This is a genomic window from Clostridium thermopalmarium DSM 5974 (genome assembly GCF_002995795.1).
Lineage (GTDB): Bacteria > Bacillota > Clostridia > Clostridiales > Clostridiaceae > Clostridium_H > Clostridium_H thermopalmarium.
The window spans coordinates 1-43,139 of the sequence record NZ_PVXN01000059.1 but is presented as its reverse complement, the minus strand read 5'-3'; the positions used below and the strand labels follow the sequence as shown (position 1 = coordinate 43,139).

The following is a 43,139-nucleotide window of genomic DNA, read 5'->3' as shown; positions in this document are numbered from 1 at the left end:
TTATAATCAGTATCATGAACCATAGTGAAAATCTCCTGTATGTTTATACTCAACACCTATATCATACATGATTTTCACTATGGTTTTAATATTTTTTTATCTGTTGCATTTAATTTTACAATGAACCTCAGCATTTTTATTTTTAAATTCTTATATTTTATATTATAAAATTTTTAAACTACGTTCTTAACCTTCTTTTTCTAAATTACATTACTTAAAATATTCATTAAGTGGAAGCAACCTTTTCCCTTTATATGCAAACATATCTATTCTTTCAATATAAGTAAACGCATCTTTATCTAATCCATCAATGTTTTCTTTTAGATATTCTGCAATAACCTGCGCTGATAAATTTTGCTTACTTCCAGCAGTTACTAAAGCTTCTATATGAAGAATAGATTCTTTTATGCTAAATTTAATTTCTTTAATTAAAGGCTTTATATTTACTTCTTTTTCACCTTTTTTACTCTTTTTTACTATATTCCATTCTGATAACTTCATCAATTTATTTAATTCTTGTTCTACATTCTTCTCATCAGTACATCTTAAATCCAGAGTATATTTTGCTGCTTCCACTGCTGCCATAGCTTGAGGCTTCTTTTTCTTTCCATCTTTATCTTTAACTTTCACCACATCTAATGCTTTAATTCCTGCAGGTGCATTCTTATTAAATTCTTCTTTTATATAATCTTCATCCACTTCTTTGCTAAACTCTACATCCATATATTCTCCTTTAGAATACACACCTACAGAAAGAGGTTGAGCTATTGATAAGATTATATGTGGATTAAATCCTTTTGAATATGCTACAGGAAGATCAGCTCTTCTTAGAATTCTCTGAATAGTTCTCATCAGTTCTAAATGAGATACAAATTTTATATCACTACCTTTAGTATATTTAATTAAATATCGCATTTTTAAAACAAGCCCCCTCTTTAAAGCATTCTGATGTGTTTATACCGCAATTTGTACATCCAAGTCTGCAATCGCGAGTAACTTCTGCTTTCCTAGCACGTTCATTTTCTTTTATTAAAAACTCCTTTGTAACACCTATATCTATGAAATCCCATGGTAAAATTTCTTCATAATCCCTTTCACGATATGCATAGAAATCTCCATCTACACCGCATTCAGCCATAGCTTCTTTCCAAATTTCAAAGTTGAAGTACTCTCCCCAACCATCAAACTTAGCTCCTTTCTCGAAAGCTTTTACAAGAACATCACAAAGCTTTCTATCTCCTCTTGCAAACACAGCCTCTATATAGCTAACTGGAGACTCATGCCAATTATATACTATATGTCTGTTTTTTATCGACTCTCTTAAAAGCTTAATTTTTTCTTTAACTTGTTCCATAGTATCTTGCGGTGCCCATTGGAAAGGTGTAAAAGGCTTTGGTACAAATATAGAAGTGCTTAAAGTAACTCTAAGTCCTTTCTTCCTATCTCCCTTAGGAACCTTATAATACTCTTCTACAACCTTTTCTCCAAGGTCTGCTATGCCAAGTATATCCTCATTGGTTTCATATGGAAGCCCTATCATAAAGTAAAGCTTTATAGTAGACCAACCTGACTTAAAAGCACTGGATACAGACTCCATAAGATCCTTCTCTGTAACACCTTTGTTTATAATATCTCTCATTCTTTGACTTCCAGCTTCTGGTGCAAATGTAAGTCCTGTCTTTCTCACCTTTTGAATTTCATTTATTAAGTCTACTGAGAAAGAATCTATTCTTATAGACGGTAAAGATATCCCTACCTTTTTTTCTTTATACTTTTCTATTAAAGATCTTACAAGATTTTGAATATCTGAATAATCACAAATACTTAAGGATACAAGTGAAACTTCTTCATATCCTGTAGACTTTAATAATTTACCTACTTGTTCCATTATCTTATCTGTAGTCTTTTCTCTGACTGGTCTATATATCATCCCTGCTTGACAAAATCTACATCCTCTAGTACATCCTCTAAAAGTTTCAACAGTAACCCTATCATGTACTATTTCTCCATACGGAACTATTAATTTATCTGGAAAATCTACTTCATCTATATTTCGAATTACTGCCTTAGTAACCTTTTCAGGTACATCTTTATATTTAGGCTTAAATTCTTTTATAGTTCCATCTTCATGGTAACTTACTTCATAAAGGCTTGGAACATATATCCCCCTTATTTTTACTGCTTCTCTTAAAAATTCTTTTTTACTTAAGCCCTTCTTTTTACATTCTTGATACAGATCTAATACTTCATTTAATTGAGCTTCGCCTTCTCCTAAGGCAAACATATCAGCAATGTCATAAAGTGGTTCAGGATTATATGCGCATGGTCCTCCACATATAACTATTGGATCTTCTTCACTTCTTTTAGAAGCTCTTACAGGAATACCTGCCATATCAAGCATGTTTAGTATATTAGTATAACTCATTTCATACTGTAGTGTAAAACCAACGAAATCAAATTCCTTTAAAGAATCCTTAGTTTCTAAAGTATACATAGGAATGTTATTTTCTCTCATAAGCTTTTCCATATCTGGCCATGGTGCAAATGCTCTTTCGCAGAAAGTATCCTTTCTTTGATTTAGAACATAGTACAGGATTTTAGTTCCTAAGTGAGACATTCCAACTTCATATACATCTGGAAAACAAAAAGCAAATCTTATGTCTACTTCATCTTTATTCTTGTAGAAAGAATTTAATTCTCCACCTGTATATCTGATAGGTTTTTCAACCTTATATAATATATCATCTGATATTTTATTCATTAATCTTCCTCCTGTGTTAATTCTTCAATCATATCTTTGTATTGTACCATAATTTTAAAAATAAAATCAATTCCTTAAAGTTCTTTCTTATCTTCCTTCCACTTTTTCCATTCGTCAATACTCACTTTAGCAAGTTTATCTATCTTATCTATTTCATCTATATTCTTCAAATATTCTTCTATTGTTATATTTCCATATACCTTTAACGCCTCTACTAATTCTTCTTCGTATATTACATTTATTGCCTTCATATCACTATCTAATACTATAAAAATATTATATTTATTTTTATCTACTATACTCAAAGCATCTAACAAAGTCTTTTTGCAATATATGGATATACTTCTATTTCCCATATATCCTCTCTTTATAAATTTATATTTTTTTTTCACAATATCACTCATAATTAAATATACTATCCTTTCTTTCTCTTTATATGATGTAATTACTATTAAACCTCCTATAATACCAATACTAATATATCTATATCCAAATACCATGAGTATTAAAAAATAACCCGTTATGATTATTCCTATGCCAATACTAATATTAACTGTTATTTTGTTTGCTCTTTTATAAAATGTTCTAAATGAAATAATATCCCTAATTATTCTTCCCCCATCCAAAGGAAATGCTGGAATAAGATTAAAAATTCCTAAGGATAAATTGCTCATATATAATATATCCAGATAGTTACTTTGAAATTTAATATTTAATAAATAGAAAATCACAGCAAAAACTAAATTAAACAAAGGCCCACTTAAAGATATTATTAAATCTTCCTTTGGATCCGCTTCATCTAACTCCTTAAATTTAAGTACTGCTCCTATAGGCAAAATTTCTATACCAAATCCACCAAATCCTAATTTTTTAGCTGTTACATAATGTACAAGTTCATGAAGAAATACAAGCACAAAGGATACTAAAATCTTTCCTTTAAATCCTATGATTATGAGTACAATTATATAAGGAATAAAAAGCTTGCTGATTTTTATGATTAGCTCTTCTTTTTCTTTCATTCTTTATTTCTCTGCCCTAATCATCTTTTCTAAACCTTTGTTCTGTCCCATAAATAGAACTTCAAAATGGACATGCTTTTTTGTATCAATATTTTCTGCTATATTATCTCCTTTTTTTACTAGGTCATTTTTATTTACTAATACTTTATCTAAATTAGAGTATAAAGTTTCTATACCCTCTCCGTGATCTATTATTATATAGCTTCCAAGATCAGTATCTTTTCCACATTCCTTTACTTTTCCATCATAGCTTGCAAAAATCTCTCCTTTTTCTGAAGTTCCTATGTTTATACCTTCATCATCTTCTTTAATAATGCCTTCAGCAGGTAATGTGAATTTTTCTCTTATCTTTTCTTTTATAGTTTGTCCTCTTGTAAATTTTGTTTTTATCTTATCTATGATTTCTACTGTTTTATCTTGAATACTTTCATTTTCATCTAAGGCTTTTACTTTACTTACAATTTCTTTATAGTCCAAATTAGTGTTTACAACTTGTTTAGAATATTTATAAATCATTTGTGTTTGTGGAATTTGTATAACTTTACAAACAATAACCACTATGAACATGGCAAGTACTCCACATAAGTCTTGAATTATTTTTCTTATTACTGGGTTTCCCTTATAACTTTTTTCTGAATACCTTTCAAAATAATTTTTATTGTTACTCCTTTTATTTATAATAGATTTATAATAATTTTCATACTGAGAATTATAGTTTCCCATCTTTTATCCCCCCATCTACAAACTTACACTATAATATATATTTGCTTAGAACTATTTCTATTACAATGAATAAAAAAAAGGCACTTTTCACTCGAAATGCCTTTTTTATTGCTATTCTTTATTTAATGCTTCTAATAAAGCATTTAATTCAATTCCATGTATCATAGCTGCCTCTTCAAGAGTTTCACCTTGAGATGATGGACACCCTACGCATCCCATTCCAAAGTTCATTAAAATTTCTGCTTTTGACCTGTCTATTCTTATTACTTCTCCTATTGTCATATCTTTTGTAAATTTCATAATATAATTCTCCTTTTCTCTTAATACTATAGAATATTTTAAGATTGCAGAATTTATTAGATTTCAAAATCGTTTAAAATTTAATTTTATTCACAAATTTTTAAAACATATTCTATTATATATTTCCCAAACAAAATAAAAAATAAGCATTTTCTAAAAAAATACTTTAGAAAATGCTTATTTTTTATTATTTTACAATTTGAGTCATTCTTAAAGAATATTCTTCTTTTTGAGCAGTTTTTTTACTAATCTTACTTAAAATCCAATATGAAATTCCAAGAGCTACAATTCCTAACAAAAAACTTAAAATTTCAACATTTCCATATCCTAATGTAGCGAATACTTTCATGCCTACTCCTATTCCAATTGCTAGCATAATCAATGGGAAAACATATACCCACAACAGCATTTTATTAAAGGCATTCTGCTTCATTTCAACTTTTACCTTATCTCCTATCTTAGCTCCAAGTGTATTTTTTATTTCAGTTGTAACCCCTGCTGATGCACAAGCTAACTTACAGCTAGCACAGCTATCTCCACAGCCTCCTTGTCTTTTAAAGGAAACCACAGCGTATTCACCTTGAATAGAAGTTACATATCCTGTTTGTACCATTCTAATCAACTCCTACAAATGTTCTTAATCACTACGTTTTTTTTGTTATTATATCATATATCCATTAAAATTTCTAAGAGTTTAGTCACACTTTTTATTGAGGAATAAACATAGTTTGAGTAGTATATATCTTATCAGAAATTACAGATACATCTACGGATACTGCATATCCTGGTTCAGCTAATCCAACTAGAACAGGTATAATGGTTCTTTCATTACTTTGTATCATTCCCGAATAATAAGTATCTCCAGATTTATAATGACAAACTATCCTAACCTCAGCTCCTGCTGGACCTGTCACGGTTATATTTACAATTGAATTTTGTACAGGAAAAGTATTATCAACACTTGCTGTCACATTAGGAGAAGATTTTTTAACTTGAAGAGCAAATGCTGTTTGTTCTTCAAGACTAAGCACTACTCCGGCAGCTAATGAAAAAATAATTACTGTTACTATTATAATAAGTATCTTATTGTTTACTCTTATATATCTTCTCATTTATTGTCCTTCTTTCATTATCCTTATTATACTAAAAATATACACTATGGCAACACTAGACCAAATACTGTATAACAATATTATTATAATTTAGTTATTACAATATACTTAAAAATAATTATTGAATTTCTAATACTTTGTATCTTTTCATTAAAAAATCTTTATCAAAACTTCCACCTTGTCTCCATCCTACAAATATATCTATAGATGCACCCATGTATTTTTCTATATATTTTCTATTATACTCATAAGTATCTAAGTCATTAAATGCACTTTGATTATTACTAATATCCTCATCCTCATTTAAGAATCTCTGTTCCTTGTCCCCACTTAAATAAAAAAAGAAAGCCATAATCATGATTTATCGAATAAATCAATGTTTATGACTTCTTAAATACATACTTTTTAACACTTAATTCTTTTTCCTTGTTTTGGATTTTCTAACCCCATTCACTTCTATATTTTTTAAACTATTCCTTGTGCCATCATAGCCTCTGCAACCTTTATAAATCCAGCAATGTTTGCTCCTACTACAAGATTATCTTCATATCCATATTCTTTAGCAGCTTTAGATGAATTTTCATAAATATTCTTCATTATGCCTTTTAGCTTTGCATCTACTTCTTCAAAAGTCCATGAATATCTCATGCTGTTTTGAGACATTTCTAAAGCAGAAACAGCAACTCCACCAGCGTTAGCAGCTTTTGCAGGTGCAAAAAGAACTTTATTATTTATAAATACATCTATAGCTTCTAAAGTTGAAGGCATATTAGCACCTTCTCCAACAGCTATTACTCCATTTTTAACTAATGTCTTAGCATCTTCTTCATTTAATTCATTTTGAGTAGCGCAAGGAAGAGCTATATCACATGGTATATTCCATACACCTTTTCCTTCTGTGTATTTAGCTTCAGGACGATATTTAACATACTCTGTCAATCTCTTTCTTTCTACTTCCTTGATTCTCTTTAATAGAGCTAAATCAATTCCATTTTCATCATAGATATACCCATTAGAATCACTGCATGATACTACTTTTGCTCCTAATTGCTGTGCTTTTTCTATAGCATAGATGGCAACATTACCTGCTCCAGATACAACTACAGTTTTTCCTTCAAAGCTCATTCCTTTTGCTTTTAACATTTCATCAACAAAATAAACTAATCCATAACCAGTTGCTTCTGTTCTTGCAAGGCTTCCTCCAAAAGTTAATCCCTTTCCAGTTAAAACTCCCTCATAAGAATTTGTCATTCTCTTATATTGTCCATATAAATATCCGATTTCTCTTCCACCTACTCCAATATCACCAGCAGGTACATCTATATCTTTTCCTATGTACTTTGAAAGCTCTGTCATAAAACTTTGACAAAATCTCATGATTTCTCTATCAGATTTTCCTTTAGGATCAAAATCTGAACCACCTTTTCCTCCTCCTATTGGAAGACCAGTAAGAGAATTTTTAAAGATTTGCTCAAATCCTAAAAACTTAATTATGCTTAAATTTACACTTGGATGAAATCTAAGTCCTCCTTTATATGGTCCTATAGCACTATTAAATTGAACCCTAAATCCTCTATTAACTCTAACTTTTCCTTCATCATCTACCCATGGAACTCTAAACATTATTTGTCTTTCTGGTTCAACAATTCTATCCAAAATCCCTTCTTCAATATATTCAGGATGTTTTTCTAAAACTGGAACTAAAGACTTTAAAACCTCTTTTACTGCTTGATGAAATTCACTTTCATATGAATTTCTTTTTAACACACCTTCAAACACCTGTTCTACATACTGTTTTGCTTCCATAAAACAACCCCCTATTAATTTAAATTCCTTTGTTATTCAATATAATATCACAAATTTAATAAAATTAATATACGTTTTTTAAAATTTATATAAATTTTTGCAGCTTTTTTTAGCAATTTAATAACACATCAATATACATACTATATTTTCCAAAAGTAAATTTAATTTAGATATAAATCATAATAATTTGTTTAGTGTACACATTTTTGTACTTATTGTGCAATATTAACCTACAAATTGTTGCAAATAGTTTCAAAAAATTAAAATACACTGCTTAAAAATTGCAGTGTATTTTAATTTTTATTAATCACAAAGCTTATTTTAATTTTAAAATATCTTTAATTATTTCTCCAGCCATTATCATGCCTGCAACAGGTGGAACAAAAGATATACTTCCTGGTATTTGTCTCTTATGTGAACATTTTTTACTTCCTCCTGTGCATACACAGCCTTCCTTGCAAGTAATAACTTCTTCTAATTTAGGCTTAAGAGGTGTTTCTTCTGAATACACTACCTTAAGTTCCTTAACACTTCTTTTCCTAAGTTCGTATCTCATAACCTTTGCTAAAGGACAAATCTTGGTATTATAGATATCTGAAACTTTAAATGCTGTTGGATCCATCTTATTCCCAGTCCCCATACAACTTATTATATTTATATTTCTTTCTTTACACCAAACTATAGTAGAAATTTTAGATGATACAGTATCTATAGCATCTGCTACATAATCTACATCTTTTTTTATTATTTCATCTATGTTATCTTCTTTTATAAATGTTTCATAGACTTCTACATTGCACTTAGGATTTATACTTAGTATTCTATCTCTCATAACCTCTACTTTAGACTTGCTTATGGTATCAAATTTAGCATGTATCTGTCTATTCAAGTTAGTTAAACAAACAGTATCATCATCCACTATAACTAAATTCCCTACTCCTGCCCTTACTAAAGCCTCAGCAGTAAAACTTCCAACTCCACCTAATCCTAAAACTATTACTTTGCTGTTTTTTAATCTATCTAATCCATCCTTCCCAATTAATAATTCAGTTCTCGAAAATAAATGTTGTTTCATAAAGCCCTCCTATATCCTACTTTTCCTATAGGATATACTAAGCAATTATTATGTGAAAGTCAATATTTTTTTATAAACTTTACCTAAAATCCAAAGTTAATAAATAGCTCAATTACTTTCAAATAAAGAAAGTAATTGAGCTATTTATTAATACAATTATTCTCATCAACCATCTCTTCAATTTTTTTAGCAAATTCATTGCTTATTTTTTCTACTAACTGTACATCTTTAGATTCTGTATATATCTTGCATAAAGGCTCCTCTACATCTGGAATAACAAGTATCCAAGCATCTCCGTATTCAAATTTAATTCCTTCTATAATTTCTGTAACTTTATAATCCATTTTCTCCATTAAACTGCGCATTATTTTTCCTTTAATATTAGAAGGGCATCTGACCTTTTGCTCTTTCTTATGATAGGTAGAAAATCTAGATATAATTTGAAATAGAGACAAGCTATCATTTGCCATTAAGTTTAAGGTAAACATAAGTATTCCTACAGCATCCAAAGTAATCAAATATCCATTTATAATGTCCATTTTTGTCAAGCTTTTTTCATTTTTTATATACTCATCTAAAATGCTTTTTTGTGATGTCTTTGTTCTTATAAATTTAACTTTACACATAGAAGCAACTTTTTTTATTGCTTCAGATGAAGTTACTGGTACCACTAATGTATTAATTTTAGAGTATTTCAACATTATAAAATACCTTAATGCATCATATGAATCTTCTTTTATTATATTTCCTTTTTCATCTACAAAAGTTGCATATTCTCCTTCATCGGAAATATATACTCCTAAGTTAGCTTTGTTTTCTACAACTTTTTTGCTAAGTCCAACTAAATCCTTAACCTTTTCATATAATACAGCATTAACTTCAAGTTCAGAGAAAATCTCTTTTACTATATAACATATTAAAGAATTTCTAGTACTTATTACCACCTTATATTTCTTTATTTTAATTTTGGGTATATCTAATCTATTAATAATAGATCTGATATAATATTTTTCATTATTATCAAAATGAACTACACCTTTAAAGCAATCTGTCCTTACCCTTCTAAAGTCTTCTCTTATAAAGCTATTTTCAATTTTTCTTTCCATGGATTTATCTATATCTATACCATTCTCATTCATAAATAATATATTAACCTTTTGTGGATTATCTTTATCTACTATAACGTGAATAGCTCCACTAACTCTGAAAAACTTAACAGCATATCTTGTCATAGCCGTAGTTGTTTCTTCAAGATCATAAACTTCCATGCCCATAGATAATAGCCCTGTAGCAAGAGAATATTTAATCATCTGAGCCGCTCCGTTATCATTACAGCTTATAGCTACTCTACTTCCGTATTTTAGCAACGAACCATATGCAGAGCCTAACTTTGAGACAAATTCTGGAGTTATATCTATGTTTATACCTCCAGTTATCCCTTTCTTTCCGAAGAGGGTTCTTGAAAACTTTTCACCCCAGATAATATTGGATTTTACTATAGTATTTGATTCTATTAACTTGTTAGGCCATATTTTAACTCCTGGCTTCACTATAGAGTTTGTTTTAATTAATGTATCATCGCCTATTGCAGCACCTTCAAATACTGACGTTTTCGATTCTAACTGTACATTTTTACAAAGAACTGTTCCTCTTATCTCTGCATTGTCTCCTACATAACAATTGTCAAATAATATGCTTCTTTTTATAGTTGCTCCAGCTGATATAATGTTATTTCTACCAAGTACAGTATACGGTCCTATCTCAGCCCCTCCATATATTCTCGTATTATTTCCTATAAATACAGGAGGTATTATCTTTGTTTTTATATCTATTTCACAGTTTTTTCCTACCCATATTTTATTTTTATATTTTTCTAAATCAACTTTTAATTTAGCATTTCCTCTTAATATATCGAAATGACACTTAGTATATTCTTGAATAGTTCCAATATCGCACCAATACCCATCTGCAACATAAGTATATAAAGTTTCTCCATTATTAATTAGCATAGGGAATAAGTCCTCACTAAAGTCGAATTTTTTATTTTTCCCATAATAGGAAAAAATTCTTGGTTCTAATATATATATTCCTGTATTTACCTTATCACTAATAACTTCATTCCACCTTGGTTTTTCTAAAAATTCAGTAACTCTTCCTTCTTTATCAGTTAAGACCACTCCATATTCTAAAGGGACTTGTACTTCTTTTAGTACTAAAGTCCCTATAGCATTTTTGCTTTTATGATAATCAATAACTTTAGATAAGTTTATGTTTGTTAAAGAATCTCCACTTATAACAATAAAAGTATCATCTAAAAAATCTTCTGCATTCTTTACACTTCCCGCTGTCCCTAATGGAGTTTCTTCAATGAAATATTTTATTCTAACTCCAAACTTATTCCCATCTTCAAAATAATTGGTTACTTCATCTGCTAAGTATTGTAAGGTTATTCCTATATCCTCTATGCCATTTTTCTTTAATAACTCTATTATGTATTGCATAATAGGCTTATTCAATATTGGCATCATAGATTTAGGTGTATTACAAGTAAGCGGTCTCAGTCTACTTCCAAGTCCACCTGCCATAATAATTGCCTTCATGCACTTCACTCCTCTTACAATCCTTATCTCTATTCCTAACCTGCCCACTCAGTTCCTTTAGCTTCTTTTAATACCTGTTTATATACTTCGGTTGTAAGCTCAGCAATCTGCTTCCAAGAGTAGTTCTCCTTTACACTTTTTAATCCATTCTCTCTTAATTTATTTGCCAATTCAGTATTATTTAATACTTCTAGCAAACTGTCCTTTAAACTAGTAGTAGAGCCACTCATAAATTTCAACCCATTAATTCCGTGGCGTATTATTTCTGAAAATCCTCCTATATCAGAGGCAATTACAGGACATCCTGCTGCCATAGCTTCTAAAGCTACTATTCCAAAAGGTTCATATATAGAAGGAAAAACTGCTGCATCGGATATGCGATATAATTTACCCTTTTCTTCTTCACTTATATATCCTGTAAATATGACTTTTTCTTCAATTCCTTCATTTAATACTATATCTTTTAATTCTTCTGTCATACTTCCTGTTCCAGCTATTATAAATTTAATTTTAGCATTTTCTTTTAATATTTCAGGAATTGCATTTATAAGTATGTGTATTCCCTTTTCAAAAACATGTCTCCCTATATATAAAACAATCTTTTCATCATTTTTTGCATATTTTTTTCTAACATTGTATAAATCATTCTTTTCCTGAAAGTTTACAACCTTTACTCCATTAGGTATAATCCATATTTTTTCTCTTGGTGTAGAAAATATAGTTGCAATCTGCTCTTTCATATAATTGCTGCAAACAATTACCTTCCAAGCTTCATAGGTAAGATTCCATTCTGTAGAAGATATATATCTTTGCATATCTGTTTTAATTCCAGCATTTCTTCCATATTCGGTAGCATGAATAGTAGCTATAAGTGGTATATTATAAGCCCATTTTAGAGCCTTAGCAGCAAATGTAGAAAGCCAATCATGAGCATGTATTATATCCATTCTTCCTTGTAATTTTATTATCCTTATACTTTCTTCTATCATTGCAAAATTTAACTGCATTACCCACTTTATAAAATCTTGAGTTTGTATTTTATACGGCTCTACTCTATAAATAAAAACTCCATTATCATTTTCCTTTATAGGAGCTATCCCATCTTGACAGGTTACTACATGAACTTCATGCCCCATTTCACACAAACTATGAGATAAATGATAAACATGATTAGATAAGCCCCCAACATTTTTAGGTGGATATTCCCATGATAATATTAATATTCTCATTTATTTGCTACGCTCCTTTAATCTGTATACTAATCTTTGGATTAATTTACTTTACTTTTATTATAATGTATAAATATATATTTTCAACCATTTTATGTAAATAAACTTCAAAAGAAAAGACAGCTGCTTAGTTTAAGTGCTGTCTTTCCTTTGAGCATATTTTAAGTTATTTTTCCTTTTTAAGCATTTCACCTATAGCTGATATACTGCCAAGAGAAGATAAAGTTTCATTTGGAAGTATAAGTTTATTAGCAGGAGAATTTGCCATTTCTTTAAGTGCTTCTACCTGTTTTAAAGCTATTACAGTTTCATTGGTTCCTGATTCAATTATAGCTCTATTAACTATATTTATGGCCTCCGCTTGTGCCTTAGCCACAATCTCTATAGCTTTAGCTTTACCTTCAGCTTCAAGAAGCTGGGATTCACGAAGCCCCTCAGCACGTCTTATATTAGCTTCTTTTTCTGCTTCTGCCTGGAGTATTCTTGATTGCTTTTCTCCCTCTGCTCTTGCAATTTCACTTTGCTTTTGACCTTCAGCTTGTAATATTGCAGCTCTCTTATCTCTTTCAGCTTTCATTTGTTTTTCCATAGCCTGCTGAATTTCTGCTGGTGGTATTATATTCTTTATTTCTACAGAGAGAATTTTAATTCCATAGGCATCTGTAATTTCATCGATTATTTCTAAAAGTTTAGAGTTAATTCGATCTCTTCCCGATAAAACCTCATCTAAAGACATATCTCCTACTATATTCCTCATATTTGTAATAGTAGAGTAAACTATACCTGATTTATAATCTTCAATATTATAAACGGCATCCTTTGCATTTAAAACTTTATAAAATATAACATTATCTATAGAAATTTTAACATTGTCCTTAGTTATAACACTTTGAGGTTGTATATCTAAAATTTGCTGTTTAGTTGATATTTTTTTTCTTACGAACTCTACAAATGGGATTATAAAGTGCCATCCTGGCTCAAGAGTCCTGTGATATTGACCAAATCTCTCTACAATGTATACATATCCCGTGTTTACAATTTTAATGGACGACACTATTGAAATTAGAATTATAACTAAAATTATTATTCCTAAAATATTAAAAAACATTTTTTTGCCCCTTCCTTATTACAATTTTTTAATTAGCAATTTATTGCCTTCAATACCAATAATCTTAACCTTATCTCCTCTGTTTATTCTCTCCCCCTTATTTTTTACAGTCCAATATATTCCTTCAAACTTTATTGTAGTCTTATCTACTATATCTTTATCGCTTATAAATTCTCGCCCGATATATCTCTCTTCCATAGTGGGAGTTATGGGAACAGTTTTTTTTATGGTCTTTTTAACATATGGATAACCTATAGCCATTAAAGCTATACTTAATCCTGTAAAGCTAATAACTTGAGCTGAAAAAGAAAATCCTAAAATTGCAAGTATTAAGGATACAACTCCTCCAATTGTAAACCATATAAATAAGAAACTACTAGTTACTATATCTATCCCTAAAGTCACGCTAGCTATAATTATCCATAATATTATATATCCCCTTACAATTGATACCACCTTCTTTCATTAAATATTATAACACTACAAAGTTATTATACATTAAATTATACGCCATTTAACATAATTAGTAAAATTATTATATATCCTTTATATTCTATTCTATTTATTACTCAGTGTACTTTTATCTCAATTTTATATGCACTCTAGAAATAAATTATGCAAAAATTCATTTGAAAGTTTAGTCCCTTTGCTCAATCTAGGTAGATTGATAAGATATAACATGTTGACAGACAAGCATTTTAGGGGTTAAAGTTTAATAGTGAAAATATTATTAATACATATACATAAACAAAAAGATGGAGTGTGAATTTAATGAACTTTATTAGAGTAGCAGCGGCATGCCCTGTGGTTAATGTTGCAGATATAGAATTCAATGTTAAAAATATAAAAGAATGCATAAATGCAGCCTTAAAAGAGAATTCAAAATTAATAGTCTTGCCAGAGCTAGCTATAACTTCTTATACTTGTGGAGATTTATTTCTACAGCAGCACCTAATTCATGAAGCTATCAATGGAGTACAGGATATTCGTGACTTTTCTTTGGGTAAAGATATTTTAATAGCAGTTGGCGCTCCTTTACTTTATAGGAATCGCCTATATAATTGTGCTTATATTATATATAACGGAAAAATACTCGGAATTGTTCCTAAAAATTATATACCAAATTATTCAGAGTTTTATGAAAAGCGATGGTTTACCGAAGGTTATGATATAATTAATCACTATGTAGATCTTTCTTTTCAAAAACATATACCTTTTGGAATAAACCTAATATTTTCAAGTGAAGTTTTTAAATTTGGATTTGAAATTTGTGAAGATTTATGGACTGTAATACCACCTAGTTCATATCTTGCTCTTCTTGGTGCCAATATAATAGGAAATCTTTCTGCATCCAATGAACTTGTGTCAAAATCTAGTTATAGAAAATCTATGATATCTTCACAAAGTGCTAGATGTATTTCTTCTTATGTTTATTCTTCTTCAGGAGTATTTGAATCTACAACAGATTTAGTTTTTAGTGGACATTTAATTATAGAAGAAAATGGGAATTTGTTAAAAGAAAATCATAGATTTCAGAGAGAAAATGAAATTATTACCTCAATTATTGATGTAGATAAATTAATTAATGAAAGAATTCGAAACTTAAGCTTTAGAGATAGCACTAGACTTTGTCCTTTTGAACCATTCGAAATCAACTTCGAGTTTGAAAACACTAAACCTCACAATTTTGATAGATTTATAGATAAACATCCTTTCGTACCTTCTGATGAACATGAAAGAGAAGAACGCTCAGAGGAAATACTTAATATACAGTCTGCTGGACTTGCAAAGCGCTTAAATCATACTGGAATTGATAAAGTTGTCATTGGAATTTCTGGTGGATTAGATTCTACTTTAGCATTGCTCGTATCAGTTAGAACTTTGGATATGCTAAAGCTTCCTAGAAAAAATATTATAACTATAACAATGCCTGGTTTTGGAACTACAGATAGAACTTATAATAATGCAGTTCTCTTATGCAGGGAACTTGGTACTGATTTTAGAGAGATAAATATAGTAGATGCCTGTCTTCAACATTTTAAGGATATCGAACATGCGGCAGAAATTCATGATGTTACCTATGAAAATGTGCAAGCAAGAGAAAGAACTCAAATTCTTATGGACGTAGCCAATAAAGAAGGTGCTCTTTTAGTTGGAACCGGCGACCTTTCTGAGCTGGCTTTAGGATGGGCTACATACAACGGAGATCATATGTCTATGTATTCTGTAAACTGCTCTATCCCTAAAACCCTTGTTAGATATTTGGTTGAATATTCAGCGAATCACAATTTTTCTTCTACAATCTCAAAAACTTTAAAAGATATATTAGATACACCAGTAAGCCCTGAACTTCTTCCAAAAAATAGCAACGGGGAGATATCTCAAAAAACTGAAGATATTGTAGGACCTTATGAATTGCATGACTTTTTTCTATACTACTTTATAAGACATAACGCCACTCCTGAGAAAATTCTTTTCCTTGCAAAAGAAGCTTTTAAAGAAGATTATGATGATGCTACTATTGAAAAGTGGTTTGATAAATTTATAAGAAGATTTTTCACTCAGCAATTTAAACGTTCTGCTATACCTGATGGTCCTAAGGTTGGAACCATAAGCCTCTCTCCAAGAGGAGATTTACGAATGCCATCAGATGCCAGCTACAAACTATGGATTAATAATTAGCAACCAAGCTACTGAGATTTAAGTTTCAATTCAATAACAAATAAGATTTTATTTAATTTAAATATATAATTGCTAATCACTTGTCTAGAATATTAAGAATAAGTGATTAGCATTTTTTATTACCATCATATAGCTCTATTTAACCTTTATTTACTTATATATATCCACTATGAGTCCACTTATTTCATCAATAGTACTTGCTATACTTAAGTTTTCTTTTTCATCACTTAATAACATTTGTGTAAGTTCTTCTAACTTACTATCTATTATTTCAACTGTTATAAAATATTGAGTTTGCCAAAAGCTTATATCTTGTTTAACTCTATACATATAATCTAAAACTGACTCTAAATATTCCTTTATGATTTTTTTATAAGCTACCACATCAGCATAACATTTTGTAATAACTAATCTATTCCCCTTCTTTTTTATATCTTCTAGCATTTGCTTTAATTGCTGTTCTGATTTTTTTTGTTGTGCAAAGCTAAAACTTTGTGAAAAACTTTTTTTACTCGATACAACATTTCTTTTGGAATTTATTTGAGTTCTTCCATTTATTCTTGATATCTCCACATCATCACCTCTACCTTATACTATATTTAATCTCATTTTTATAAATATTATAGCATATGTAAGAATTGGTATAATACTTATTTTTATATTTACTTACCCTCGTTTTTTACAACTATTTTCATTTAAGGGATAATACTCATATACCTTCAATATTATCACAGACATAATGAACCTTCCATACTCCTTTTAAAGTATGTTTTTTTAAAATCTATTATATAATATTATGAGGTGATTTTAATGTATCATAGTTTAAAAATTGAAGATATACTAAAAATCTTTAATTCTGACCCTTCTAAAGGTCTCTCATCACAAGAAGTAGAAAAGAGAAAAATAAAATATGGATTAAATAAGTTAGCAACTCAAAATCGCGATACTCTCATTACTCTTATTTGGTCCCAAATTAACGATATTCTAATCTATATTCTTATTGGAGCTGCAATAATATCTTTTTTAGTAGGAGAAACTAGCGATGCTATTATAATCGGTATAATTATAATTTTAAATTCAATAGTTGGAGTTACTCAAGAATATAAAGCAGAAAAATCCTTAGAAACCTTACAAAATCTGTCTACTCCCAAAGCTATTGTAAAGAGAAATGCCCAACTAATAGAAATTCCTTCTGAAGAAATAGTACCTGGAGATATTATAATCATAGACGCCGGAAGATATATTCCTTGCGATTTACGCCTCATTGAAACAGTTAATTTAAAGATTGAAGAATCTGCCCTTACAGGCGAATCCATACCAGTAGATAAAGATGCTAACTTAATACTTGAAGATGGTAAAACCACATTAGGTGATCAAAAAAACATGGCTTTTATGTCTACCCTAGCCACCCATGGAAGGGGTATTGGGGTTGCTGTAAGCACAGGAATGAATACTGAAATAGGAAAAATAGCTTCTCTTCTTAAAGAAAATAAAAAAGAACTTACTCCTCTTCAAAAAAAACTTGAAAAATTGGGTAAAACATTAGGTATAGCTGCTATATCCATATGTGCTTTGATGTTTTTAATAGGTTTCATTCAAGGAAGAGACCTATTTGAGTTATTCTTAACTTCTATAAGTTTAGCTGTTGCCGCTATTCCAGAAGGGCTTCCTGCCATTGTAACTATAGTATTAGCCTTAAGTGTTCAGAGAATGATAAAGGAAAACGCTATAATAAGAAAGCTTCCTGCTGTAGAAACTCTAGGCTCTGTAAATATCATATGTTCTGATAAAACAGGAACTCTAACACAAAATAAGATGACTGTAACAAAGTTTTATGCAGACAACATTTTTGATGATATAAAGAAATTAGACATTAATAATAAGATTCACAAACTACTTATAGAAAACTTAGTTTTATGTAATGATGCCACATCTTCTAAAGAAAGCTCAACCGGTGACCCCACAGAAATAGCCCTTTTGGATGTAGCTGCTTCCTATAATATTTTTAAAGATGAACTTCAGAAAGAACATGAAAGAGTCAATGAAATTCCATTTGATTCTGATAGGAAGCTTATGACTACAGTAAACAAATATAAAGACAATTTTTATGTAATGACTAAAGGTGCTGTAGATAACCTTTTAAAAATATGTACCAAAGTATTTATAGGCGGAATTGAAGTACCTTTGACAGATAATATAAAAGATTCTATTTTAAAAGCTACCTCAGCTATGTCCAGTGAAGCTCTCAGAGTTTTAGGTGCTGCTTATAAAATTATAAATGATATTAATAATACGGAAATAAACTCTTTAGAAAGAGATTTAGTGTTTATAGGTTTAGTAGGCATGATTGACCCTCCTAGGCTGGAAGTAAAAAATTCCATATCCTTATGCAAAAAGGCTGGAATATCTACAGTTATGATAACCGGTGACCATAAGGATACCGCCTTTGCCGTTGCTAAATCCTTAAATATAGCTGAAAATCCCCTAGAAGTTATATCTGGTTTAGACTTAGATAAACTATCCCAGGAAGAATTAAATGAAAAGATAATGAATTTAAAAGTATTTGCTAGAGTATCACCAGAACATAAGGTCAAAATAGTAAAAGCTTTTAAATCTAAAGGAAATATAGTATCCATGACTGGTGATGGTATAAATGATGCACCTTCTCTAAAAATTGCAGATATAGGTGTATCCATGGGAATTACAGGAACGGATGTTGCTAAAGAAGCCTCGGACATGATATTAACTGATGATAATTTCTCTACTATAGTTTCAGCTATTGAGGAAGGAAGAAATATATACAATAATATAAAAAAATCTATTTTATTTCTAATATCTTGTAACATCGGAGAAATAATGTCTATTTTCTTTTCCATACTTTTAGGATGGGCATCTCCTTTGAGATCCATACACATATTATGGGTTAACCTTATAACAGACTCCTTCCCTGCTCTAGCTTTAGGTGTAGACCCTAAAGATGATGGTGTAATGAAAGAAAAGCCAAGAAACTCTAATGAAACTATTTTTACAGGCGCCATAGGAAATATTCTCTTTAGCGGATCTATTATATGCATTTTAACTTTAATCGCTTTTCAGATAGGACTTCATAGATATCCTGGTTCTGTAATACATGCACAAACTATGGCTTTTATCACAATGAGTATTTCAGAGCTAATTCATTCTTTAAATATGAGAAATGAAAAAAAGTCTATATTTAAAATTGGATTTTTTACAAATAGATTTTTAATTTTTTCAATTGTATTAGGTATAATTCTGCAAATTATAATACTATATGTTCCTTACTTAAGCAGCATATTCAGTGTATATCCTCTTAACAGTGGAGATTGGAAATGGATCGCCCTATTAAGCTTAATGCCACTTTTTATTAGTGAAATACTGAAAATTTTAAAGAGCAAAATATAAGAATAAGACGCTCTCATTTAATAAATGTGGATAAACTTTTTTTAATATTGAACTGGAATATGAGATTTGCATTATAAAAAGCGTTAAACTAGCATTAAAAGCTCTTTATTTCTGAGTTTAAATCGCCATAAGAACCTTCTATTGTCTGAACAGCAGCGAGTTTAGAAGGCTTAGTGGTTTTAAACTCAAGAAATATTAGGGCTTCTTTGCGTAGTGAAACTTTCCTAAATGCAAATCCCATATGGAAAGTTCAATACTAAAGATTGTCGCGATTTAGTCCTATTACTCCCATTTCATATTTTCTGTAAGTATTTTTACAAACTTAGTGAAGTATTCTTCTTCCAATTCTCCAAATCTTGAAAACTCCTCACTATCTATATCCAAGACCCCATATACTATATCATTTTTTATTATTGGAATCACTATTTCTGAATTTGAAGCAGCATCGCAAGCGATATGACCTTCAAATTCATGAACATTATCCACTCTCTGGAGTTTTCTTTCTGCCACCGCAGTACCACACACTCCTTTTCCGATCTTTATTCTATTACAAGCAGGTTTTCCTTGAAAAGGACCTAGAACCAACTCTCCATCTTTCATTAAATAGAAACCAGCCCAATTTATATTATCTGTCATAAGATTTATAATAGATGTTGCATTAGATAGATTTGCTATTAAATCATCTTCCCCTGAAATTTGTCCTTTAAGCATTAAAAGCATAGTTTCATAATTGTCTTTTCTGTTCATTGATTTTCCCCCTTGTTTCATATATTTTTTCGAGATTTCTATATAATGATCTGAATTTTGTTTTATATGATTTATTTCATCTTCTGTAAGTTCCCTTATAACTTTAGCTGGGGAGCCCATGCAAAGCACTCCTGAAGGTATCTTTTTGCCTCCCGTTATTAAGCTGCCTGCCCCTACTATGGTATAATCCCCCACTTCAGCTCCATCTAAAATAGTACTTTGCATACCTATTAAAGCATGATTTCCTATTTTACATCCATGTATTACTGAATTGTGTCCTATATTTGAGTATTCTCCTATGTATACTGGATGATCTTTATCCACATGAATAGTGCAATTATCTTGAATATTAACCCCTTTTTTTACAATTATCTTATTGACATCAGCTCTTAAAACTGCTCCAAACCAAATATTTGAATCCTCTTCTAATACAACTTCTCCAATAAGATCTGCGCTTTCAGCTACAAATGCGTCACTGCTTATTTTAGGTTTTTTATCTTCATATCTGTATATCATACGCATCTTCCTCCACACATAAGTTTCTCAATTACATATTATATCCCAGAAAAAACAATAATTAAATGAAAACATTTCATATAATGAATTAAAAATAATTTTAATTATTAAAGAATAGCTATCATCAATGCTTTCTTTAACATTAGTAAAATTATTACAATTTTTCTCCTTGAAGAATAATATTATTTACTATATAATACTACATGTAGTATCTGAAGTTAATTCAATTACTACATATAGTACCAATAATTAGGAGGGTTTATATGAATTCCATATCTAATATATTTAAACGATACTTTACCACGGAACTCGAAAAAGATAACTCCAAAACTGTTTATGATTTATTTACTTGGAAAAAGGTTGATGTTATTTTAAAAGACCATAAAACTGGCAAAATTATTATAAACATGAAAAATCTAGAGTTCCCAAAACATTATTCTCAAAATGCCTGTGATATAATAGCTTCAAAATATTTCAGAAGAGCTGGAGTTCCTAATGAACTAGGATATGAAAACAGTATGAAAATGGTAGCTCATAGACTTGTAAGTTTTTGGATGGAAGCTTTAAAAGATGAAGGAATGATTAAAACAGAGGAAGAAAGCAGAATATTTTATGATGAGATGGTCTATGGATTATTAAATCAAATGTACGCTCCAAACTCTCCTCAATGGTTTAATACTGGACTTGCTTTAGCTTATGGCATAAAGGGTAATAAACAAGGTAATTTCTATTTTAATGAAAAAGAAAACAAAGTTGTGGAATGTACAGATGCCTACAGCAGGACTCAAGCTTCTGCTTGTTTCATAATCTCTATAGAAGATAAACTTTTGGGTCCTCATTCTATATCAGAGCAATATATAACAGAAACAAGGTTGTTTAAAGGCGGCTCTGGAACAGGAACAAATTTTTCTCCTATAAGAGCTAAGGGAGAGCCTTTATCTGGAGGAGGATATTCTTCTGGCCTTATGAGCTTTTTAAAAGGTTTTGATAGAAATGCAGGTGCTATAAAATCTGGTGGGACTACAAGACGTGCTGCTAAAATGCTTTGTCTTGATATAGATCATCCTGAAATTATGGATTTCATAACTTGGAAAGCAAAAGAGGAAGATAAGGTTAAAGCCCTTGGAAAATTTGGTTATGATACAAGCTTTGAAGGTGAAGCTTATGAAACCGTATCTGGCCAAAATGGAAATAATTCTGTCAGATTATCAGATGACTTTATGAAAAAAGTGGATAACCTTGAAGCTGACCCCAACGCTACTATAGAACTTAAAGGTAGAGTGAGCAACATAGTTAATAAAAATATAAAAGTATCTGAATTATGGAATGCTTTTACCGAATCTGCCTGGAAATGTGCAGATCCATCTCCTCAATTTGATGATACCTTTAATGCTTGGCATACATGTCCATGTGGTGAAGATGGAAAATTTAACGCTCCATATAATAGAATAAACTCTACAAATCCTTGTGGAGAATATGCTTTCTTAGATGATACTTCCTGCAACTTAGCTTCAATAAATATATATAGGTTTTATGATACAACCTCAAAGGAATTTGATTTAAAAGGGTATGTACATATGGTTGGTTTAATTCAGCTTGCTCTAGAAGCTTCTATTCACTGGGGTCAATTTCCAACAGAAGATATAGCAAGAAAGACTTATTTATTTAGAACCACTGGACTTGGAATCGCTAATATATCTTCACTTTTAATGGCTTGTGGATACCCATATGACTCTGAAGAAGCTAGAAATTTAACAGCTGCACTTATAGGAATATTAACTGGACATTCTTATTATATATCATCTCTAATGGCAAAAGAAGTTGGAACCTTCTTTAAATACGATATAAATAAGGATTATATGCTAAAGGTTATAAGAAATCATAGCAGAGTAGCTGGAGCCCTTGATGATTCTTATGAAAACTTAAATTATACTCCAGTAAAAGTTAATCATGACATACTAAATGAATTAAAACTTAAAAACTTAAGTAAAACTTTAAAAGATGCTTGGAAAAATGCTTTGGAATATGGTGAAAAGTACGGTTATAGAAACGCTCAAGTTTCCGTTATAGCTCCAACAGGTACTATATCCTTAGCTATGGACTGCGGTGCTACTTCTATAGAACCATTTTTCAGCCACGTTGTATATAAAAAGCTGTCTGGCGGCGGATTTATGACTATTGTAAATCCAGTACTTGAAGTATCTCTTAAAAATCTAGGATATTCTGATAAAGAGATAAAAGACATAGTAGATTATATAATGAGAACAGAAGTTGTAGACGAGAACGGATTTCAATATGAAAAAATAATAGACGGAAAAATTGAAGGTGCTCCACACCTAAAAGAAGAACACTTACCTATCTTCGATACAGCTAATAAATGCGGCAGTGGAAAAAGGTATATCTCTCCAATGGGACATGTTAAGATGGTTGCAGCCATAACTCCTCTTATTTCCGGTGCTGTATCAAAAACTGTAAATCTTCCAAAAACAGCTACTATTCAAGATTTTAAGGATGTAATCTTATCTTCTTGGAAGCTTGGAGTTAAAGGTATAACCCTTTATAGAGATGGCTCAAAGGCAAGTCAACCTCTTAACACTAGTCTATCTGAAAATGGAAATAAAAAACTCGAAGACTTAACTTATAATGAGCTATTACAAAAGGTTAAAGAACTTCAAACTAAACATCACTATTCAAGAAGAGATAAATTAACAGGTATAAGGTACGGTACTACTCACCCTGCTCAAATTGATGATGTTAAAATTTATACAACTGTTAATAGAAATTCTGAAGGAGAAATTTCCGAAATCTATATAACTACAGATAGAGAAGGAACTATAATCACCGGACTTTTAAATTCTCTTTCTAAATCTATATCTGTTATGCTTCAATATCATGTACCACCTCAAGACATTTCTAGAATGTTAAGAGGACAAAAATATGAACCATACGGTTTTGTTAAGAAACATCCTTATATTAAATATGTAACTTCTATATCAGATTTAATAAGTAAAATTATAGATATAGAATTAGGTGACTTTTCAAGATGCCAAATTAAAGATGAGAACTATTTGTCAAATATGTTTACTATAAATTCTGAAACAACATTTGGATTTTCTAAAGATGTTGCTGCATCAAGTGAAAAAAAAGTAGAAGGAGAACGTCTTTATGATAGCACCTGCCCTGTCTGCTCAAGCACAAGGATGGTAAGAAATGGAACCTGTAAGGTTTGCCTAGATTGTGGATCTACTACTGGATGTAGCTAAAATAGCAACTAGCTAGTATATTTTAGATGTAATTAAGTTTAAAATTTGAGCAAAAAGGCTGCACGATCTTGCAGTCTTTTTTATAGATTTAATTAATCATCATTTCTAATATAAATTTTTTAATTCTATCAAGTCATTTGCATATATAATATCAGATTAAGAAATTTCAAATCTCGTGTCCTATACCATGCCATATGAACGTTATAGTCTTAGTTAAATTACGGGATATTTTACATACAATACACAGAATGTTCTTAATAAAATAAAATATTAGTATAGACCTTTAACTATAAAATCTTAAGCATAAGGAGATAATATAATGTTAAATCAACTTTTTATAGCTGTTCCTGAAAATAATGCTACTTTAACTGATAGACTTCCTGACATTTACTTGACAATTCTTAGTAATAAATATATTGATAGCTTAGTTGATATAAAAATGTATGTAGACAATAAAAAAGTTCATCATAAAGTCCATAAAAATAAAATTATATATGTTCCTAAAAAAAAACTTAAATCAGGAAAACATGATATTAAAGTCTTTATTAAAGACTTCAGAAGGCAGATACAAGAAATTCAATGGTCATTTACTATAACCACTAGTTCTTCTAAGTCGGATAAATATAATTTTTATTACGGAATTCCTCATGCTCACACTTCCTTCTCTACCGGAAAAGGTACTCCATTAGAAGCATTCAAATACGCTTATAAAAAATCTCTAGACTTTTTAATAATCACAGATCACTCAGGGTTTCTTAGTAAAAAAGTCAAATATAATTCTAATGAAATCTCTAGATGGAATGCTGTAAAAATCAGTTCTTTATATTTTGCAAATATAAACAAAAAATTTTTACCACTATATGGATTCGAGGTTTCTTCTAGAGGTCTAGGTGATTTTAATATTTTAAATACAATAAATCTATACAAGAACAAAATAAAGAACTTTAAAGATTTTAAGGCTTGGCTTCAAAAGGAGAAAAATCCTATAGTTTGTATTAACCATCCACATAAATACATTGAATCTCTTCAATATGACGATGTTTTAGATAAGTATATAAACTTTATAGAAGTTGGAAATGGCTCTCCACCTTTTAAATATTTAAGTGGAGAAAAATACTACTATAAACTCTTAGATAAAGGATGGCATTTAGGAGCTATAAACGGACAAGATAATCATAAGGAAAATTGGGGAGATACAGATAATCTAACTGTAGTTATATGTAAACTCTTAAGATATGATGAATTCTTTGAAGCTTTGAAGTCTCGTAGAACCTATTCTACAGAAAGCCGCTCCTTAAAGCTTGTTTTTAAAGCAAATGGAAAATGGATGGGAAGTATAATTGAAAACAATTCTAATAAAATGAACTTAGAGATTATAGCTGAAGATAAAAAAGTTCCTATAAATAAGATACAAATTATATCCAATGGCGGAATTGTGGTAAAGAAAAAAAGCGCTCATAAAAAAAATAAGATAAAATGGAATCTATCGTTACCTTTTAAAAAAGGTGCTTGGTATGTAGTAAAGGTAATTCATGTGGACGGAAAAGTTGGAATATCATCTCCAATATTTACTTAAGCTTTGATGCTAGACACTTAACTTTATCGGTTAATCTTAAGTGTCTGGCATCCTATACAAATTCCATATCAGATGTTCAATATAAAAAACTGCACATTTTTCTCATAATACTAAATTAGCTCCATTTTTCTATTTTTAAAATAAACTATTCTTAAATTACACGCTTCTGCCATTTCCTTGGCTACATTAAAATGGATTCCTATGGTTTCAGCAGAATGAGCATCAGAGCCTATGGTTAAAAACTCGCCACCTAACTCTTTAAATCTTTTATATATCTTAAGAAGATTATAAACAGATTTTTTGTTCCCCATCCTCCTAGTATTTAGTTCCATAACAATTCCTTTATTTATCGCAGCTTTCAACACATTATCTATAAGCTCTTTATAATCATCATAATATATTTCCGTATCTTCATATTTAGCATATCTACAAATATAATCTATATGCCCTAAGCTATCTATAAAATGATGTTCATTTATGCAACTAACCATTTCAAAAAAATACTCTTCATAAAGCTCTCTTTTGCTCTTGTTTTTGTACAGTTCATCAGCTTCGTATAAGTCCGTATCATACATTTCATGTAGAGATCCTAAAACATAATCAAAAGGATATTTCCTAATTAAATTTTTATATTCATGTGAAAATTTATTATTCATTCCAATTTCAATTCCTAAAAGCACATTATCTGCTCTATAAGAAGAATAAAATTTAAAATAATCCTCACAATTAAATCTAAACATACTGCTATCTCTATAATTTAAATCCATATGTTCTGTAATTATAGCTCCTAGATCTTCTTGTTTTATCTTTCGGAGTACTTCTTCTATCTTCATTTTTGAGTCTGTAGAAAAGTTCGTGTGAATATGAGTATCAAACATAATTCCCTCCTAAAAAACAGCAAAACTTAAAGTTTTGCTGTTTTTTAACATTATTTTTTCTTTTTCTTACCCATTTTAATAACTTCCATATTATTTTTATTAATTCTGTTTGGCTTAGGTTTAGCTTTTATTATAGTGTTATTCTTATTGCCTCGATTAGATGCCTGTCTATTAGATAATCCTGCTAAATCCATAAACCATAAAAATAATATCAAAAATACTCCACTTTGTATATACATAAGCCAAGGTCTTGCTTGCATTTGCTTAACCCATATAATATTAGGAAGAAGAAATACTATTGCTGCAAGTATAAGCACTACCCACTTATTAACTTTAATATTTTCTAAAACATAAATCTTTAATAGGTTGTATAATGACAAAATAACAATTATCATTACAAGCATTTGTATAAATGCCTTAAAAAAAGCCATTACCCTCATTCCTTTCCTCTAAATGTTTATTATATTATTATACATTTATATATACACATTTATCAAGATTAATTATAGCTTCAATAATACAAGAAAAAATAACTTTTATATCAAGTGTCATTCTGAAATAAATTTAATATTTTTACTTTATAACTCTTTTATTATTAAAATAGATTTATTTTGATAGTCTATTAAAAACTTTGATATAATGTTAATAAATATTATATTGTTTTGAGGTGATTTCTGTGGATTTAAAAATAAATGGTCTTGATGATTTAGATATTCAAATATTAGAAATATTAATAAAAGATTCTAGAACTCCTTACTTGGAAATAGCAAGAAAATGTCATGTTAGCGGTGGTACAATTCACGTAAGAATGAAGAAAATGGAAGATATGGGCATAATTAAAGGCACTAAACTGATTTTAGATAATACTAAACTTGGTTATGATGTATGCTGCTTTATCGGTATATATTTAGATAAAGCTTCTTCTTTTTCTCGTGTATTGTCAGAGTTAAATAAAATTAAAGAAGTTGTAGAACTACACTATACTACTGGAGAATATTCAATATTTACAAAAGTAATATGTAAAAGTATAGCAGATCTTCAGAATTTGCTTATGAATAAAATTCAAGTTATTCCAGAAATTCAAAGAACAGATACTTTTATATCTCTTTCGCAGCCTATTGATAGAAATATACAATTATAATTTATTTTAAAATATTACATAACTTAAAAAGCTGCCTTGCCTTAGATAAGGTGCAACTTTTTACTTTTTCATATTTTCGCTAGTATTTTTATTTTTTTACTAATATTTTTTTTAAAATTGTAAATAATAATGCTGTAGAAATTATTATTTAAAGGAGATGTAGCTTTTATGAGAACATTAGATACGCTTGCACTTATACTAGTGGTTATAGGCGCTATAAATTGGGGATTAATTGGCTTTTTTAGATTTGATTTAGTTGCCGCTCTATTTGGAGATATGTCAGCCTTTAGTAGAGTTGTATATGCCTTAGTAGGCTTAGCTGGATTATATGCTATTTCTTTCTTTGGAAGAGATAGAGAAACTCATGAAGTTAAATAATAAAAAATATGGTATTTAAAAAAAGCTTCAAAATTTTTAAAATTTGAAGCTTTTTTTTATTGACTTTATAACTTTATTATATTAAACTTTAATAAAACAAACTTTTTAGTAAATAAAGTAAAAAATCATTGATCAGGAATAGTAGCTAATGATCTTAGTTTCAGAGAGTTGAGGATGGTGGGATCTCAATACGTTAGACTTTAGTGAATGGACCTGTTAGATGTAAACCGAAATCTATTTTTGGAGAGTAGTCTTTACCGTGTTTCGCACGTTATAGCGATAGGATATGTTAGTATCTGAAATGAGATATGTTTAAGTATATAGATATTTAAATTTGTATCTATACCTTAAGCATAATATAGGTGGCAACGCGAATGACACTTCGCCCTATTATTTAGGGTGAAGTTTTTTTTATTATAAAAATAATTAAGGGGGGTGAGTTAATATGGCATGAACTAAAGATATATCACATTGGTATAGGTTACTTTATAATTTGAAAAAAATTTATTTAAGAAAGGATGATATTATTATGAAATCAAATTTTAAAAAAAATATTATTAACTCACTCTTGCTTGCTATAGGATTTATTTTGCATCAAGTTGCTCCACCTATATTCTTCGGAATGAAGCCAGACTTGTCTTTAACCATGGTTTTTATAATTATAATTTTAAACGAAGACTATAAAACTACATTAATAGTAGGTATAATTGCTGGAATTCTATCTGCTCTTACTACAACTTTCCCAGGTGGACAGCCAGCCAATGTTATAGATAAAATCATTACCTCAAATGTAATTTATTTATTATTATTGCCTTTTAGAAATAAATTAAATAATCAAATTAAAATTATAATCTTTACTGCTATAGGAACTGTATTAAGCGGAACTGTATTTTTAACTGCTGCTTCTATACTAGTTGGATTACCTCAATCCTTTACAGCAATGTTTATAGCTGTAGTCCTTCCAGCAGCCCTAGTAAACACAGTAACTGCCATAATACTATTTAATGCTATCCAGATATCTTTAAAACATGCAAAAGTTACACTATAAGAAGATTACGGTGCAATTTTCTTATAGATAACATCATGCATGAGATTTGCATTTAGGAAAGATTCTAATGCTTGTTCAACGCTTTCTACAATGCAAATCCTATGCGTGATGTTTAAATATCTCAACAATTCTCGTAAAAAGTTATGAATGTTTTGCAGCAAGCAAAACTACAATTTAGAATCATAGGTTTCATTACGGCCATTGTAGCTTGCTAGCAATGTTACAAATGTTTTACAGAACAAAATATTTCTGTTATCTCATAAAAAAAGAACTTAAGATTTTTGTCTTAAGTTCTTTTATAGCATTAAGCTCTTTGCTTTGATACAGTTTCCTGAAGCATTTCTTCTGTTTCTACAGGCTTACCTACAAACCTAACTAGTAATGCAATTAAAATTATATCTATTGGCAGAACCAAAGCTATTGGTGCTCCAAACCCTACAGGAATATATCCAGCAAATATAACCACAGCTGCAACTACAATTGCATAATAAAGCTGAGTATTTACGTGATCTATATGATCTGATGCTGCTCCCATGGAAGATAAAATAGTTGTATCTGAAATTGGTGAACAGTGATCTCCAAATATAGCTCCTGTAAGTACTGAACTTACTGCAGTAACCATATATGCATGATCTGGATTTATACTAAATGCAAGAGGTATTGTAAGTGGCATTAATATACCCATTGTTCCATAAGATGTACCCGTTGCAAAAGATATTATTGAAGCAAGTATAAATATAACTGACGGTAATACAAAAGCTGGTATACTATCTGACAGCATAGCTACCAAGAAGTGAGACGTTCCTAACTCCTTAATTACTGAGCTTAATGACCAAGCTAGAAGTAGTATTACTCCTGTTATAATAAGTGATTTCATTCCATTTATCCAAGTTTCTATGGCTTCTCCTAGTGTAAATATTTTTTGGATAACTCCCATGATTATAGCTACTATACTTGCAAGCAATGCTGCTTGAAATAAAACTACACTAGCATCTGACGCTCCAAAAGTTTCTTGGATTGCTCTAAATGAAACTGGGCTATCTAGCAAAAGTGCTATTAGTTCTTTATCATCTCCAGCTATTATAGCATTATATCCATTATAATAGAATCCAGCAAAGGCTCCTACTATTAGTACCAATATTGGAACTACAGCATTTCTAACCCTTAAAACTATTCCATCTTTTGGTTCAATATCAGTAGTTTCTGAGGAAACCATAGGCTTTGCAGTATCACTTAATAATTTTCCTGTAATTCTTGCACGTCTTTCTGCTTTAAGCATCGGTCCAAATTCTCTTAAGAATATTGCTGTAAATGCTATAAACACTAAAATTAATATATTATAAAATCTATATGGAATGCTTTCTAAGAATATACTATAAGCGTTAACCTGCTGTCCTATCGAATCATATCCATCTTTAATCAAACTAAGCTCATAACCTACCCACGTTGATATTACGGCTATACCGGCTATAGGAGCTGCTGTAGCGTCAATTATAAAAGATAGCTTTTCTCTTGATATTTTCATTCTGTCTGAAACTGGTCTCATTATAGGTCCAACTATAAGAGAGTTAGCGTAATCATCAAAGAAAACAAGAATTCCAAGCAACCATGTGATAATCTGAGTACTTACTGGTGTTTTTGCTTTTTTAGATAAAGCCTCAGCAACTGCCTTTGCTCCTCCCATTTTTGTAATTAAAGCTATAAGTCCTCCGATGGTCATACATTGAAGTATAATACCTGCATTCCATGGGTCTGCAAGAGAACCTAAAATTTGAGATATAATATTTAGAAAGCCATGAAATAAAGCATTAAATATATTACCTTCATTTAACTCTAATAAAAATGTTCCTGAAAATACACCAATAAATAGCGATATAACAACATTTTTAGTTACAAATGCTAAAATTATAGCAATTAGCGGTGGCAGCAATGTCCAAATTCCGAACTTAGCCGCATTTGCCTTTGCTACTTCTAAATCAACTCCTAGTGCAGTAGTAGCAAATACACAAAGCATAAGCATAAAGGTGATCATAAAAACTCTTCTTTTTCTCATCTTTTTCCCCCTAAATAAAATTTTACTGCACATATATCGAAAATTTTGTGAGAAGCCATTTTTGTAGAAATTAAAAAGCCTTGAGAGTTCACTCAAGGCTTATTAAACACTACATATAAATATAATATATAAACAAAATATAGTACCTAATAAGTTGAATGATAGCTCTCCACAAATTGCTTTGTGACAGTCTTACATATATTCTATGCAAAACCAGCTATATAGCCTTAAAGCATCAGCTATATGCTTCGGCGATATTTCCTTTCTTGATGCCTCATCGTGCTTTCCTCAACATCAGTACTCTTAAATACCGCACCTCTATCACTAAACTTCGATATACGCTTTTATTTTATTATAAATTAAAACTTTCTTATAGTCAAATATTTTTATTAATTATTTATATATTTTTTTATTCCCCTTGTCAAAGTTTTATTGTAATCTATAAAATCATATATATCTTCATCAAATAATTTACTAAACTTCTTTAATGTTTCTACATCTAATTCTTCTATAGCAACGTTATTTTCTTCGCAATATAAAACTATAGAACCTATTACTCCATGAGCATCTCTAAAGGACATTCCTTTATTCACAAGATAATCCGCAGCTTCTGTAGCATTAAGAAATCCTTCTTTTACAGCTCTATACATATTATTCTCTTTAACTTTAATTCCAGACAGCATTCCATTCATAACTTTCAAACATTTCATAACTGTATCTGAAGCATCGAAAAAACCTTCTTTATCTTCTTGCATATCCTTATTATAAGCTAACGGAATTCCTTTCATAGTTGTTAAAATCCCCATCAAATCTCCATATACTCTTCCAGTTTTTCCTCTTATAAGTTCTGCTGCATCAGGATTTTTCTTTTGAGGCATAATACTGCTGCCAGTTGAAAATTCATCGCTTATTTCTATAAAATCAAACTCTTTACTGCACCATAATATGATTTCTTCACTTAACCTGCTTAAATGCATCATAATTATAGAAAAAGCACTCATAAGGTCTATCAAATAGTCTCTATCACTGACACCATCCATAAAATTATCAACTGGTTTTTTAAACCCTAATTCTTTTGACGTAAAATCTCTGTCTATATCATAAGTAGTTCCTGCTAAAGCTCCACATCCAAGAGGACTTTCATCCATTATTTCAATATCGCTTAATAATCTTTTTTTATCCCTATTAAACATATTATAGTACGCCATCATGTGATATTTGAATGTTACCACCTGAGCCCTTTGAAGATGAGTATAACCAGGCATTATTACATTATTTTTTTCTCCTACATCTTTAATTGTATTCATCAATTCTTCTAGTTCTTTTAAAACTTCAAAAGCTCTAGCTTTAGCATACATTCTCATATCTACTGCAACTTGATCATTTCTGCTTCTTCCTGTATGAAGCTTTTTCCCAACTTCACCTATTCTTTTTATAAGGTTGATTTCTACAAAACTATGGATATCCTCATAATTTCCTTCAATAAACAATTCACCTTTTTCTATATCCTGCAATATAGAGTTCAATCCATCTATTATTAATTTCTCTTCCTCTTCTTTTAAAATACCGCACTTTGAGAGCATCTTAACATGAGCAATACTTCCATTAATGTCCTCTTTATATAATCTTTTATCAAAATTTAAGGAACTATTAAAGTCTTCCATAAGCTTATTTTCGCTTTCTTTAAATCTTCCACCCCAAAGCTTCATTTAAAAAATCACTCCGTTCTTCTATAAGTTGCAAAGTTTAGTTAGCCAAAATCTATTCTTTAGCCATTAGTGGCTAATTATTACGTTTTTCTTCTTATTTATTCTTATTTAGCATTGCGTTGATTTTATAAGGAAGACCGAATAAATTAATAAATCCTTCTGCATCTTTATGGTCATATAGTTCACTTGCCCCAAAGGAAGATATAGTTTCTTCATATAAAGCATAAGGTGATTCCATTCCTGCTATCATAATATTTCCTTTATACAATTTTAGTTTTACGGTTCCAGTTACCTTTTCTTGAGTTTTATCTAAAAAAGCATCTAATCCTTCTCTCAAAGTAGAAAACCATAATCCATTGTAAACTAGTTCACCGTATTTTTGAGATACAATCTCTTTAAAGTGGAAAGTTTCTTTTTCTATAGTTAAATATTCTAATTCTTTATGGGCAGCATATAGTATTGTTCCACCTGGTGTTTCATAAACTCCTCTTGACTTCATTCCAACCAATCTATTTTCTAGTAAGTCTACAACTCCAATTCCATTTTCTCCGCCTAATTTATTTAATTTATTCATCATATCTATTGGATTTAATTCTTCTCCATCAATCTTCTTAGGTATTCCACTTTCAAAATATATTTCTACATAAGTAGGCTCATCTTTAGCCTTCTCAGGTGGCACTGTCATAAGATACATTTGGGATTTATGTTCATTTTTTAAATTCTCAAGATCTCCACCTTCATGACTAGTATGCCATATGTTTCTATCCCTTGAATATATTTTTTCTTTAGTTACTGGAACATCAATTCCATTTGCATTAGCATAGTCTATAGCATCTTCTCTTGATTTTATGTCCCAAATTCTCCAAGGAGCAATTATCTTTATAGTAGGATCGATAGATGCTATTCCAACTTCAAATCTTACTTGATCATTTCCTTTTCCTGTGCATCCATGACATATATATTTTGCTCCTTCTGCATGAGCTATCTCTACTAACTTTTTAGCAATTAAAGGTCTTGCAAAGGATGTTCCTAAAAGATATTTGCCTTCATATATTGCATTTGCTTTAACTCCCTTAAAAAGATAATCTGTTATAAATTCTTCTGTTGCATCCTCTATATATATTTTAGAAGCTCCTGATTTAATTGCTTTTTTCTTAATTTCTTCAAAATCCTCATCTTGACCTACATTGACACAGCATGCTATAACATCTAAATCATAATTATTTTTTAACCAGTGAGCTATAATAGAAGTATCTAAACCTCCTGAATATGCTAAAACAACCTTATCTTTCATATATAATACTCCCTTTCATTTATTAAATTTGTAAACTTATAATCTTTTAAATTCAATTTAAGCTATAATACCATATCTAAAAATTGTTTGGTTCTTTCTTCCTTTGGATTTGAAAATATCTCCTCTGGAGGACCTTCCTCTATAAATTTTCCTCCATCCATGAAGATCACTCTATCTGCTACTTCCTTTGCAAATCCCATCTCGTGAGTCACAACTATCATAGTCATTCCATCTCTTGCAAGTTCCTTCATAACATTCAAAACTTCTCCTACAAGCTCCGGATCCAATGCTGATGTAGGTTCATCAAATAACATTATATTAGGTTCCATAGCTAAGGCTCTTGCAATAGCTACCCTTTGTTTTTGTCCTCCTGATAACTTGGAAGGATAATAATCTTTTTTATCAGCTAATCCTACCTTTTCCAATAGTTCATGAGCCTTTTTCAAAATAACATCCTTATTTACCTTTTTAACTGTAATTGGAGCTTCAATTATATTTTCCTCAACAGTCATGTGAGGAAATAAATTAAAGTTCTGAAATACCATGCCCATTTTTTCAATTTTTAATCTGGTATCTTTTTTATTATGAACATTTAAAGGCTCTCCCTCTATGATAATCTCTCCAGAATCAGGTATCTCCAAAGCATTTAAACATCTTAAAAATGTACTTTTACCAGATCCTGATGGACCTATAATTACAACAACCTCTCCTTTTTCTACCGTCATATTCAAATTTTCAAATACTTTTAAACTTCCAAAGCTTTTAGTTAGATTTTTGGCTTCAATCATATTCACTAATAAACACCTCTTTTAATATACAGACAACTTCTTTTCAGTTACTGAAAATACGGTTGTAAAAACTGTTGTCATAAGTAAATAAAGGCATCCAGCTATAAAAAAAGCTTCTACCGGCCTTGCTGTAGCTGAAATTTGAAGCTGAGCATTTCTCATAAGTTCTTCCATTGCAATGCTAGATACTAAAGAAGTATCTTTTAGCATAGTAATAAATTCATTTCCTAAAGACGGAATAATCACTCTAAAGGTCTGTGGCAATATTACTCTTCTCAATGTTTGAAAACTAGTAAATCCTAAAGCTTTGCAGGCTTCAAATTGCCCCTTATCTATGGAAAGTATACCTCCTCTTATTATCTCAGCCATATAAGCTCCTGAGTTTAAACTTAATCCTAATATAGCAGCCTGCATAGAAGTCAGCTCCACCCCCATAAAAGGCAAAGCATAATAAAAGAAAAATAATTGTAAAAGCATTGGTGTTCCCCTGAAAAGCCAAGTATAAAAAGATGAAACAATAACTATTCCTTTATTTTTAGATAATTTTAAGGTAGCAATAATTACACCAATAATACTTCCCAATACAACTGATATAACTGTGAGTTCTACAGTCACAATACATCCCCTAAGAAGTATAGGAAACATATTTTTTAAGATTTCTATATCCATTTCGTCCTCCATTCTTCATGATTTTAATAATAAAGACTGGAACTTATTTTTACTTTTTATATGCATCATACCCAAACCATTTAATAGAAAGCTTTGATAAAATACCATCTTTTTCTAATTCGTCTACTATCTTTTGAATTTCATCTTTTAATTCTTTATCTCCCTTTCTATATCCAATACCCATTGGCTCTTCGCTTACCATTTCATTTAACACCTCAAATTCACCTGGTTTTTTAGAAATATAATAACCTCCAACTTGAGCATCCATAATAACAGCATCTATTCTTCCTATTGTAAGCTCACTAAATGCCTGAGTAATTTTTTCATATTTTTTCAGTTCCTTTATATCTTTTAAATTATCCTCAGCAGATTTTTGTCCAGTTGAACCTAATTGACATCCAACTATTTTTCCCTTTAAATCTGCAAGAGTTTTTATGGAGTTATTTCCACTTTTAATTGCTATTACTTGTCCTCCCATTAGATATGGCTTAGAAAAATCTATAGACTTTTTTCTCTCCTCTGTAATGTTTAATCCAGCTATTATTGCATCAAATTTTTTAGATTGGAGAGCTAATAATATACCATTCCATTCTGTTGGCATAAATTCAACTTTTACTCCTAATTTTTTACCAATTTCATTAGCAAAATCAATATCAAATCCCACCAAATTATTTTTCTCATCTCTAAATTCCATTGGTGGATAGCCATCATCTAACCCAATAACTAATTTGCCTGCTTTTTTAACATCTTCTAAAGAAGTATCTGTTTTACCTTCTGAAGCAACTGATGAACTATTATTTGCTCCTACACTTGTTTTTGTACTTTTTCCACATCCAACAAATACTGAAAGTCCCATAGTTATAGTTAGTAAAATTGCCCCTATCTTTTTCATATTATACGCCCCTTCCCGTATTTAACCAATTTTATGATTACATGGCAGTGCAAAATCATATATCCATTTTTATAATTATAATTATACATTTGTAGTTATAAATATGCAATAGTTTTTTGTATATTTATAATATATTTTTGTATTGTTATTCATAAATTCAACATTTCTAACGTACATTTATAAAAAAATATCAATAACATAAAATAGTATTAATATTTTTCCGAGTATAGTTATGCATATAAATATACAAAAAAGATGCACATTTAAAATGCACATCTTCCTTACATATTTAATATACTTATAATTTTTTTATTATTTCCCCCGTAAATTCCGTAGTTTTAGCATTACCTCCTAAATCAAAAGTAAGAATTTTGCCTTCTTCTAATACTTTCGATAGAGCTTTATCTATTCTCTCAGCTGCCTCAAATTCCCCTAAATGTTTAAGCATCATAACTCCAGTTAAGATAGCAGCTGTAGGATTAGCTATATTTTGTCCAGCTATATCTGGTGCTGAACCGTGTACGGCTTCAAAGACAGCCATATCATCTCCTATATTTGCTCCTGGCACTACTCCTAAGCCTCCAACTAGTCCTGCAGCCATATCTGAAAGTATATCTCCATATAAATTTGGCATTACAAGTACATCGTACTTTTCTGGACTTTGAACCAATCTCATGCTCATAGCATCTACAATCATATCAGAGAATTCAATATCCTTATTTGATTCTGCAACTTCCCTAGCACACTTTAGAAATAGACCATCTGATAACTTCATTATATTCGCCTTATGCACTGCCGTAACTTTTTTTCTTCCCTGCTTTTTAGCAAGATCAAAAGCAAACTCAACTATCCTATCACTAGCCTTTTTAGTTATTATCTTTATACTCTCTGCTGCTGAGTCCCCTACATTATGTTCAATTCCAGCATATAGATCCTCTGTATTTTCCCTAACTATTATAAGATCTACATCATCATACCTAGAAGGAATACCTTTATAAGTTTTTACAGGTCTTACATTAGCATAAAGATTTAGTGCTTGACGTAACCCTACATTTACACTTCTAAATCCTTTTCCTACTGGCGTTGTAACTGGCCCTTTAATAGCAATTTTATTTCTTTTTATACTATCTATCACATGATCTGGAAGAGGAGTTCCATACTCTTCAATAACCCCTTCTCCTGCATCTACTATTTCCCAATTAATTTTAACTCCAGCTGCATTTATAACATCCCTAGCAGCTTTCATCACCTCTGGACCTATACCATCCCCTGGAATTAATGTTATGTTATAACTCACTGTTTCTCCCCCTTTTTTAATAAGGAGTAGAACTTTAAATTACTTAACTTAAAATCCTACTCTCTAATATATAACTTTTAACCTGAAAATTATTTTTTCTTACTTGATACTATTTATGAGTCCACCCTTTAATATCATTTTCTTTTGTCTCTCTGAAAGTTGAAGGCTCATAACATATTCTTCATTTTTAGTTTTATTCTTTACTATAATTTCTCCTTCTTCAACACCATTTATAGCATTAATTATTAATAGTTCGTCAAATTCATCAATTTTATCATAGTCATTCGTATTTTTAAATACTAAAGGCATTATTCCATTATTTATAAGATTAGCCATGTGTATCCTTGCAAATGATTTTGCTAGTACAGCCTTAATTCCAAGGTAAAGAGGAACTAATGCTGCATGTTCCCTGCTGGAACCTTGACCATAATTTAATCCTCCGATTATAAATCCTCCATTATTTTCTTTAGCTCTCTTTGGAAATTCTGGATTACAAGGTGCAAGACAGTAATCTGATAAATAAGGTATATTAGATCTAAAAGGTAAAAGTTTTGCATTAGATGGCATTATATGATCCGTAGTTATATTATCTCCTACTTTTATAAGCGCTTTTCCTTCTACTGTATCTTTTAATTCTTCTCCCATTGGGAAAGGCTTAATATTAGGTCCTCTTACGACTTCAACTTCTTCTCCATTTTCTGCTGGTTTCACTATCATATTATCATTAATTAAGAATTCTTTTGGCATTTCTATATGTGGAGCCTCTCCAAATTCTCTAGGATCTGAAATATATCCATTTAAGGCAGATACAGCTGCAATTTCAGGGCTTACAAGATACACTCCAGCAGATTTTGTTCCACATCTTCCTTCAAAGTTTCTATTTATAGTTCTTAATGATACTGCATTATTTGCAGGTGCTTGTCCCATTCCTATGCATGGTCCGCATCCTGACTCTATTATTCTAGCCCCAGCCGATATCATTTTTGCAAGTGCTCCATTTTCAGCTAGCATATTCAATACCTGCTTTGATCCAGGCCCTATAACTAAAGATACATCCTCATGAATAGTTTTTCCTTCCAAAATTTTTGCAACTTTCATCATATCTACATAAGAAGAATTTGTGCAGCTTCCTATAGTAACTTGATTAACTTTAATTCCTTTTAATTCTGATACCTTTACTACATTATCTGGACTATGAGGACAAGCAACCATTGGTTCTAATTCACTTAAATCTATTTTTATAATTTCATCATAATTTGCATCCTCATCAGCTTTAATTTCCACAAAATCTTCTTCTCTATGCTGAGCTTTTAAGAATTCTAAAGTAACTTCATCACTTGGGAATATAGAAGTAGTCGCTCCTAATTCTGCCCCCATATTGGTTATTGTTGCCCTCTCAGGAACAGAAAGAGTTTTTACCCCTTCTCCTCCATATTCAAAAACCTTGTCAACTCCGCCCTTTACAGTAAGTCTTCTTAAAAGTTCTAATATTATATCCTTCGCAGATACCCAGGGACTCAATTTTCCACTAAGTTCTACTTTTACAACTTTTGGAGTCTTTATGTAATACTCTCCTCCACCCATAGCTACTGCAACATCAAGTCCTCCTGCTCCAATTCCAAGCATACCTATTCCTCCTGCTGTTGGAGTATGGCTGTCAGAACCTACAAGTGTTTGTCCTGGAATTCCAAATCTCTCTAAATGAACTTGATGGCATATGCCATTACCAGGCTTTGAAAAATAAATTCCATGTTTTTTAGCTACAGTTTGTATATATCTATGATCATCAGCGTTTTCAGGACCGGTTTGCAGCATATTGTGATCTATATACGCTACAGACCTCTTTGTTTTAACCTTATCTACTCCAAGCGCTTCAAATTGCAAATAAGCCATTGTACCTGTAGAATCTTGTGTTAAGGTTTGATCTATTCTAATACCTATTTCATTTCCAACCTTCATTTCCCCAGTTACTAGATGATCTCTTAAAATTTTTTCTACAATATTATAACCCATATTTGCCAGCCCCTTTTTCATAAAATATTTATATATGAATTTATAGTACAACAAATGTCATATTTGTGCATAATTATATCATATATTCGGGTCATTATCAAAATTTTTTGCAACTTTTATACACATTTCATTCATTTTTTCAAAATAAATTGAAAAACTTATTAAAGGTTTTTAACTATTTCCATCTTAACTATTTCTGATAACTTTTTTTGTTCTTCTGAAGTAAGCTTATCCAAATATAGTGGTTTTCCAACTGTTAATTTAATTTCACCTTTTCTAAGCCACCCATTGTGTTCTTCAAAAATCTTATAGCTTCCATCTATAGTAATTGGTACTATAGGAACTTTAGCCTTTATAGCCATCTTTAAACTTCCTTTTTTAAACTCTCCTATATTATGACTTTTGCTTCTCGTTCCTTCAGGAAAAATAACCATAGAATAGCCACTTCTTAAATTCTCTGCTCCTTGGTTTATAGCTTTTAAAGCTTCTCTAGGGTTTTCCCTGTCCATAAATACACATCTTATATTTTTCATCCATCTTGAAATAAACGGTACCTTCGCCATTTCCTTCTTAGCAATAAAACCCATAGGCTTATCTATTGAAGCTAAAATCGCTAATATATCAAAGTTGCCTTGATGATTTGATACAAAGCAACATGCTTCCTCTGGTACATTTTCGAGTCCTTTTACTTCTATTTTAACCCCAGCTTTTTTTAATACCTTGTTTGCCCAATAAAAAACAGTATCATGCAAAAACTTTTCTGCTTCTTCTTCCTTTCCTCTCTTCTTTAAATTTTTATATTTTCGATCTAAAGTTAATGTACTTATTAAGTTAAATATGACATAAGCATATATCCATATAGATTTCATGTTATTCCTTCCCTTCATGGATTTTTTGAACTTCTTTTATTATATCTTCATAACATACTTAATTCAATAAATAGTTTACATTACTATAGCTATACAGGTTTATTTTTACACAAAATTGGCATCATTATATAATATACACATTATTTTAATATCTAATATTATTACTTTTTAATATGGTATTTATAATCTTTATTACTATAAGAGGTGAGCAAATGAAAATCAATAAAAAATTTGTAAAACTCATTATAATACTTTTATCAATAAGCCTTATATTTCTTATATACACTATATATAATTATTCTATAAAAACATCCTTAACACTACCATCAAAAGATAAGCTTTTAGTTCACTATATAGATGTAGATCAAGGTGACTCTATTTTAGTTCAATTTAATAATAAAAATCTCTTAATTGATGCCGGTCCTAACAACAAAAAAACCTTCTCATACCTAAAACGACATAAAATAAAAAAACTTGATTATGTAATTATTACTCATCCTCATGACGATCATATAGGTGGTATGAGTCATATTATAAATCATTTTAATATAAACAAATTTTATTCTCCTAATATTACAGCTAATACAGATAGCTTTAAAAATATGCTTTTAAGTTTAAATAAAAGAGGACTTAAAGTAACATCTATTTCATCTGAAATAAGATTAGACTTAAAAGAAAAAGTATGTTGCTTTATAATTCCATCTTATAGTAATCATGATAACTTAAATAATTACTCCCTCATAATAAAAATTACTTATAATAATACCAGCTTTTTATTTTCTGGAGATGCAGAATCTTTAAGAGAGGAAGAGTTAATTAATAAGGGTTATAATCTAAGTGCTGATGTACTAAAAGTAGGACATCATGGTAGCAAATCTTCTACTTCACAAAAATATTTGGATGAAGTTAATCCTAAAATAGCCGTTATCAGTTGTGGTAAGGGAAATGATTACGGGCACCCTCATAAAGAAACTTTGCTTAAATTAAAAGAAAAAGGTATAATTACCTTTAGAACTGATATAGATAAAACAATAGTCTTGGAAAGTGATGGAAATAAAATAGTAAAAAGGAAGTGATATTGATGAATCCAATAGCATTTTATGTATTTGGTATTCCCATTCGTTGGTATGGAATTTTAATAAGTATAGGAATTATGATAGCATACTTTCTCGGTTCTAAGCAAAGTAAAATTTATCATTTAGATTTCGATGAAGTAACTGATATTTTTATAGTTGCTCTTCCTGTTTCTATACTGTGTGCAAGGTTATACTATGTAATATTTGAGTGGTCCTACTATAGTGCAAATCCTTCTGAAATATTAAACATTCGAGGAGGCGGTCTCGCAATACACGGCGGTATTCTTGGAGCTGTAATAAGCAGTTATATTATGTGTAGAGTAAAAAAGGTTGACTTTTTAAGTTTACTAGACACAATTGCTCCTTCCTTTATACTAGCTCAAGCTATTGGCCGTTGGGGAAATTTTTTTAATCAAGAAGCTCATGGTGGCATGGTTTCTAAAGAATTTATATCTCATTTTCCAGATTTTATACAAAAAGGAATGTTTATAGACGGTGCTTATTATCACCCAACTTTTTTATATGAATCTATGTGGAATTTAATTGTATTTGCAATACTCATGATTTTAAGCAGAAAAAATTTAGAAAAGGGTTCTATATTCTATTTATATATAATGTTATATTCCGTTGGAAGATTTTTTATAGAAGGCTTAAGAACCGATAGCCTAATGCTTGGTTCTTTAAGAATGGCCCAGGTGATAAGTATAATATTTATATTGCTTGGATTTACTCTACTTATAATGTCAAATAAAAAAAAATCTCATATTAATTAAATAAGTAGTAGGATTGGTTCCTACTACTATTTTTATATCAGATATTTTTATATCAGAAATAAAATTTTTATTATTTTTTCAAAAAATAAAAAATGGCTCCGCGAAGAGGACTCGAACCTCCAACCTATCGGTTAACAGCCGAGTGCTCCACCATTGAGCTATCGCGGAACGTTCTTTTGAAAGAAATTATTCTTTCAAAATTGCACAGTGCATTATTTGATCAAGTCCTCGATCTATTAGTATCAGTCAGCTTAATGCATTACTGCACTTACACCTCTGACCTATCAACCTGGTAGTCTTCCAGGGATCTTACTAGTTAAA

At 30.3% G+C, this 43,139-nt stretch carries 36 protein-coding genes, 1 tRNA gene, 1 rRNA gene, 1 pseudogene, 1 riboswitch and 1 other annotated feature; of the genes and pseudogenes, 9 read left to right on the top strand and 30 right to left on the bottom strand.

The window, feature by feature from the left end; genetic code table 11:
• Positions 1 to 210: 210 nt before the first annotated feature.
• The 14 genes from CPAL_RS11990 to CPAL_RS11925 all read right to left on the bottom strand — a co-directional run bounded on the left by CPAL_RS11990 (position 211) and on the right by CPAL_RS11925 (position 14,138).
• The gene (locus CPAL_RS11990) at positions 211 to 915 is read right to left on the bottom strand and encodes a TIGR03936 family radical SAM-associated protein (RefSeq protein WP_061858633.1); all 705 of its coding nucleotides are present in this window, start codon (positions 913 to 915) and stop codon (positions 211 to 213) included.
• Complete coding sequence (locus CPAL_RS11985; protein ID WP_061858632.1) at positions 899 to 2,761, bottom strand: TIGR03960 family B12-binding radical SAM protein; 1,863 nt, start codon at positions 2,759 to 2,761, stop codon at positions 899 to 901. The genes CPAL_RS11990 and CPAL_RS11985 overlap by 17 nt, the downstream gene beginning before the upstream one ends.
• A 74-nt stretch (positions 2,762 to 2,835) precedes the next feature.
• A complete protein-coding gene (locus CPAL_RS11980) occupies positions 2,836 to 3,780 on the bottom strand; it encodes a M50 family metallopeptidase (RefSeq protein ID WP_082787883.1) in 945 nt (314 codons plus the stop codon).
• Between the two features lie 3 nt (positions 3,781 to 3,783).
• Positions 3,784 to 4,503, bottom strand: coding sequence for a M23 family metallopeptidase (locus tag CPAL_RS11975; protein ID WP_061858631.1), 720 nt, complete (start codon positions 4,501 to 4,503; stop codon positions 3,784 to 3,786).
• A gap of 111 nt (positions 4,504 to 4,614) precedes the next feature.
• A complete protein-coding gene (locus tag CPAL_RS11970; protein WP_061858630.1) occupies positions 4,615 to 4,803 on the bottom strand; it encodes a DUF1858 domain-containing protein in 189 nt (62 codons plus the stop codon).
• A 187-nt stretch (positions 4,804 to 4,990) separates the two neighbouring features.
• On the bottom strand, positions 4,991 to 5,416 hold the full coding sequence (locus tag CPAL_RS11965) for a SoxR reducing system RseC family protein (protein ID WP_061858629.1): 426 nt from the start codon (positions 5,414 to 5,416) through the stop codon (positions 4,991 to 4,993).
• Between the two features lie 94 nt (positions 5,417 to 5,510).
• Positions 5,511 to 5,915, bottom strand: a complete 405-nt coding sequence (locus CPAL_RS11960; RefSeq protein ID WP_061858628.1) for a hypothetical protein — start codon at positions 5,913 to 5,915, stop codon at positions 5,511 to 5,513.
• A 118-nt stretch (positions 5,916 to 6,033) separates the two neighbouring features.
• Positions 6,034 to 6,267, bottom strand: coding sequence for a hypothetical protein (locus tag CPAL_RS11955; RefSeq protein WP_116485979.1), 234 nt, complete (start codon positions 6,265 to 6,267; stop codon positions 6,034 to 6,036).
• Positions 6,268 to 6,380: 113 nt separating this feature from the next.
• Entirely contained in the window at positions 6,381 to 7,721 is a 1,341-nt protein-coding gene (gdhA, locus tag CPAL_RS11950; protein ID WP_061858626.1) for an NADP-specific glutamate dehydrogenase, read from the bottom strand.
• 316 nt (positions 7,722 to 8,037) lie between these two features.
• Positions 8,038 to 8,796: a tRNA threonylcarbamoyladenosine dehydratase gene (locus CPAL_RS11945; protein WP_061858625.1), complete on the bottom strand. Its 759-nt coding sequence runs from the start codon at positions 8,794 to 8,796 to the stop codon at positions 8,038 to 8,040.
• Positions 8,797 to 8,936: 140 nt separating this feature from the next.
• The gene (locus tag CPAL_RS11940) at positions 8,937 to 11,396 is read right to left on the bottom strand and encodes a sugar phosphate nucleotidyltransferase (protein WP_061858624.1); all 2,460 of its coding nucleotides are present in this window, start codon (positions 11,394 to 11,396) and stop codon (positions 8,937 to 8,939) included.
• A gap of 35 nt (positions 11,397 to 11,431) precedes the next feature.
• Positions 11,432 to 12,625, bottom strand: coding sequence for a glycosyltransferase family 4 protein (locus CPAL_RS11935; RefSeq protein ID WP_061858623.1), 1,194 nt, complete (start codon positions 12,623 to 12,625; stop codon positions 11,432 to 11,434).
• Between the two features lie 166 nt (positions 12,626 to 12,791).
• Entirely contained in the window at positions 12,792 to 13,733 is a 942-nt protein-coding gene (locus tag CPAL_RS11930) for an SPFH domain-containing protein (RefSeq protein ID WP_061858622.1), read from the bottom strand.
• A gap of 18 nt (positions 13,734 to 13,751) precedes the next feature.
• Complete coding sequence (locus tag CPAL_RS11925; protein ID WP_242862637.1) at positions 13,752 to 14,138, bottom strand: NfeD family protein; 387 nt, start codon at positions 14,136 to 14,138, stop codon at positions 13,752 to 13,754.
• A gap of 366 nt (positions 14,139 to 14,504) precedes the next feature.
• On the opposite strand from CPAL_RS11925, the gene CPAL_RS11920 reads away from it, so the two are divergent.
• Complete coding sequence (locus tag CPAL_RS11920; protein WP_207654938.1) at positions 14,505 to 16,415, top strand: NAD(+) synthase; 1,911 nt, start codon at positions 14,505 to 14,507, stop codon at positions 16,413 to 16,415.
• A gap of 150 nt (positions 16,416 to 16,565) precedes the next feature.
• On the opposite strand, the gene CPAL_RS11915 is transcribed toward CPAL_RS11920, so the two are convergent.
• Positions 16,566 to 16,982, bottom strand: a complete 417-nt coding sequence (locus tag CPAL_RS11915) for a YaaR family protein (protein ID WP_420535938.1) — start codon at positions 16,980 to 16,982, stop codon at positions 16,566 to 16,568.
• Positions 16,983 to 17,225: 243 nt separating this feature from the next.
• On the opposite strand from CPAL_RS11915, the gene CPAL_RS11910 reads away from it, so the two are divergent.
• On the top strand, positions 17,226 to 19,838 hold the full coding sequence (locus CPAL_RS11910) for a calcium-translocating P-type ATPase, PMCA-type (RefSeq protein ID WP_106024700.1): 2,613 nt from the start codon (positions 17,226 to 17,228) through the stop codon (positions 19,836 to 19,838).
• Between the two features lie 282 nt (positions 19,839 to 20,120).
• On the opposite strand, the gene CPAL_RS14145 is transcribed toward CPAL_RS11910, so the two are convergent.
• Both CPAL_RS14145 and CPAL_RS14140 read right to left on the bottom strand, forming a co-directional pair.
• Entirely contained in the window at positions 20,121 to 20,606 is a 486-nt protein-coding gene (locus CPAL_RS14145) for a GAF domain-containing protein (protein ID WP_061858702.1), read from the bottom strand.
• Positions 20,598 to 21,101, bottom strand: a pseudogene (locus tag CPAL_RS14140) (gamma carbonic anhydrase family protein); the annotation flags it as partial. The gene CPAL_RS14145 and the pseudogene CPAL_RS14140, both read right to left, overlap by 9 nt.
• A gap of 263 nt (positions 21,102 to 21,364) precedes the next feature.
• Here CPAL_RS14140 and CPAL_RS11900 point away from each other — a divergent pair.
• Positions 21,365 to 24,364 (top strand): vitamin B12-dependent ribonucleotide reductase, encoded by a 3,000-nt coding sequence (locus tag CPAL_RS11900; RefSeq protein ID WP_106024699.1) that lies wholly within the window; start codon positions 21,365 to 21,367, stop codon positions 24,362 to 24,364.
• 319 nt (positions 24,365 to 24,683) lie between these two features.
• Positions 24,684 to 25,940, top strand: a complete 1,257-nt coding sequence (locus CPAL_RS11895; protein ID WP_061858616.1) for a CehA/McbA family metallohydrolase — start codon at positions 24,684 to 24,686, stop codon at positions 25,938 to 25,940.
• 110 nt (positions 25,941 to 26,050) lie between these two features.
• On the opposite strand, the gene CPAL_RS11890 is transcribed toward CPAL_RS11895, so the two are convergent.
• Positions 26,051 to 26,818, bottom strand: a complete 768-nt coding sequence (locus CPAL_RS11890) for a histidinol phosphate phosphatase (RefSeq protein ID WP_061858615.1) — start codon at positions 26,816 to 26,818, stop codon at positions 26,051 to 26,053.
• Between the two features lie 50 nt (positions 26,819 to 26,868).
• Entirely contained in the window at positions 26,869 to 27,249 is a 381-nt protein-coding gene (locus tag CPAL_RS11885) for a hypothetical protein (RefSeq protein WP_106024702.1), read from the bottom strand.
• 245 nt (positions 27,250 to 27,494) lie between these two features.
• Between CPAL_RS11885 and CPAL_RS11880 the strand changes: the two genes are divergently transcribed.
• The 3 genes from CPAL_RS11880 to CPAL_RS11870 all read left to right on the top strand — a co-directional run bounded on the left by CPAL_RS11880 (position 27,495) and on the right by CPAL_RS11870 (position 29,385).
• Positions 27,495 to 27,959: an Lrp/AsnC ligand binding domain-containing protein gene (locus tag CPAL_RS11880; RefSeq protein ID WP_061858613.1), complete on the top strand. Its 465-nt coding sequence runs from the start codon at positions 27,495 to 27,497 to the stop codon at positions 27,957 to 27,959.
• Between the two features lie 168 nt (positions 27,960 to 28,127).
• Positions 28,128 to 28,337 carry a DUF378 domain-containing protein gene (locus CPAL_RS11875; protein ID WP_061858612.1) on the top strand — a complete coding sequence of 70 codons (210 nt, stop codon included), beginning with the start codon at positions 28,128 to 28,130 and terminating at the stop codon, positions 28,335 to 28,337.
• Positions 28,338 to 28,456: 119 nt separating this feature from the next.
• Positions 28,457 to 28,730: a binding site (T-box leader), on the top strand.
• Positions 28,731 to 28,866: 136 nt separating this feature from the next.
• Positions 28,867 to 29,385 carry a tryptophan transporter gene (locus tag CPAL_RS11870; protein ID WP_061858611.1) on the top strand — a complete coding sequence of 173 codons (519 nt, stop codon included), beginning with the start codon at positions 28,867 to 28,869 and terminating at the stop codon, positions 29,383 to 29,385.
• 304 nt (positions 29,386 to 29,689) lie between these two features.
• Here CPAL_RS11870 and CPAL_RS11865 read toward each other — a convergent pair whose 3' ends face one another.
• The 9 genes from CPAL_RS11865 to CPAL_RS11825 all read right to left on the bottom strand — a co-directional run bounded on the left by CPAL_RS11865 (position 29,690) and on the right by CPAL_RS11825 (position 40,969).
• Positions 29,690 to 31,438, bottom strand: a complete 1,749-nt coding sequence (locus tag CPAL_RS11865; protein ID WP_061858610.1) for a Na+/H+ antiporter NhaC family protein — start codon at positions 31,436 to 31,438, stop codon at positions 29,690 to 29,692.
• A gap of 154 nt (positions 31,439 to 31,592) precedes the next feature.
• Positions 31,593 to 31,767, bottom strand: a riboswitch (Lysine riboswitch).
• 60 nt (positions 31,768 to 31,827) lie between these two features.
• The gene (argH, locus tag CPAL_RS11860; RefSeq protein WP_061858609.1) at positions 31,828 to 33,147 is read right to left on the bottom strand and encodes an argininosuccinate lyase; all 1,320 of its coding nucleotides are present in this window, start codon (positions 33,145 to 33,147) and stop codon (positions 31,828 to 31,830) included.
• Between the two features lie 94 nt (positions 33,148 to 33,241).
• A complete protein-coding gene (locus CPAL_RS11855) occupies positions 33,242 to 34,441 on the bottom strand; it encodes an argininosuccinate synthase (protein WP_061858608.1) in 1,200 nt (399 codons plus the stop codon).
• A gap of 62 nt (positions 34,442 to 34,503) precedes the next feature.
• Positions 34,504 to 35,235 (bottom strand): amino acid ABC transporter ATP-binding protein, encoded by a 732-nt coding sequence (locus CPAL_RS11850; protein WP_106024698.1) that lies wholly within the window; start codon positions 35,233 to 35,235, stop codon positions 34,504 to 34,506.
• A 15-nt stretch (positions 35,236 to 35,250) separates the two neighbouring features.
• A complete protein-coding gene (locus tag CPAL_RS11845; protein WP_061858606.1) occupies positions 35,251 to 35,898 on the bottom strand; it encodes an amino acid ABC transporter permease in 648 nt (215 codons plus the stop codon).
• Between the two features lie 49 nt (positions 35,899 to 35,947).
• A complete protein-coding gene (locus CPAL_RS11840) occupies positions 35,948 to 36,790 on the bottom strand; it encodes an amino acid ABC transporter substrate-binding protein (protein WP_061858605.1) in 843 nt (280 codons plus the stop codon).
• 298 nt (positions 36,791 to 37,088) lie between these two features.
• Positions 37,089 to 38,087 carry an isocitrate dehydrogenase (NAD(+)) gene (locus CPAL_RS11835; protein WP_106024697.1) on the bottom strand — a complete coding sequence of 333 codons (999 nt, stop codon included), beginning with the start codon at positions 38,085 to 38,087 and terminating at the stop codon, positions 37,089 to 37,091.
• Between the two features lie 99 nt (positions 38,088 to 38,186).
• The gene (locus tag CPAL_RS11830) at positions 38,187 to 40,100 is read right to left on the bottom strand and encodes an aconitate hydratase (protein ID WP_061858603.1); all 1,914 of its coding nucleotides are present in this window, start codon (positions 40,098 to 40,100) and stop codon (positions 38,187 to 38,189) included.
• A 161-nt stretch (positions 40,101 to 40,261) separates the two neighbouring features.
• Entirely contained in the window at positions 40,262 to 40,969 is a 708-nt protein-coding gene (locus CPAL_RS11825; protein WP_061858602.1) for a lysophospholipid acyltransferase family protein, read from the bottom strand.
• A gap of 212 nt (positions 40,970 to 41,181) precedes the next feature.
• On the opposite strand from CPAL_RS11825, the gene CPAL_RS11820 reads away from it, so the two are divergent.
• Both CPAL_RS11820 and lgt read left to right on the top strand, forming a co-directional pair.
• Complete coding sequence (locus CPAL_RS11820; RefSeq protein WP_061858601.1) at positions 41,182 to 42,045, top strand: ComEC/Rec2 family competence protein; 864 nt, start codon at positions 41,182 to 41,184, stop codon at positions 42,043 to 42,045.
• Between the two features lie 5 nt (positions 42,046 to 42,050).
• On the top strand, positions 42,051 to 42,818 hold the full coding sequence (lgt, locus tag CPAL_RS11815) for a prolipoprotein diacylglyceryl transferase (protein WP_061858600.1): 768 nt from the start codon (positions 42,051 to 42,053) through the stop codon (positions 42,816 to 42,818).
• Between the two features lie 93 nt (positions 42,819 to 42,911).
• Here the strand turns inward: lgt and CPAL_RS11810 are convergent.
• Together CPAL_RS11810 and CPAL_RS11805 are read right to left on the bottom strand one after the other, a co-directional pair.
• Positions 42,912 to 42,986, bottom strand: a tRNA-Asn gene (locus CPAL_RS11810).
• A gap of 48 nt (positions 42,987 to 43,034) precedes the next feature.
• A 23S ribosomal RNA gene (locus tag CPAL_RS11805) occupies positions 43,035 to 43,139 on the bottom strand; the annotation flags it as partial.

What these genes read in the sequence shown, in the direction of transcription:
- CPAL_RS11990 (WP_061858633.1), bottom strand. Translation starts at nt 915, where the DNA reads ATGCGATATTTAATTAAATATACTAAAGGTAGTGATATAAAATTTGTA.
- CPAL_RS11985 (WP_061858632.1), bottom strand. Translation starts at nt 2,761, where the DNA reads ATGAATAAAATATCAGATGATATATTATATAAGGTTGAAAAACCTATC.
- CPAL_RS11980 (WP_082787883.1), bottom strand. Translation starts at nt 3,780, where the DNA reads ATGAAAGAAAAAGAAGAGCTAATCATAAAAATCAGCAAGCTTTTTATT.
- CPAL_RS11975 (WP_061858631.1), bottom strand. Translation starts at nt 4,503, where the DNA reads ATGGGAAACTATAATTCTCAGTATGAAAATTATTATAAATCTATTATA.
- CPAL_RS11970 (WP_061858630.1), bottom strand. Translation starts at nt 4,803, where the DNA reads ATGAAATTTACAAAAGATATGACAATAGGAGAAGTAATAAGAATAGAC.
- CPAL_RS11965 (WP_061858629.1), bottom strand. Translation starts at nt 5,416, where the DNA reads ATGGTACAAACAGGATATGTAACTTCTATTCAAGGTGAATACGCTGTG.
- CPAL_RS11960 (WP_061858628.1), bottom strand. Translation starts at nt 5,915, where the DNA reads ATGAGAAGATATATAAGAGTAAACAATAAGATACTTATTATAATAGTA.
- CPAL_RS11955 (WP_116485979.1), bottom strand. Translation starts at nt 6,267, where the DNA reads ATGGCTTTCTTTTTTTATTTAAGTGGGGACAAGGAACAGAGATTCTTA.
- gdhA (WP_061858626.1), bottom strand. Translation starts at nt 7,721, where the DNA reads ATGGAAGCAAAACAGTATGTAGAACAGGTGTTTGAAGGTGTGTTAAAA.
- CPAL_RS11945 (WP_061858625.1), bottom strand. Translation starts at nt 8,796, where the DNA reads ATGAAACAACATTTATTTTCGAGAACTGAATTATTAATTGGGAAGGAT.
- CPAL_RS11940 (WP_061858624.1), bottom strand. Translation starts at nt 11,396, where the DNA reads ATGAAGGCAATTATTATGGCAGGTGGACTTGGAAGTAGACTGAGACCG.
- CPAL_RS11935 (WP_061858623.1), bottom strand. Translation starts at nt 12,625, where the DNA reads ATGAGAATATTAATATTATCATGGGAATATCCACCTAAAAATGTTGGG.
- CPAL_RS11930 (WP_061858622.1), bottom strand. Translation starts at nt 13,733, where the DNA reads ATGTTTTTTAATATTTTAGGAATAATAATTTTAGTTATAATTCTAATT.
- CPAL_RS11920 (WP_207654938.1), top strand. Translation starts at nt 14,505, where the DNA reads ATGAACTTTATTAGAGTAGCAGCGGCATGCCCTGTGGTTAATGTTGCA.
- CPAL_RS11910 (WP_106024700.1), top strand. Translation starts at nt 17,226, where the DNA reads ATGTATCATAGTTTAAAAATTGAAGATATACTAAAAATCTTTAATTCT.
- CPAL_RS14145 (WP_061858702.1), bottom strand. Translation starts at nt 20,606, where the DNA reads ATGAAACAAGGGGGAAAATCAATGAACAGAAAAGACAATTATGAAACT.
- CPAL_RS11900 (WP_106024699.1), top strand. Translation starts at nt 21,365, where the DNA reads ATGAATTCCATATCTAATATATTTAAACGATACTTTACCACGGAACTC.
- CPAL_RS11895 (WP_061858616.1), top strand. Translation starts at nt 24,684, where the DNA reads ATGTTAAATCAACTTTTTATAGCTGTTCCTGAAAATAATGCTACTTTA.
- CPAL_RS11890 (WP_061858615.1), bottom strand. Translation starts at nt 26,818, where the DNA reads ATGTTTGATACTCATATTCACACGAACTTTTCTACAGACTCAAAAATG.
- CPAL_RS11885 (WP_106024702.1), bottom strand. Translation starts at nt 27,249, where the DNA reads ATGGCTTTTTTTAAGGCATTTATACAAATGCTTGTAATGATAATTGTT.
- CPAL_RS11875 (WP_061858612.1), top strand. Translation starts at nt 28,128, where the DNA reads ATGAGAACATTAGATACGCTTGCACTTATACTAGTGGTTATAGGCGCT.
- CPAL_RS11870 (WP_061858611.1), top strand. Translation starts at nt 28,867, where the DNA reads ATGAAATCAAATTTTAAAAAAAATATTATTAACTCACTCTTGCTTGCT.
- CPAL_RS11865 (WP_061858610.1), bottom strand. Translation starts at nt 31,438, where the DNA reads ATGAGAAAAAGAAGAGTTTTTATGATCACCTTTATGCTTATGCTTTGT.
- argH (WP_061858609.1), bottom strand. Translation starts at nt 33,147, where the DNA reads ATGAAGCTTTGGGGTGGAAGATTTAAAGAAAGCGAAAATAAGCTTATG.
- CPAL_RS11855 (WP_061858608.1), bottom strand. Translation starts at nt 34,441, where the DNA reads ATGAAAGATAAGGTTGTTTTAGCATATTCAGGAGGTTTAGATACTTCT.
- CPAL_RS11845 (WP_061858606.1), bottom strand. Translation starts at nt 35,898, where the DNA reads ATGGATATAGAAATCTTAAAAAATATGTTTCCTATACTTCTTAGGGGA.
- CPAL_RS11840 (WP_061858605.1), bottom strand. Translation starts at nt 36,790, where the DNA reads ATGAAAAAGATAGGGGCAATTTTACTAACTATAACTATGGGACTTTCA.
- CPAL_RS11830 (WP_061858603.1), bottom strand. Translation starts at nt 40,100, where the DNA reads ATGGGTTATAATATTGTAGAAAAAATTTTAAGAGATCATCTAGTAACT.
- CPAL_RS11825 (WP_061858602.1), bottom strand. Translation starts at nt 40,969, where the DNA reads ATGAAATCTATATGGATATATGCTTATGTCATATTTAACTTAATAAGT.
- CPAL_RS11820 (WP_061858601.1), top strand. Translation starts at nt 41,182, where the DNA reads ATGAAAATCAATAAAAAATTTGTAAAACTCATTATAATACTTTTATCA.
- lgt (WP_061858600.1), top strand. Translation starts at nt 42,051, where the DNA reads ATGAATCCAATAGCATTTTATGTATTTGGTATTCCCATTCGTTGGTAT.